At 46.4% G+C, this 57,671-nt stretch carries 42 protein-coding genes (2 of these 42 cut by a window edge); 18 read left to right on the top strand and 24 right to left on the bottom strand.

Going from position 1 to position 57,671, the window contains the following annotated elements:
- The 5 genes from BMX95_RS28075 to BMX95_RS28055 form a co-directional block, all read left to right on the top strand.
- On the top strand, positions 1–657 hold the 3' portion of the coding sequence (locus tag BMX95_RS28075) for a beta-ketoacyl-ACP synthase III (RefSeq protein ID WP_081198513.1). The gene continues 333 nt to the left of window position 1, outside the view; the window shows 657 of its 990 coding nt (coding positions 334–990); the start codon falls outside the window, past its left edge; it ends in the stop codon at positions 655–657.
- A gap of 113 nt (positions 658–770) precedes the next feature.
- Positions 771–2,003 carry a trans-sulfuration enzyme family protein gene (locus tag BMX95_RS28070; protein WP_081198514.1) on the top strand — a complete coding sequence of 411 codons (1,233 nt, stop codon included), beginning with the start codon at positions 771–773 and terminating at the stop codon, positions 2,001–2,003.
- A gap of 32 nt (positions 2,004–2,035) precedes the next feature.
- A complete protein-coding gene (locus BMX95_RS28065; RefSeq protein ID WP_081198515.1) occupies positions 2,036–3,721 on the top strand; it encodes an N-acyl-D-amino-acid deacylase family protein in 1,686 nt (561 codons plus the stop codon).
- Between the two features lie 94 nt (positions 3,722–3,815).
- Positions 3,816–4,265, top strand: coding sequence for a GNAT family N-acetyltransferase (locus BMX95_RS28060; RefSeq protein ID WP_081198516.1), 450 nt, complete (start codon positions 3,816–3,818; stop codon positions 4,263–4,265).
- A gap of 133 nt (positions 4,266–4,398) precedes the next feature.
- Entirely contained in the window at positions 4,399–5,709 is a 1,311-nt protein-coding gene (locus tag BMX95_RS28055; RefSeq protein WP_081198517.1) for a S41 family peptidase, read from the top strand.
- Between the two features lie 129 nt (positions 5,710–5,838).
- Here BMX95_RS28055 and fabD read toward each other — a convergent pair whose 3' ends face one another.
- The 4 genes from fabD to BMX95_RS28035 form a co-directional block, all read right to left on the bottom strand.
- Positions 5,839–6,729, bottom strand: a complete 891-nt coding sequence (fabD, locus tag BMX95_RS28050) for an ACP S-malonyltransferase (RefSeq protein WP_081198518.1) — start codon at positions 6,727–6,729, stop codon at positions 5,839–5,841.
- A gap of 218 nt (positions 6,730–6,947) precedes the next feature.
- Positions 6,948–7,544 carry a GTP cyclohydrolase I FolE gene (folE, locus tag BMX95_RS28045; RefSeq protein WP_081198519.1) on the bottom strand — a complete coding sequence of 199 codons (597 nt, stop codon included), beginning with the start codon at positions 7,542–7,544 and terminating at the stop codon, positions 6,948–6,950.
- Positions 7,545–7,584: 40 nt separating this feature from the next.
- A complete protein-coding gene (locus BMX95_RS28040) occupies positions 7,585–7,998 on the bottom strand; it encodes a 6-pyruvoyl trahydropterin synthase family protein (protein ID WP_081198598.1) in 414 nt (137 codons plus the stop codon).
- Between the two features lie 66 nt (positions 7,999–8,064).
- Positions 8,065–8,475: a 6-pyruvoyl trahydropterin synthase family protein gene (locus tag BMX95_RS28035; RefSeq protein WP_081198520.1), complete on the bottom strand. Its 411-nt coding sequence runs from the start codon at positions 8,473–8,475 to the stop codon at positions 8,065–8,067.
- A 233-nt stretch (positions 8,476–8,708) separates the two neighbouring features.
- Between BMX95_RS28035 and mqnB the strand changes: the two genes are divergently transcribed.
- The 4 genes from mqnB to BMX95_RS28015 all read left to right on the top strand — a co-directional run bounded on the left by mqnB (position 8,709) and on the right by BMX95_RS28015 (position 12,038).
- The gene (gene mqnB, locus BMX95_RS28030; RefSeq protein WP_081198521.1) at positions 8,709–9,371 is read left to right on the top strand and encodes a futalosine hydrolase; all 663 of its coding nucleotides are present in this window, start codon (positions 8,709–8,711) and stop codon (positions 9,369–9,371) included.
- A gap of 26 nt (positions 9,372–9,397) precedes the next feature.
- On the top strand, positions 9,398–10,240 hold the full coding sequence (locus BMX95_RS28025) for a 1,4-dihydroxy-6-naphtoate synthase (RefSeq protein WP_081198522.1): 843 nt from the start codon (positions 9,398–9,400) through the stop codon (positions 10,238–10,240).
- 99 nt (positions 10,241–10,339) lie between these two features.
- Positions 10,340–10,795, top strand: coding sequence for a hypothetical protein (locus BMX95_RS28020; RefSeq protein ID WP_081198523.1), 456 nt, complete (start codon positions 10,340–10,342; stop codon positions 10,793–10,795).
- 250 nt (positions 10,796–11,045) lie between these two features.
- Entirely contained in the window at positions 11,046–12,038 is a 993-nt protein-coding gene (locus tag BMX95_RS28015) for a phosphotransferase enzyme family protein (RefSeq protein WP_081198524.1), read from the top strand.
- On the opposite strand, the gene BMX95_RS28010 is transcribed toward BMX95_RS28015, so the two are convergent.
- The 4 genes from BMX95_RS28010 to BMX95_RS27995 all read right to left on the bottom strand — a co-directional run bounded on the left by BMX95_RS28010 (position 12,035) and on the right by BMX95_RS27995 (position 18,771).
- A complete protein-coding gene (locus BMX95_RS28010) occupies positions 12,035–13,339 on the bottom strand; it encodes a cryptochrome/photolyase family protein (RefSeq protein WP_081198525.1) in 1,305 nt (434 codons plus the stop codon). The two genes, BMX95_RS28015 and BMX95_RS28010, sit on opposite strands and share 4 nt — an antisense overlap.
- A gap of 20 nt (positions 13,340–13,359) precedes the next feature.
- Positions 13,360–14,193 carry an aminotransferase class IV gene (locus BMX95_RS28005; RefSeq protein WP_165758849.1) on the bottom strand — a complete coding sequence of 278 codons (834 nt, stop codon included), beginning with the start codon at positions 14,191–14,193 and terminating at the stop codon, positions 13,360–13,362.
- Between the two features lie 309 nt (positions 14,194–14,502).
- Positions 14,503–15,177 (bottom strand): response regulator transcription factor, encoded by a 675-nt coding sequence (locus BMX95_RS28000; protein WP_081198527.1) that lies wholly within the window; start codon positions 15,175–15,177, stop codon positions 14,503–14,505.
- Between the two features lie 900 nt (positions 15,178–16,077).
- Positions 16,078–18,771 carry a ligase-associated DNA damage response DEXH box helicase gene (locus tag BMX95_RS27995; RefSeq protein ID WP_081198528.1) on the bottom strand — a complete coding sequence of 898 codons (2,694 nt, stop codon included), beginning with the start codon at positions 18,769–18,771 and terminating at the stop codon, positions 16,078–16,080.
- An 11-nt stretch (positions 18,772–18,782) separates the two neighbouring features.
- Here BMX95_RS27995 and BMX95_RS27990 point away from each other — a divergent pair, with 11 nt between their 5' ends.
- Both BMX95_RS27990 and BMX95_RS27985 read left to right on the top strand, forming a co-directional pair.
- Positions 18,783–19,085, top strand: a complete 303-nt coding sequence (locus tag BMX95_RS27990; RefSeq protein ID WP_133053877.1) for a hypothetical protein — start codon at positions 18,783–18,785, stop codon at positions 19,083–19,085.
- A gap of 91 nt (positions 19,086–19,176) precedes the next feature.
- On the top strand, positions 19,177–20,535 hold the full coding sequence (locus BMX95_RS27985) for a T9SS type A sorting domain-containing protein (protein WP_081198530.1): 1,359 nt from the start codon (positions 19,177–19,179) through the stop codon (positions 20,533–20,535).
- A 262-nt stretch (positions 20,536–20,797) separates the two neighbouring features.
- On the opposite strand, the gene BMX95_RS27980 is transcribed toward BMX95_RS27985, so the two are convergent.
- The 5 genes from BMX95_RS27980 to guaA all read right to left on the bottom strand — a co-directional run bounded on the left by BMX95_RS27980 (position 20,798) and on the right by guaA (position 27,951).
- Entirely contained in the window at positions 20,798–22,180 is a 1,383-nt protein-coding gene (locus BMX95_RS27980; protein ID WP_081198531.1) for a c-type cytochrome, read from the bottom strand.
- Between the two features lie 54 nt (positions 22,181–22,234).
- A complete protein-coding gene (locus tag BMX95_RS27975; protein WP_081198532.1) occupies positions 22,235–23,914 on the bottom strand; it encodes an ATP-dependent DNA ligase in 1,680 nt (559 codons plus the stop codon).
- Complete coding sequence (locus tag BMX95_RS27970; RefSeq protein WP_081198533.1) at positions 23,911–24,930, bottom strand: ligase-associated DNA damage response exonuclease; 1,020 nt, start codon at positions 24,928–24,930, stop codon at positions 23,911–23,913. The genes BMX95_RS27975 and BMX95_RS27970 overlap by 4 nt, the downstream gene beginning before the upstream one ends.
- A 94-nt stretch (positions 24,931–25,024) precedes the next feature.
- The gene (locus tag BMX95_RS27965; RefSeq protein WP_081198534.1) at positions 25,025–26,284 is read right to left on the bottom strand and encodes a type 1 periplasmic-binding domain-containing protein; all 1,260 of its coding nucleotides are present in this window, start codon (positions 26,282–26,284) and stop codon (positions 25,025–25,027) included.
- A 134-nt stretch (positions 26,285–26,418) separates the two neighbouring features.
- On the bottom strand, positions 26,419–27,951 hold the full coding sequence (gene guaA / locus BMX95_RS27960; protein WP_081198535.1) for a glutamine-hydrolyzing GMP synthase: 1,533 nt from the start codon (positions 27,949–27,951) through the stop codon (positions 26,419–26,421).
- A 272-nt stretch (positions 27,952–28,223) separates the two neighbouring features.
- Here guaA and BMX95_RS27955 point away from each other — a divergent pair, with 272 nt between their 5' ends.
- Positions 28,224–28,943 (top strand): head GIN domain-containing protein, encoded by a 720-nt coding sequence (locus BMX95_RS27955; protein WP_081198536.1) that lies wholly within the window; start codon positions 28,224–28,226, stop codon positions 28,941–28,943.
- A 25-nt stretch (positions 28,944–28,968) separates the two neighbouring features.
- Positions 28,969–29,688 carry a head GIN domain-containing protein gene (locus BMX95_RS27950; RefSeq protein WP_081198537.1) on the top strand — a complete coding sequence of 240 codons (720 nt, stop codon included), beginning with the start codon at positions 28,969–28,971 and terminating at the stop codon, positions 29,686–29,688.
- A gap of 6 nt (positions 29,689–29,694) precedes the next feature.
- Here the strand turns inward: BMX95_RS27950 and pbpC are convergent, their stop codons facing one another.
- Complete coding sequence (pbpC, locus tag BMX95_RS27945; protein WP_081198538.1) at positions 29,695–32,079, bottom strand: penicillin-binding protein 1C; 2,385 nt, start codon at positions 32,077–32,079, stop codon at positions 29,695–29,697.
- A 187-nt stretch (positions 32,080–32,266) separates the two neighbouring features.
- Here pbpC and BMX95_RS27940 point away from each other — a divergent pair, with 187 nt between their 5' ends.
- Both BMX95_RS27940 and BMX95_RS27935 read left to right on the top strand, forming a co-directional pair.
- Entirely contained in the window at positions 32,267–37,687 is a 5,421-nt protein-coding gene (locus BMX95_RS27940; protein WP_081198539.1) for an alpha-2-macroglobulin family protein, read from the top strand.
- A gap of 99 nt (positions 37,688–37,786) precedes the next feature.
- Positions 37,787–39,508: an ABC transporter ATP-binding protein gene (locus tag BMX95_RS27935; protein ID WP_081198540.1), complete on the top strand. Its 1,722-nt coding sequence runs from the start codon at positions 37,787–37,789 to the stop codon at positions 39,506–39,508.
- A 7-nt stretch (positions 39,509–39,515) separates the two neighbouring features.
- On the opposite strand, the gene BMX95_RS27930 is transcribed toward BMX95_RS27935, so the two are convergent.
- Complete coding sequence (locus BMX95_RS27930; protein WP_081198541.1) at positions 39,516–40,058, bottom strand: DUF1415 domain-containing protein; 543 nt, start codon at positions 40,056–40,058, stop codon at positions 39,516–39,518.
- A gap of 108 nt (positions 40,059–40,166) precedes the next feature.
- A complete protein-coding gene (locus tag BMX95_RS27925; RefSeq protein ID WP_081198542.1) occupies positions 40,167–44,078 on the bottom strand; it encodes a TraB/GumN family protein in 3,912 nt (1,303 codons plus the stop codon).
- Between the two features lie 451 nt (positions 44,079–44,529).
- Here BMX95_RS27925 and queA point away from each other — a divergent pair, with 451 nt between their 5' ends.
- A complete protein-coding gene (queA, locus tag BMX95_RS27920) occupies positions 44,530–45,579 on the top strand; it encodes a tRNA preQ1(34) S-adenosylmethionine ribosyltransferase-isomerase QueA (RefSeq protein WP_081198543.1) in 1,050 nt (349 codons plus the stop codon).
- Positions 45,580–45,750: 171 nt separating this feature from the next.
- On the opposite strand, the gene BMX95_RS27915 is transcribed toward queA, so the two are convergent.
- Positions 45,751–46,173, bottom strand: a complete 423-nt coding sequence (locus BMX95_RS27915) for a hypothetical protein (protein WP_081198544.1) — start codon at positions 46,171–46,173, stop codon at positions 45,751–45,753.
- 180 nt (positions 46,174–46,353) lie between these two features.
- Between BMX95_RS27915 and BMX95_RS27910 the strand changes: the two genes are divergently transcribed.
- The gene (locus tag BMX95_RS27910; RefSeq protein WP_081198545.1) at positions 46,354–47,271 is read left to right on the top strand and encodes an alpha/beta hydrolase; all 918 of its coding nucleotides are present in this window, start codon (positions 46,354–46,356) and stop codon (positions 47,269–47,271) included.
- A gap of 187 nt (positions 47,272–47,458) precedes the next feature.
- Here the strand turns inward: BMX95_RS27910 and BMX95_RS27905 are convergent, their stop codons facing one another.
- The 3 genes from BMX95_RS27905 to BMX95_RS27895 form a co-directional block, all read right to left on the bottom strand.
- Entirely contained in the window at positions 47,459–48,784 is a 1,326-nt protein-coding gene (locus BMX95_RS27905) for an aspartate kinase (protein WP_081198546.1), read from the bottom strand.
- A 116-nt stretch (positions 48,785–48,900) separates the two neighbouring features.
- Positions 48,901–49,980 carry an Ldh family oxidoreductase gene (locus BMX95_RS27900; RefSeq protein ID WP_081198547.1) on the bottom strand — a complete coding sequence of 360 codons (1,080 nt, stop codon included), beginning with the start codon at positions 49,978–49,980 and terminating at the stop codon, positions 48,901–48,903.
- A 199-nt stretch (positions 49,981–50,179) separates the two neighbouring features.
- Positions 50,180–51,583, bottom strand: coding sequence for a Gfo/Idh/MocA family protein (locus tag BMX95_RS27895; protein WP_081198548.1), 1,404 nt, complete (start codon positions 51,581–51,583; stop codon positions 50,180–50,182).
- Positions 51,584–51,825: 242 nt separating this feature from the next.
- Between BMX95_RS27895 and BMX95_RS27890 the strand changes: the two genes are divergently transcribed.
- Entirely contained in the window at positions 51,826–53,142 is a 1,317-nt protein-coding gene (locus BMX95_RS27890) for a hypothetical protein (RefSeq protein WP_081198549.1), read from the top strand.
- A 353-nt stretch (positions 53,143–53,495) separates the two neighbouring features.
- Here BMX95_RS27890 and BMX95_RS27880 read toward each other — a convergent pair whose 3' ends face one another.
- From BMX95_RS27880 to BMX95_RS27865, 4 genes are all read right to left on the bottom strand, one after another.
- Positions 53,496–53,936, bottom strand: a complete 441-nt coding sequence (locus BMX95_RS27880; RefSeq protein ID WP_081198551.1) for a single-stranded DNA-binding protein — start codon at positions 53,934–53,936, stop codon at positions 53,496–53,498.
- Positions 53,937–54,074: 138 nt separating this feature from the next.
- Complete coding sequence (locus BMX95_RS27875) at positions 54,075–56,678, bottom strand: M14 metallopeptidase family protein (RefSeq protein ID WP_081198552.1); 2,604 nt, start codon at positions 56,676–56,678, stop codon at positions 54,075–54,077.
- A gap of 43 nt (positions 56,679–56,721) precedes the next feature.
- A complete protein-coding gene (locus BMX95_RS27870; protein WP_081198553.1) occupies positions 56,722–57,399 on the bottom strand; it encodes a LytR/AlgR family response regulator transcription factor in 678 nt (225 codons plus the stop codon).
- Positions 57,392–57,671 carry the 3' end of a sensor histidine kinase gene (locus tag BMX95_RS27865; RefSeq protein ID WP_081198554.1) on the bottom strand. 791 nt of this gene lie beyond the right edge of the window, so the window shows 280 of its 1,071 coding nt (coding positions 792–1,071); its start codon lies off the right edge, out of view; it ends in the stop codon at positions 57,392–57,394. Before BMX95_RS27865 ends, BMX95_RS27870 begins: the two co-directional genes overlap by 8 nt.

Here is a 57,671-nt window from a genome sequence, read left to right as displayed (position 1 = left end):
CTGCTGGCTGCCTGCAGCGGCTTTTTGTATGCCCTTACAACCGGTGCCGCATTGATTGAAAGCGGCCGCTATAAAAAAGTAATTGTAGCCGGTGGCGATAAAATGAGCTCCATTGTAGATTACAGCGATCGTACTACCTGCATCATCTTTGGTGATGGCGGTGCCGCTGTATTGCTGGAAGCCAACACCGAAGGATACGGTGTACAGGACAGCATTCTGAGAAGCGACGGTGCCGGCTGCCCGCATCTGCATATGAAAGCAGGCGGATCTTTACGCCCGGCCAGTGCAGAAACAATTGCCAATAAAGAACACTTTATTTACCAGGAAGGACAGCCCGTATTCAAAGCTGCCGTAAAAGGGATGGCCGATGTAAGTGCTGAACTGCTGGAAAGAAATAACCTCACCGGTGATGATATCGCCTGGCTGGTTCCACACCAGGCCAATAAACGCATCATCGACGCTACGGCCGACCGTATTGGCCTGAGCCACGATAAAGTAATGTTGAATATTCAACGGTATGGCAATACCACAGCCGGTACTATTCCACTGTGCCTGTGGGACTGGGAAAGCAAACTGAAAAAAGGCGACAACATAGTTTTGGCGGCTTTTGGCGGTGGCTTTACCTGGGGCGCTACCCTGTTGAAATGGGGATACTAAAATATTGAAAGAAGAATCCTGAATCCGCCAACGGCGGGACAAATGTTGAATGTGGAAGCAATTTTTTACTTCCACATTCAACATTTTTCATTCTATATTCAATATTTTTAAACATGGCAAATAAAGAATTCCCGTATACTGGCTTTACCTCGCTGGCAGTTCATGCCGGCCATGAACAGGATCCCAACTACGCACACCTGACTCCTATCTACGCTTCCTCTACTTTTGTTTACGACTCGGCCGAACAGGGCATGCGTCGCTTTAGCAAACAGGAAGAAGGTTATATTTACAGCCGCTGGGGCAACCCCACGTTTACCGAAGCAGAGAAAAAGATCGCCGCCATGGAATGTTTTGGCGTGGCCACTACCAACGGCGACCCCCTTCAGGTAAAAGCATTGCTCCATGCTTCAGGCATGGCCGCCATTACCACACTGTTTATCTCGAACCTAAAGGCTGGTGACAAAATACTGTCGCATTTTTCCCTCTACGGCGGTTCGCAGGAAATGATGGATAAAATACTGCCCGGTCTGGGTATAGAAGCCGTGATCGTTGATCTGCGCGATCTCAATAAAGCGGAAGAAGCATTGAAAGCAGACCCGAAAATACGCATGGTGTACCTGGAAACACCAGCCAACCCGACGGTGCAGTGTGTGGATATAGCAGAACTTACCCAACTCGCAAAAAAATACAACAAGCTGGTAGCCTGCGACAATACTTTCGCCACCCCTTACCTGCAGCAGCCATTTCGCTATGGCGTTGATTTTATCATCCATTCTACTACCAAGTTCCTGAATGGACATGGTACCGCAGTAGGCGGTGTGTTGCTGGGGCGCGATATTGAATTTATGAATAACCGGGCCGCCAAAACCTACCAGTTGCTTGGCGGTAACAGCAACCCCTTCGATGCATTTCTGTTGATCAATGGCATGCGTACGTTGGAAATACGGATGGAACGCCATTGTCATAACGCTACCGAAATAGCGAATTACCTGGAGGTGCATAAAGCGGTTGCCAAAGTGAATTATACGGGTTTATCATCTCATCCTGATCATTACCTGGCCCACAAACAAATGCGGCATCCCGGCGCCATCATGAGTATTGAGTTGAAAGGCGGTTTGCAGGCAGGCATTCAAATGATGGACCGCTTGCAGTTGTGTACCCGTACCGTGTCGCTGGGTACCTGTGATACCCTGTTGTGCCATCCCGCTTCCATGACACATTATGGCGTGCCCAAAGCACAACGGGAGCAGTATGGCATTACGGATGGACTTATACGTATGAGTATCGGGATCGAGAATGTGCAGGATATTCTTATGGATCTGGAGCAATCCTTAAAAGGTTTGTAGTTGCCACCCTTATATAGAAATATCACCTTCATATGAAAAGTTTCCCCTGGTTAACGGCTGCCTGTATACTGGCATTCGGCTCGTGCAAGTTATCAGAATCTAATAAGTACGATCTTATTATTCGTAACGGTACCATCTACGATGGCAATGGCAAAGCGCCTTACACCGGTGATATTGCCATTAATGGCGATACCATTGCATTTATCGGAAACCTGAGTGACGCCCATTCGCGCCAGGTTATGGATGCAAAAGGCCTGGCAATAGCGCCTGGTTTCATAAACATGCTAAGCTGGGCCAACGAATCCCTGATCAGGGACGGCCGTTCGCAAAGCGACATCAGGCAGGGCGTAACCCTGGAAGTGATGGGCGAAGGGGAGAGTATGGGACCCCTGTCGACCACGATGGTGAAAGAGATGGAACAAGCCCAAACTGCTATCAGGTATAAGATCAGCTGGACAAGCCTGGGCGAATACCTCAATTTTCTACAACACAACGGCATTTCCTGCAATGTGGCCTCTTTCGTTGGAGCCACCACGCTTCGCCGTTATATAATAGGGGAAGATAACCGGGATCCCACACCGGCAGAGTTGGAAAGCATGCGGCAACTGGTAGCGCAGGCCATGAAAGAAGGTGCGCTGGGGGTTGGTTCATCCCTGATATATCCTCCTGCCTTCTTTGCCAAAACCGATGAACTGGTTGCCCTGTGTGATGAAGCAGCCCGCTATGGCGGTTCTTATATTTCCCATATGCGCAGTGAAGGCACGCAGCTGTATGAAGCGGTGGAAGAACTGATCAACATAGCCAAACGGGCACATATACATGCCGAAATATATCACCTGAAGGCCGCAGGAAAAAGCAACTGGGGTAAAATGGACAGTGTGATCCGCAGGATTGAAAAAGCACGCGCCGAAGGGTTGAATATTACAGCCGATATGTACAACTATGTGGCCGCTGGAACCGGTTTGGCCGCCACGCTGCCACCCACGTTACAGGATGGTGGTTTCGGGAAACTGCTGGAACGCCTGAAAGACCCGGCTGTTCGCAAGCAAACGGTTCGCGAAATGAATACGCCTACCGACAAATGGGAAAACTTTTATGTGGCTGCCGGTTCACCCGATCGCATTCTGCTCACTGGCTTCCGGCAGGACAGTCTTCAGCAATACACCGGTAAGTCGTTGGCCGAAATAGCTGGTGTGCGTCATGTTTCACCAGAGGAAACCGTGATGGACCTGCTTATACAGGATAGTTCTAATATTGCATCTATATATTTCTTAATGGATGAAGAGAACATTAAGAAGGAACAGCAACTACCCTGGGTAAGCTTTGGGTCCGATGAAGGTTCCTATACACCCGAAGGTGTTTTTCTGGAGTTTAATTGTCATCCCCGCGCTTATGGAAACGTAGCGCGGTTGTTGGGAAAATATGTGCGTGATGAAAAGGTGTTGTCGCTGGCAGAAGCCATTCGCAAACTAAGTAAATTGCCAGCCACTAATTTACGTATTGAAAAACGGGGTGAATTGAAAGCCGGTAACTTTGCCGATGTGGTTATTTTTGACCCCGCTGCCATACAGGACAAGGCCAGCTTCGATAAACCGCATCAGTTTGCCAACGGCATGGTACATGTGCTGGTAAACGGTGTGCAGGTATTAAAGGATGGCGAACATACCGGTGCCAAACCCGGCCGTTTTGTAAAAGGGCCGGGGTATAATAGGCAATAGCAATTAATAAACTAGCCCCCCTCCACCGGAGGGGGATGGGGGGAGGCCTGCTTCTTGATAAAAAGTAATTTAATAATATTCACTAAGTATACATATGAACATTAATATTCGTCGTGCCGTAAAAGAAGATTGTACCCGGTTACTGGAATTGATCCGCGAATTGGCGGAATATGAAAAAGCGCCGCAGGAAGTGACCGTTACCATGGAACATTTTGTGGAAAGTGGTTTTGGAAAACAACCGGTTTGGTGGGCGTTGGTTGCCGAAGTGAACGGCAGGGTAGAAGGTTTTGCCATGTATTACATTCGTTACAGCACCTGGAAGGGGCAGCGGATGTACCTCGAAGACCTGATCGTTACAGAGAAAATGCGGGGACAGGGCCTGGGCAAAATGCTGTTCGATCAATTGATTGTGGAAGCAAAGGAAAAACAATTCAATGGCATCGTATGGCAGGTACTGGAATGGAATGAACCGGCTATTAACTTTTATAAGAAATACAAAGCGCATTTTGACCCCGAATGGATCAACTGCAGCATTCCAGTCTAAACTTTTTCCTTAATTATTTGTAACTTGTTAAAGTTATTCTTATATCATTCCTGCCTATGTAAAATGTGCATTTGAATTACCAACTTTATACCAGAGAAGTAGTAGGTCACATAGAAAATGTTCAGTTTCTTTTATGAAAACGATTGTAGCAGGGGCTATCATATTCGGAATTACGCTGGCAAGCTGCAGAAAAGATCATGACGTTATACCCAGTGAGGTCAAAAACGACACCACTGTAAACTACGCCCGTGATATATATCTGTGGCATAATAACATTCCCGCCACATTCGATGCACACCTGTTCACCGATCCCAATGCTGTTATGGAGGGTATCAGGGCCTATAGCGCTGAGCCCGGCTTCAACCTGCCGGTGGACAGGTGGAGTTTCGCCATGCTGCAATCTGACTGGAATGCACTGAGCACCGGCATAGGAGGGGATTTTGGTATGAACATTTTCTTTTATACGGACGACGATCTGCGGGTATCGTATGTAGAGCAGGAATCCCCGGCCGGCAAAGCAGGTATCAGGCGCAGCTGGCACATCAAGCAGATCAACAACAACGCTAATTTCACGGTGGCCAATTCAAATGATATCATCAGGGCGGTATATCAAAGCGCTGTTGGCACCTTTTTGTTTGGCCGCCCCAATAACACCGATACCATCATTACTTTGAGGGCTTCTTCTTACCAGGAGCATCCTTTGTTGTTCGATACTGTATATAACACCAACGGTGGTAAAACCGGTTATTTTGTGTTCAATTCTTTTCTGGGCGATACTGTTGAGATCAGCAATGAGTTTGAACGCATGTTTAATAAGTTCAGCAGTGAGCATGTACAGGATATTGTGGTTGACCTGCGTTATAACGGAGGTGGTTATGTGTCGGTACAGAACCTGCTGGCGAATTACCTGGTGCCCGCAGCCGGCAACCAGGAAGTAATGCTTACGGAAGAATTCAACGACAAATACATTGCCTATAATACCACCGAGCATTTTGAGAAAAAGGGAAACCTCAATCTCAACCGCCTGTTCTTTATTGTAAGCCAGAACACCGCTTCGGCAAGTGAACTGCTGATAAACAGTTTAATGCCGTATATGGAGGTACAACTGATCGGTCCAACCCATACGCATGGCAAACCGGTAGGCTTTTATCCTATACCGGTATTTGACTGGTATATTTTCCCTGTATCGTTCCGTACGGTAAACAAAAATGGACAGGGAAATTATTTTAACGGATTACCGCTTGATCACCAGGTAGTTGATGGGCTTGACAGGGACTGGGGCGATGGCAATGAAGAATGTTTGAGTTCGGTATTGCATTTTATAGGCAACGGCTCTTATGCCCGTATGGCTGTTACGCCGCAGCAACGGCTCGGCTTAAGCGAAGAAGTGTTGTATGGCAATGCAACGCTTGGAAAAACGAAGTTCAAAGGCATGTTAAGATAAGGCTCTGGACTCCCCTCTGTTGGAGGGGCGGGGGAGGCTAAAAATAAAAGTGGATCACCTGAAAAGATGATCCACTTTTATTTAAGGGGTAGTTCAATTGGCTTAGGTCCGCCAGCTGGCGGATGTTTATTAGCTTACGCCATCCGTAGTAACTTTTTTGTCGATCTTACCGATCAAACCTTGTAATACTTTGCCAGGACCGCATTCAGTAAAATGATCGCCACCATCGGTGATCATGGTTTTGATACTTTGGGTCCATTTAACTGCACTGGTCAGCTGATCAATTAAATTTTGTTTAATATCTTCTTTATTGCCCACTGCTTTAGCTGCAACGTTTTGATAAACAGGGCAATTAGGATGATAGAAGGTGATGGCTTCAATAGCCTTCGACAATTCGGCTTTAGCTGATTCCATTAAAGGAGAGTGGAAAGCGCCGCTAACGGGTAATACCAATGCCCGTTTAGCACCTGCTGCTTTCAGACGTTCGATGGCCACTTCAATTCCTTTAATGCTTCCGCTTATTACCAACTGGCCGGGACAATTATAATTAGCTGGTACCACCACTTCTTTGGTTTCTTCCTGAACCAGGGCGCAAATTTCTTCTACTTTAGCGTCGTCGAGACCCAGAACGGCCGCCATAGTGGAAGGATTTGTTTCACAGGCTTTTTGCATGGCCTGTGCCCTAACGCTCACTAATTTTAATCCATCTTCAAAGCTCAATACGCCATTAGCCACTAATGCTGAAAACTCACCGAGCGAATGACCAGCCACCATTTCGGGGCGGGCATTATCAATACTTTTAAAGGCTATAACAGAATGAAGAAAAATGGCGGGTTGTGTTACCCTGGTTTGTTTCAGATCTTCTTCAGTGCCGTTAAACATGATATCGGAAATACGAAACCCCACGATCTCATTCGCCTGTTCAAATAATCTTTTCGCAAAAGCGCTGTTTTCATAATGGTCTTTTCCCATCCCCGGAAACTGGGAGCCCTGTCCCGGGAACACAAAAGCATGTGTCATAATGTAAAAAGGGGTTTAAAAAACAAAAATGCCACAAAGGTTTTAACTATCCAAAAAAGAAGTCGGAACTGGGGGAAGAAATGATAAATACAAATTTAGTAGTTTATCTTTTTGGCATTCCCAAAAATGGAAGGGCTTAGGAGGAATATAGAGGTTGCCGATAGGGTTAACGGGTTGACAAGTTAACCTGTTAACCTGTCAACCCATCAACTATATAATTAATGCAATCTGCTGGTAATTAACTTTGTAAACTCACTACGGGTTTCATTCTTCTCAAACTCGCCCCAAAAAGCCGATGTTGTAGTCACTGAGTTTTGTTTTTGCACACCCCGCATCATCATACAAAGGTGTTTGGCTTCAATAACCACGGCTACACCCAATGGATTCAGGGTTTCTTTTATGGCATCCAGTATTTGAGTAGTAAGGCGTTCCTGTACCTGCAATCGGCGGGCATACACATCAACCACGCGGGCCAGCTTACTAAGACCGGTAATATACCCATTAGGAATATAGGCAATATGCGCTTTGCCAAAGAAAGGCAGCATATGGTGTTCGCACATACTATACAACTCGATATCTTTTACCAGAATCATTTCGCTTACAGACTCTTTAAACTTGGCTGAATTTAAAATAGCCCTTGCGTCCTGATCGTACCCCTGCATCATATATTGCATGGCTTTAGCAACCCGTTCCGGCGTTTTCACCAACCCTTCGCGTTCAGGATCTTCACCCAGCAACTTCAGTGATTCGCTGTAATGGTGTATAAGCCCCGGCATTATTTTCTCGTCGTATTGTTCAATTTTTTTGAAGGCCATTTCCGATGGTTTAGATTATTTATGCTTAATGTTGGGATGCTTACGCCGGATACTCTACAAAATTTCTTTCCGTTTCATATAAACGTACCTGCAAGTCGAACTGAAGGTCAATTTGCGCACGCAACAGATCGTAGATAACCACACAAATATTTTCAGCCGTAGGATTCAGGTCTTTGAAATAGACCGTATCGAGGTTAAGGTTCTTATGGTCGAATTTTTCAAGCACATGGTCCCTGATCAAATCACTTAATATTTTCATGTCCATCACATACCCGGTCTCCGGATCAGGTACCCCGGTTACTTTCACCACTACTTCATAATTGTGGCCATGAAAATTGGGATTGTTACACTTACCAAACACCGCATCGTTCTTTGCCATATCCCAGGCAGGGTTATATAAGCGGTGGGCCGCATTGAAATGTTCCTTTCGGTAAACTGCCACTTTTTTGCTCATATTATTCAAAATACAAAGTAAATATGCTTTTTGTTTGCTGTTTGTCGCCTGTACGACATTTCCCATTTATTCTCCGAAATACTCCACAAAAATGCGGGGTGTTTCATACAATTTAATGCCATGCAATTGCACCCCTGCAGGTAATTGCGGCTGTAACTGTTTCCAAATGGCAATAGCCAGGTTTTCGGTTGAGCAAAGCTGGTCCTTCATAAACGGCACATCCATGTTCAGGTTCTTATGGTCTAACTGCTCAATAACGTATTGATTAATAATTTTGCTCAAAGCCTTTACATCACATACAAAACCCGTATCGGGGTTGGGTCTGCCCTTTACAGTTACATACAATTCGTAGTTATGACCATGCCAGTGTTCGTTGGCACATTTTCCAAAAACTATCTCATTCTGCTCCTTGCTCCAGTTGGGATTGTACAATTTATGGGCGGCATTAAAATGCTCAACACGAGTCAAATACACCATTGTTGTCGTGAAAATTTGCCGCAAAGTTAAGTTTTACCGTTTAAAGTATAAGGTATAAGGTTAAGGGGGATGGGTGAAGGGTGAAAGTTGTTGGATGAGGGTTGAAAGTTTAAGGTTTAAAGTTCAAAGAATTGGGTAATTGCCTCATTTTGAGGGGTTCCATTAGTTATTAATTCAAAATTTAATGACTTTAAACTTTAAACCTTGAACTTGGAACTATGTAGATTTGTGTCATGGAGATATTATTGGTAGCCGCCACCAACTTTGAAATTCAACCCACAATAAACTATCTGGCCGAACGGGATTGTATAATTGGTAATAACCATTTCGAGATCCTTATCACTGGTATCGGCAGTATGAGCACTACTTACTGGCTTACAAAAACCATTGCCAAACAACGGCCCGGCCTCCTGATCCAGGCAGGTATCGGCGGCAGTTATTCTGCTGACTATCCCCCGGGCAGTATGGTACTGGTGAAAGAAGAAGTGACCGGTGATCTGGGTGTTGAAGAAAACAATGAGTTTAAAGACATATTCGATATGGGGCTGCCGCAGATCGTTGATCCCTATACCGGCAAGCACCTGGAAAATAAGCATACCCATTTGTTGCAACAATATAACCTTCCCCTGGTAAGATCAGTTACCATCAACGAGATCACCACCCGGCCAACCCGTATAGAACAATTGCAACAAAAATACAAGCCGGTTGTTGAGTCCATGGAAGGCGCCGCCTTTCACTATGTAGCACTGGTTGAAAAAATTCCATTTATACAATTACGAACCATATCGAATATGGTAGGGGAGCGTGACAAGTCGAAATGGAAGATGAAAGATGCGCTTCAATTATTGAATGAGCAATTGATTAAGATGGTGAATGGTGAGTTCGCAGGTTTGTAAATTTCATAATAAAGTATTTAAACAAGATGACCTTAACATTAGGCTTTTCTCCTTGTCCCAACGACACTTTTATTTTCGACGCGTTAGTAAATAATAAGATCGATACCCAGGGTATAACTGTACAACCTGTATTGGAAGATGTACAAACCCTCAATGAATGGGCCATACAGGGCCGGCTGGATGTTACAAAGATCAGCTATGGTGTATTGCCACTTTTACTCGAAAAATATATAGTATTGAATGCCGGCGGTGCACTGGGAAAAGGTGTAGGTCCTTTGTTGATCACCAAACAGGCATCGGCGAACACTAAGAATGTGAATGACATGAGCATTGCCATTCCGGGAGAAAATACCACCGCGCACATGTTATTCTCACTGGCTTACCCGCAGGCAACCAACAAGAAATTCATGGTGTTCTCTGCCATTGAAGATGCGGTGCTGAACGGGGACGTAGATGCCGGAGTGATCATACATGAAAACCGCTTTACCTATCAGCAAAAAGGATTGCATAAACTGGTTGACCTGGGTGAATACTGGGAGCGGGTAACAGGCAATCCTATTCCCTTGGGTGGTATTGTAATGAAAAAATCATTCGACAGCGCCCTGCAGCAGCAGGTAGATGGGTTAATAAAACGCAGTCTGGAATATTCGTTTGCCAATTACCCATTGATAACTGATTATGTAAAACAACATTCGCAGGAAATGAGCGAAGCGGTAATGCGCCAACACATAGACCTGTATGTGAATAACTATTCTTTACAACTGGGACCGGATGGTAAAGCGGCTGTGAATACTTTTATGGATATTTACGGGCAATTAAAGAAAGTAGGGGCGAACGATAAAGAAATCTTTTTAGCAACTGCGGAGTAATAAATATGGTATAGCCTTTGCTAAATTACCGGCATTATACTGTAGGGATTGAACCGGATGCATGATTTATAAAGCGAGCCGTACTGTAAAAGTAATTATATGAAAAATGTTTCCCTTGGTTTAGCCGTATTAACCTTGTTTTCCTGTAGCAGCATCACGCAAAAAAGCAAAGGCAAAACGTATTTTGCCGATCTGTTAAAGGACGTGGATAAAGTACAATTGAAATTCTTCAACCACGGCGATACACTTTCTGAGGCAATTACAGATCAATCGGAAATTAATATCTATAAAGAACTGATAACAGGCAAACGCGATCCCAAACAAAAGATCAAATGCGACTCTACCGGTCAGATCCTGTTTCTTACCAAAGAGGATATTATCCTGAACGCTTACTTTTCATCCCGCGCATCGGGCAGTAAATACGACAAAGCCTGTGTTACCTATTCTGTTGAACCTGATATTTTTGGTTCTGCCTTAACGGTACGTTCAGGTCAGGATATTGACGACTACTATTTTAAGCTGCGCAGCACCGCCATTAAAATGGCGCAGCACTAGACAATACTTACCCGCCGAAGCCCTGGCGAAGGCGGGTTGAATTTTAAATATCGAATGTTGAAGTATAAGAACTTCGGCATTCGATTTTTTTTTATTTGTTTTGTTGGGTAACGCCCAATTATATTTGCGCCTCTTTCCCGACTGGTCGGGATGTACCATCCGCAAGCTGCCCCTTCTTTATCAGCCTCTGCTTCTCCCGGTTCCCGGGATTTACATTTTCCCAATTGGCTGATATAAAAAATAATCAATTATGCAACCTTTTCCAGTTGTGTGTTCCACGCTGTCGGCAACACATTTGGCTACCTTCCTGCAACAACAGTATGGTTTTGGCGCAGGCATTACCTGCCGTTTAATACGGGCAGCTATCAATCATGCTTACCTGGTAACTGATGGTGAGCAAAAGTTTATCTTCCGCGTATACAGTTATAACTGGCGCACTGAATTAGAAATTACAGAAGAGATCGGGCTGTTAAAACTCCTGCATGAAAACGACATTCCCGTTTCGTATGCACTGCCCGATCCGCAGGGAAATTATATTCAACACCTCCCGGCACCGGAAGGTAAGCGAATGGCTGTGCTGTTCACTTATGCAAAAGGAGAGAAGGTGCTGTATTTTTCAGAAGCCCTTCATTATAAACTGGGCGTAATTATGGCCCGCATGCATACCGTTACCCATAATTTGCCTTTCAATCGTGTGCAGTATACGCCTGCCGTGTTATTGATCGATTCATTTGAAAGAATAAAACAATTCCTTTCCATTGAGACCGAAGAAATGCAATGGATGCAAAAAGCGCAACAACAGTTGTTACAACTGTTTAGCAATGCGCCCGTATTTTCATTACGTACCGGTGTGGTGCATTTAGATATCTGGTTCGATAACCTGAATATTCACAACAACGAAGACATCACGCTGTTTGATTTTGATTTTTGTGGTACCGGCTGGTTATTGCTCGATCTGGCTTATTATCAACTGCAGTTGTTTCAAATTGAAAAAGACCCCGAACAGCATGAATTAAAGCTGAATAGTTTTTTAAAAGGGTATGAGTCAATAACACCCATATCCGAAGCTGAAAAACAAATGATCCCTGCTGCCTGTGTAAGTATGTATTTCTTTTACCTGGGGGTGCAATGCCAGCGTTTTGAAAACTGGACCAACACCTTTTTGAATGCAACCTACCTGAAGCGGTATATTACCGTGTTGGTAAAGAAGTTATATGAGCATTACCTGTTGCCGGTTAACTAGCGTGCTTTGGCCAACCCTTTTTTATAGGTTTCCAAACAGCGCTTGCGGGCTGTTTCATGATCAACGATGGGTGCAGGATAGGTTGGGTCTTCAAACTCCGGCACCCATTTTTTTATGTAGGTAAGATCGGGATCGAATTTTTTAGTTTGTGTGTAGGGGTTGAAGATCCGGAAATAAGGTGCAGCATCGCAACCACAGCCTGCTGCCCATTGCCAGTTGCCATTGTTGCTGGCCAGTTCAAAATCGAGCAGCTTCTCTGCAAAATATGCTTCGCCCCAGCGCCAGTCGATCAATAAATGTTTGGCCAGAAAGGACGCTGCGATCATCCGCACGCGGTTATGCATAAAACCGGTGGTGTTTAGTTCGCGCATGCCTGCATCAACAATAGGGTAGCCGGTATTGCCTTCGCACCAGCGGGTAAACTCGGTCTCATTATCACGCCATTTTATAAAATCGTATTCCGCTTTAAATGCCTTACCCTTTCCTACATGCGGAAAATGCCACAGGATCATTTGAAAGAAATCGCGCCAGATGAGTTCGTTCAGAAAAGTTTCATTCAGCTTACTGGCCTTTTGCGCCAGTTGCCTGATGCTGATGGTGCCAAAACGCAGGTGCACACCCAAATGACTGGTGCCTTTTATCCCCGGAATATCGCGTTGTTTGTTGTACCGTTTTATAATAGCAGCAGCTGGTGTATCAGGTGGAAAAGCTGCATCGGTTTTTTCAAACCGAATTGCTTTCAGGGATGGGATCCGTTTGGCCGCGTGCTGATGAAAATTATCAAAGTATTTTTTGGTTGGATAACTCTTTAAATAAAATTTACTGAGGTTGGCCTTCCATTTTTTACTATACGGCGTGAAGATGGAGTAAGGCTTGCCATCATCTTTTACCACTTCGTTCTTTTCAAAGATCACCTGGTCTTTATAGGTATGAAAGGCGATCTCGTGTTCCTTTAGAAAACGGGCAATGTCTTCATCCCGTTCCCGTGCATAGGGTTCATAATCGTGGTTAGTGAATACGGCCGAAATGGTATATTGTTTCACCAGCTGTTTAAAAGCTTTAAGTGGTGTATCGTGATACACCACCAGCGTAGCACCCAGTTCTTTCAACTGCTCATCTAAAGCAGTTAAAGCGTTATGAATAAATTCAACCCGGCGGTCGGCACTGTTGGGTAATTGGTTCAGGATGTTGGTATCGAAAATAAAGATGGGCAATACCGGGTTTTCGCTTTTTAAAGCATGATAAAGCCCGGCATTATCTTCTAACCGGAGGTCTCTACGGAACCAAAATATGTTGATCATTGAACTCAATAACTTAATAACTAACGAACTGATAAACTGTATAAATCCTTTACCAGGTTATTACTATAAATTTTGTTCCTAAACTTAGCAACCCATCGGATCCCAAACAACGCATTGGTTAAAAACACTTCATTGGCTGTTTCCAACTCCTCTGGGGTACAAATTTTTTCATGCACCGTATAACCGGCCTTTGGCAGTTCGGTCAATAGATGTTGCCGCATTACACCAGCCACACCGCCTTCAGACAGCGGGGGGGTATATATATTGTTCTGATGCACCCGGAACACATTGGCAATGGTGCCATCACAAATGCGATTGTGGGCATTCAACACCAGGCAGTCGTTCAACTGGTGTTGCCGGGCATATTGGGCTGCTATTACATAAGGCAGGTAGTTGTTCGATTTAAGATTGGCAAGTTGGTCACTGCTTTTTTGAATACCCGGACAAACATCAATGGTTAAGCCGGTTTCATTGAACATCAGGTATTCATTGGCCAGCGGTTCCGCCTGAATAATGATAGACGCAAAAGGGTCGTCGGTGGCAAACAGGGTACCATTGCCCCGCACGACGGTGAGGCGTACCCGTGCAGCGCCGTTGATGTTATTGCGGTTGCACAACTCCAAAATAGCCTGGCTTATATAATCAGGGGTGTAGGTTTCAGGTAATTGCATATTCAACACGACCAGGCCCCGGTTCAACCGTTCCAGGTGCAAAGGGAACAGCAGCATTTGCTGGTTTACCACTTTAATGGTTTCAAAAAGGCCGTCGCCAAACCGCAATCCCCTGTTGTTGGCGGAAATGATGGGCGTTGTAGCCGGTATTACTTCACCATTATAAAACAACCAGTTGTTCATGGGGTGAAGTTCTGGAAAGAATACAAAAGGACAAAAAGTCATTCAGGTATGCGGGCGGTTAGTTTGTGGATTGGCAAACACCTGACAGGGGTTTAGCAGGGAGGTAACAGGGACAAGGTCCGGGTCAGGTCCCTGGTTGGTCCCTGTCAGGTCCCTGTGATGTCCTTGTTAGGTGATCTAAAAAATGGCATTCCACTGGTACGGAGGATAGCGATAAGGGCAAAAAAAATCCGCCCCGATTGCTCGGAGCGGACTTTACAGACATTTTGACTGATGTGACTGTCTTAGTTCATTTCTTTAAAGGGAGGATCACACGTTCTGGTCAATGATACCGTTTTTTACCGCGTACATAACCAGTCCGGCCATTGACTTGGCGCCGGTTTTGGTTTTTAGTTTGTCGCGGATAGCTTCAACGGTACGGGGGCTGATTTCAACAATATCAGCAATTTCCTTGGTCGTTTTCTCTTCACACATGAGCTTCAAAACCCGAATCTCTTTTTCGGAAAGATTTACGTCCTGGGGGCCGGCTACATCTGTGCGTTTGGTACGCAAGCCAGTGAGCAAGGCCTTGTTGGTAAGCTCATTAAAAAAGAATTCCTGTTCGAAGCAGGTTTTAATGGCCTGGTAAATGGTTTCTGAATCAGAGTTCTTGGTGAGGTAAGAGTTAGCTCCGATTTCCATGAGCTTACTGATCATTGAATGATCGTTGTGCATGGAAAGAATGATAACTTTTGCTTCTGGCCGAAGTTTGCGAATCTCAGGCAGGGTTTGGATGCCATCCATAATAGGCATCTGAATGTCCAACAAAATGATGTCTGGTTCAATGTGTCTGAGCAGGTTTAAGAGTTGCATGCCATTATCGGCTTCGGCAATTAACTCTACATCCCTTTTAGCAGCGAGGGCTGTTCGAACGCCGGCCCTGAAAAGGGCATGGTCGTCTGCGATAGCTACTTTAATAACGCCTTCGGTGTCAGGTTTTTTCATGCGGGTTGTATTGTTTTTAATAAGATAAGGGATCCTAAAAGCGTCTGATTACACGACGCTCAAATTCGGCCCCAAAGTCTTAAATTTTCGTGACAAATACTATAGCATTTTTACGAAATTATATTATTTCGGATAATACTTATAAACATTTTGAAAGGGAACATTACTAGGGGTAGGTAGTTATCATACCTCGTGAGTATGTGAATATTACTAGTTTTGGAAGTAAAAACCGAATAAATAAAATAGGGCATTATTGCTCTTTTCCACATTCTTGTCAACACCTATTTTTGGGTACAAGTTGATTGACGAGGATTGGCAACCTCGTAACGTCCAGAGTCCTTAGAATTCAACCGTCCAAAAGTCATTTCCAATATCCAGTAAAACCGGTGAAATCCAATGTCAATCAACTTCTTTTTCGCCTTTTACTTTTTAGTCAATATACTGTCCCTGTTAAAACACGTACATCCATTCCCGACATTCTCGTACCCAAGAAAACAGCGTACCCACATCAATTCCTGGGAAAGGCCTGGCTGTTTTGGCTCGTATTAATCCCTAGCTTATGGAATCTGTTTCAGAGCGCCATTGTTCAATAACCTTATGTTCCCTCTGAAAGTATTTAAACGTTGTTGGTTAGAGCTGTGTGTAAATTTCTTATGCCTGCTTTTTTTACGTGCATTTCGGTACGGCAATAAAAGGCAGGCATTTTTTTGCACCTTTTTTCTCATTTTGGGATAATGTGAATAAAGGCTGTTATTGAAAATAGAGGTTGGTTTGTGGCGGGAAGGGGTGTTCCAGGTTGCAGGTTACATGGAAGAAATCTAAACGTCCCCCTGCAACCTGAAACTTGTAACCTGGAACGGAACAACCAGAACCGGGAAGCTCTAAACTTTGAACAATAACCTAGGAGCCATTCAATTGCGCCTGCATTCTTTTTACCCTGTCTTCCAGTTTTTCCGAGGTGAGATTTTCCCGCATACTGTCTACTTTTATCGGAAAACAGAATGGGGTTAACTGCTGGGGAAATGTTATGATGATCGTTGATTGTTGTATTCTTTCCAACATATTACGCAACCGTACTTCTTCCATCTGCTGATCGAACACTTCCTGATAAGATTGCCTTAATAGTAAATTGCCAGGCTCATATTCTGAAAATACATTGAATAATAACGATGCAGACGATTGTAAATGTCTTGCTTTCTTTTGTTCACCGGGATAGCCCTGGAATATCAGTCCGCCAATAACTGCAATGTCGCGGAATTTTCGTTTTGCCATTTCTGTTGCATTCGCACTTCGTTGAATATCAGCCAGTAGATTTTGCGGGGTGAATAGTTCGTACACATTGGTATCATCAACCGGTATGGGTTGATCGCTCAACAGTTCAAACCCATAATCATTCATGGCAAAAGAAAATGTAATGGGCGTTATTTTACTGATGCGCCAGGCCAGGATGGCCGCCATGGCTTCATGCACCAGCCTCCCTTCGAACGGATATACAAAGAGGTGATAGCCGTCTTTCGTTTCTATATGTTCTATCAATAATTCATTAGCCCCCGGAACGTGGGAGAGGGTCTCTTGTAACCTGAATAGTGGTTCCAGTACTTGCAACTCGATGTCTGGTGAGTAGTGAGTGGTGAGTGGTGATTGGGCTTCCAAATTTCGAAGCTCGCGACTACCTGTTGATTTCCCTTTGCCCTTTGCTTCGCCCGCTGAATCCGCTGGCTGGCGGAGTAGTGTGGACCGCGATGAGGTTTCTGCCTTCTGCCCTCTGCCTTCTGCCTTTCTTCCATTGCCTTCCTGAATATCCCTTGCTTCCTCAAACTTCTCCCGCAGCTTCTTACCCAAATTGGCACTCAGCGGCATGCGGCCGCCCTGCCAGCTGGGGACTATCGATTTCTTTGCATTTGATTTTCGTACCAGTGCTGTCATATCCTTGATGGTTACCAGCTCCAGGTTACGTCCGGCCAGGGTAAACACATCGCCGGGTGATAGACGGGTAATAAACCATTCTTCAATTACGCCAATAAAGCCGCCACTTACGAACTTTACTTTCATCATAGACTCGCTAACAATGGTACCGATGTGCATACGGTGCCGCATGGCTATGCGCCTGTTGTTGATGCGGAACACACCATCGATAACTTCTACCTTTTTATATTCATCATATTGTTGTAATGCGTTGCCGCCCGAGGTGATAAATTCCAGAATGGCCATCCACTCGTTGTCGGTCATTTCGCGGTAACAATAAGTAGATCTGATCTCTTTCAAAAGCGGCTCGGGTAAAAAGCCATCTGAAATAGCGAGGGTGCTCAGGTACTGGATCAGCACATCGAAGCACAGCATCATGGGTTCTTTGCTTTCAATGAAGGTTTCTTCCACCGCATTTTTCAGGGCGGCGGCTTCCACCAGTTCCAGTGAATGGGTGGGCAGAAAATAGATCTTACTTACTTCGCCCGGACTGTGACCACTTCGACCGGCACGTTGTAAAAAGCGGGCAACACCTTTGGGCGAACCTACCTGTATAACGGTTTCTACAGGTCGAAAATCAACACCCAGGTCAAGACTGGCCGTGGCTACCACCGCTTTCAGGCGGCCGGCGTGCAGGGCTTCCTCTACCCAAATGCGCAATTCCTGTTCAATACTGCCATGGTGTAAGGCAATGGCACCCGCCAAATCGGGGGCTACGTTTAATAATGCCTGGTACCATTGTTCGCTCATGCCACGGGTATTGATGAAGATTAGCGTGGTGCGGCTGTTGTTTAATATAGGCAGTACTTTATGGATCAGTTTTAACCCCAGGTGACCTGCCCAGGGATATTTTTCAATTTCATCGGGGATGATGGATTCAATGACTACGTCTTTACGGATGTTGGCTTTAACGATCTCCCCCCAGCCCTCCCGACTCGTCGGGAGGGAGTTCCCGGCCTCCCCCCATTGGGAGGAGGGGGTATTATATACAGGTGACAGTAGCACATCCTTGGCTTGATCCAGATTGCCGATGGTGGCAGAGATGCCCCATACCTTCAGTTGTCCGTTCCTTAATGCTACCAGTCGTGAAACTGCGAGCTCTACCTGTACGCCCCGTTTGGAACCGATGAGTTCATGCCATTCATCCACGGCCATGGTTTGCAGGGTTTCAAATGTGGCGGGATAGCCTTTTTGTGCCAGTAACAGGTGCAGGCTTTCGGGTGTAATGATCAATACTTCGGGCATGCGGCGTTTTTGTCGCTGCCGTTCGTTGATGTCGGTATCGCCGTTGCGGATGCCTATTTTCCATTGCATCCCCAGCTCACTGACCACCTCTTCCATGGCCCGGCCAATATCTTTGGCCAGTGCCCGTAAGGGCGTGATCCACAACAGCTGTAATCCATTATTTGCTTTTGATTGCCAGTTATCCGGATGCAGGTTTATAAAATCTATCAGGGCGCCCAGGAACACAGAAAATGTTTTACCACAGCCTGTGGGCGCATTCACCAATCCGCTTTTACCATTTATTATATGCTGCCAGGTTTCTTCCTGGAAGGTAAACGGATGGTGGTTTTTATTTGCCAGCCAGTTAACGATCCTTGTATATCCGGTAGTAGTTTGAAGCCTCATATCACATGGGCATGCAGAAAGATGACCTTTTCCTGAATGCCTTTCCTTTGCGAAGTAATTTAGTAAATTTTTCGGAGCTCAAAGGAATTCCGATTTCATTGTTGTGGGCCAACCCACACCCCCTCCAACCTCTCCGCCAGCTGGCGGAGGATGCTTATTTCAATAATGCATTATTCCCTGAAATGGAAAATAATTCCTGTAAAGGGAAATATTGGGTAGCTGATACGGTTTTTCAAGAACCTGCTAAGGGTAATTCAGTAATAGGAGTACCAGATTATAAGTGTGATAAGTACAGGTATTTATGTAGTGGATAAAAATGTAAATTATGGATTGCGATCCCGTTTTTTATAAACTGGCCTGGGTTTGGCGTTTAAACACGCGCAACAAGATAACCCCTCGATCCGCATGAAACTTGATTCCCGTACCCGAGCCAATACCCGTTGGTTATTGGTAATACTGTGGGTGGTATTATCCACCCGGGCTATAAATGCCCAATGTCCGGCAGGCAGTACGCCGAATACACCGGGTACCTATGCCTTAGGTACTACCGTTTGTATCACTACCGCCGTTTCGGGTAACATTACGCTGAACAGCGGGGCTACCATGATAGTGATCAGTGGAGGGAATTATACAGGTAACCTGGATGCAAAAAAGGGTTCAGCTATAATTATTCAGAACGGTGGGATCTTTGCGCCCGGCAACGCCAATAATTTTGCCGCTACATTGACCAACAATGGTACGGTGAACGGAAATATTTCAGTTGATGACGGCGCTGCCATCACCAATAACGGCAGTTTTACCTGGGGCGCCAGCTGGAACCAGAACAAAACTATTACGGTGACAAATACCGCCTGTGGCCGTATGAGCTTTAGCCAGAACACCAATGTAAAAGCAAACGCCCAGATAATTAATAACGGCGTACTGAATTTTGCGCAGGGGCTTACTTCCGATAATGGCACCACTATCAATAACCGGGGAAGGATCACTTTCAGTGGTGACCTCAATATTGGTGGTACGTTTATCAACCAGAATAAAGCCATTATCAAAGGGAATAACAATACCATAAGCAGTAACAAAGTAGGTGATTCGCTGATCAACACCGGAACAATCACGGTTAGTAATACCAGCATAAAAACTTCCACACGCACCCGTAACGAAGGATTGCTCGTTGTTGAGGGCTCCTATACCATCAATGGAGAATCGTTCAAAATAAATAATAGTAATGCTTATGTACGGGTAGGAGGCTCTTTCAGCAATAATGGCCAGGTTCAGGGAAATGGCAGTTTGTATGTTGGTGGCGCTATTGGGAATAACCAAACTATAAGTGGAAATGGCCCCGCCGCCCCCCTTACTGTTAACAAAAATTCGGGTGAAATAAACGGTACGACCTTCGCCATAAACTATAACAACGCGCTGGTTTCAAAAGACACTACTAACTATACACCCACCATGGCAAACCCGGATGCGTGTGTGGTCCTGGATTTGGTAGTGGTTCCAACCCGGAATATAGTAGCCACACCAACCGGAGTGTTCCCTAATCCATTTAAAGATATTCTGCAAATAAGTATGCAACTGGAGAAAGCCGGAGTGATTCAGGTAGCGCTGTACAATTCAAGTGGTCAATTGGTAAGCAAGGTTCAACAGCAAGGTCTGTTGGGTAGGAATACCATTGTCATGTACAATTTGTCGGCGCTGCTACCCGGTATTTATCTGGTGCAAATAAAAACAGACAAACATACTTCGTTCGAGAAACTAATTAAATAGTGTTACACGAGGGTTATTTTGCACATCAGGGCTCCGCTTTTGCGGGGCCTTTTTTACAATAGGGAAGGGCAGAGGGCAGAAGGCTGAAGGCAGGGGCAGAGGGCAGAAGGCAGAGGGCAGAGAAAGAACAGCCAAAAGTGCCAGTACACGGAATTCGCCGTCGCGGTGACCGCAATAAAGTACTCAGGACCCAATAACCAATAACCCAAGAACTCAGAATTTTGAACTTAAAACTTTCAACATTAAACTTGTATTCAATTCCCTACAACGTCTTCAAATACTCCAACACCGCCTTCCTTTCCTTTTCCGTTAATCTATCTCCAAATGTATGTCCATAATTACCATAGCCGGGTTGATCGGTATTGTAAGTGTATTTGTCGAGCGCCTTGGATTCTTTTGTATACTTCCAGCCTAGTTTTTCATAATCATAAGTGGGTTGGTCAAAATCACGGCTCCAGTATTTAGGACGAAGATCACTGTTGAGCAATGCTTCCAACGTGGGCACTGAACCGTTATGCAGGTAGGGCGCCGTTACCCAGATGCCATCGAGCGGCGGCGCAATGTATCCCATAAATGGTTCCAGCCGGGCCGGGTGATCGCCTGTGGTAAACCAGCTTTTATTGAACCATTCAACAAACTGCGGACTGGAATAATTGTTCTTGTACAACAGGGAATCTGTTTGAATAACCGCTTCCGGTATCAACAGGTTGGGATATTTTTCATCATCGCCATAGGAACCATGACAGCCGCCGCATTTTTTATTAAAGATCTTTTCGCCTTCACCGGCCAGCGTATGATCAATAGTGCCGGGATATTTAGGTGGCTCCAGTGAATAGATATAGGCCAGCAGATCGGGCATGTGGGAATCTACTTCTGCTGATTCTGCTGTATCATTGACGGTGAGCAGGTTAGAGGCCATCAGGAAACGGCCAAAGTCGCCACGGCCAAATCCATTATAGAACATCGCATTCTTTTTCTTCAGCAACCACCATGGTGGTACATCGGATGGAATAACACCTTCGGGTATATTCAGCTGTGTTTCGGGGTTCCATTTAAAGGTAACAGGATCCCGGTGTGCTACCAGTACAGCTGCCAAACGGTCGGCGGTATTTACACCCCGTGTATTAACGATGAGGTAGGGGGTGATGGTTTCAGCTACATCCAGAAATGGTTTGGCCGCTTTGTACCGGTTGGGAGCGGTGAGCTTCAGCATGCTCTCCACCATTTTCAGGTTTTTTACATTCAGCTTTTCATTATGGGTGAAATCAATAAACGTGTTACCCAATCCCATCACCAACTGACCATCGAACACCTGGGCATGACATTGCATACAGTTGGGCGCCACCAGTACTTCGCCATTGGCAGCAGTAACGGTATTGTATTCATGTGAGATCTCTGCATTGTTACCCGTGCGTTGCAGGTAATTGGTTTTGCTTTTGCCAACGCCCATGAGCCAGGTCTTGAAAGGAATGCCTCCTTTTACATACTCTCCGGTTGTTAAATACTCATATCCTTTTTGCACATCGCCTCCAGTGCGTTGCGTGCTTGGCGGAATAGGAACGGGTTCATATTCGCCGGTAACCAACACACCTGTAAAGGCTACGCCACTGATCACAATGAGAAGTAGAACCATCCATTTAGTCATCTGTAGGAATTATTTCCCTAAGGTACGAAGGATGTCCACTCACCACTCACAATTTCATTTTCCATAAAGTTCCAACATTTGTTTGAGGTCCTCTAACGTGTTGATATCGTTTGGTAATTTATCCGTTCTCCAGCGGCTGATGCGGGGAAAACGAAGGGCAACGCCCGATTTGTGGCGGTTGCTGGCAGCTATTCCTTCAAAAGCTATTTCAAAAACCAGTTCGGGTTTTACGGTGCGGACCGGTCCAAATTTTTCGAGGGAGTTCTTTTTCACAAAGGAATCTACCTGGGCAAATTCTTTATCGGTTAATCCGGAGTATGCTTTTGTAAACGGAACCAGTTTGTCGCCATCTTTTACGGCGAACGTATAATCGGTGTACAGGTTGCTGCGGCGACCGGTGCCTTTTTGTGCATACACCATTACCGCGTCGATGGTTAGGGGATCTATTTTCCATTTCCACCAGTCGCCCCGTTTGCGGCCAACCTGGTAAGCCGATGATCTTCGTTTTAACATCAGGCCTTCGCTGTTGAGGCTGCGGCTTTGTTCGCGCGTGGTGGTCAATTCCTCCCAATTGTTGAAAGTAACTATAGGGGATAGTTGCAACCAGGGCAGTTGCAGGGAGGTGATCAGTGTTTCCAGGGCAGCCCGCCGTTCAGCTAACGCCCAATGCCGGATGTCTTCACCTTGTAATTCAAGCAGGTCATAGGCGAATAACCCAACCGGTGCTTCCTGTAAATTCTTTTTAGTGATGTTCTTGCGGCCGATGCGGGTTTGCAGTACGTTGAAGTTAAGTACCTGTCCTTCTTTGTAGGGTAGAATTTCACCGTCTAATACGGTGCCGTTTTCGAGTTTGCTTTGCAGGATGCTGTATTCGGGGAATTTATCAGTGATGAGGTCTTCGCCACGGCTCCATACAAACAGCTGGTCGTTGCGTTTTATGATTTGTCCGCGAATGCCATCCCATTTCCATTCGGCCTGCCAGTCGGAGGGTTCGCCAAGGTCCTGCAAGGGGCCTTCCAGCGCATAAGCCAGGTAGAAAGGGTAAGGCTTTGAATGATCGGTTTGGGTTGACTGCTCGCTTAACAACTGGTCAAAGGAGGTAGTGGCTGGGTCCCAATTACCGCTGATACGATGGGCAATAACACTGGGGTCCAACTGAACCGTGCGGGCCAGCGCATTCACCATTAATTTTTGCGATACACCTACTCTGAATGTTCCCGACAGTAACTTGTTGAACACAAACCGTTCACGGCTGTTCAGTTCCTGCCACGACTGCAGGATAAATGTTTTCTTTTCGGGTTCGGTAGCTTTCTCCAGTTGCTGGAATTGCTCTACGTAGTAGTGTAACGGATGGGCCTCCTCCCGACCCCCTCCGGTGGAGGGGGAGTTGGCCTCCTCGCGACTAAACCTCAGTTTGCCGCCTATTTCAGCCGGCGGAGAGAAGTCAGTATTATTTTTATCAGGTATAAGTAAAGCAATGGTCTCCGACAAATCACCCACGGTATGATAACATTCCTGGAAGAGCCAGATGGGCAGATCGACCAGTTCACAACACCATGCGGCCAGCTGCGTACCGCTAACGGTGCGGCGTGGCCGGCGGCCACTGAACAGGGCAATTACCCATACTTTATCTTTTTCATCGGCATGCGAAAAGTAGGTTGATAATGCCTGCAGCTTATCATTTGTTTTGGTGCTGGTACCAAGACTAAATATCAGTTGTGCAAATTCCCTCATTGTTCAATTGTTGGATCCTGGGATTGGGTTTCTTCCTCCTCATTCCCAAACTCCGTTTTTACTTCTGAGGCATCGATGCCAATTTCGTTCAGGTAGCGGCTGAAGACCGATTGAAAGCCATGCGTAATGTATATCTTTTGTGCGCCGGTGGCTTTTACTGCCTGTAATAAACCCTGCCAGTCGGCATGATCACTGAGGGCAAAACCTGCATCGGCATTTCTGCGGCGCTGATTGCCACGTACCTGCATCCAGCCACTACAGATGCCCGTGCTGTGGTTGGTAAAACGACGCATCCAGGCACTGCCATCTGCAGAAGGCGGTGCAATGACCACACTGCTTTTGAAAGCCTCTTTGGGTGTTTCCGGAGTGATCCGTTGTACGGCAGGTAGTTTAAAACCTGCCTGCAGCAACGTTTCATGCACATTCCAGATGGCGCCATGTACATAAATATTACCGGTTACTTCTTCCAGTGCCTGTAATATCCGTTGGGCTTTTCCCAGGCTGTAACCGATCAATACGGATGTTTTGCCGGCTACTTCATTACTGCGTACCCAGTTTTGTATGTCGTGATAAATTTCGTGTTGCGGTTTCCAGTTGTAAATGGGCAGGCCAAAGGTTGATTCCGAAATAAACGTATGGCAGGGAATAGGCTCAAAGACACCGCTGATGCCATCGGGTTCCGTTTTATAATCACCGCTTACTACCCAAACTTCGCCTTTGTGCTCAACACGAATCTGGGAAGAACCGATGATATGTCCGGCCGGATGAAGCGATACCTTCACTTCATTCAGGTAGACCGGTTCATTCCATTCAACAGTTTGATAATTGTAAGGACCCAGCCTTAATTTTAATAAGGGCAGGGTATCGCGGTGGCATAAGTACGACTGGCTGCCAGGCCGGGCATGATCGCTATGGGCATGGGTGATCACGGCTTTGTTAACCGGTTGCCAGGGGTCAATGTAGAATTGCCCTGCTTCGCAATACATGCCTTTGTCTGTAAATGAGATCAATGCCATGGAGACCGCTTTAGTTCTCGTATTAAAGTTACCTGTAAAAAAGATATGCCACACCTTTAATGATGTGGCATGTCCAATATCTTAGAACTCAGAACTAATAAACGGTCTTCACAACTCCATCAACTTTCTTTACGAAATATAATTTCTTGTTCTCAAAATAATCAAGTGTCATGGTGGCCCTGTTGATCACCGGCTGAATATCGAATTCGCCAAAGAGCATGTATTTTTTATCGCTCATGCTCGATCCCAGGTTTTTGCCATAGATGGTTAATAAATGGCCAAAATGATAAAGGCTTTCAAACCCACGGAAAACCATATCCGACGGACGGGAGTAATAGGTATTCTTGAAGTTCTCCAGCACGGTGGTGGCCAGTTTGTTAGTTGGGTTCACATAAAATGGCGTGCTGTACACTATTTCCAGGTTCTTGAATTGCGATTTTTCAAAATCGATCACATCCCAGTTAGGCATTCCGATTACCACATTGGGATCGCTGGCATTGCTCATTAATGCCAGTTGCTGGCAGAGTGTTTGGGCGAAGTTTACATCCAGGCTGGCGGCCAGACAAATATTTTTATTCTCACTGCTGATGTATGGCTGCAGTTTATCCTGGGTGAAGTTAGCATCGAGGGTAACGTACTTCATCTTCAGCTTTACCGCGGTAGTTTTTTCAAATTCGGTAAAGTAATTCTTTACCCGATCATCATCGCCCTTCTTCTTAAACACAATTATATCAGATAACGAATAATTCTTTTGCAGGAACCGGTAAATGCCAATGCAATGGGTGAGCAGGGTAGGGCTCAATATTACGTAATGCGGGTTGTTCTGGATGCCTGCATCGTTGGGATAGTTGGCATTGATAAAGGGAATATCCAGCGTAGCGGCTACGCTGGCCAGTTTTACTGCTTCATTGGCAGTGACCTGTCCAATGATGAGGTCCATTTCTTTAAATTCTTCACTGGCAAACAGGGAATCCATTTGCGGTTGCGGGGCCTTGATATCATATACATGAATATCCAGTTTAATACCTTCTTTTTGTAAGGAGTCGATGGCCAGTTCTGCGCCTTCCCAGAATTCTAACCCCGGGCTGGATTGTTTAGGGAAAGTTTTGGCATCGTACCGGTAATTACCGGTGATATCGAAGGCTGAGTCAAGAAACAATGGGGTGAATATGGCTATTTGCTGGCGTCCGGAATCGGTTTGCGGTGTTACTGTAGCTGGAACTGGTTGCAGTGGTTGCGCCGGTTGTGTTTGACCTGTTGTTGGCGGTGGTGTTGGTGTAATTTGAGCAACTACCGGTGCTACCCAGGCCATGGCAAGGCATGAAAATAATAATACGAACCATTTTTTCGTCATAGGGAATCTTTTATTGGCTAAGTATTGTAAAATCACTACTATTTTCATCCTCATATAACTCAAAGTTACCAGTTGCCGGTTACCGGTTTTCCCGGCACCCGGTAACTGGTAACCGGTAACAATGTTTTAGACGTTTACTCCCATTCTATCGTTGCAGGTGGTTTACTGCTGATGTCGTATACCACCCGGTTAATCCCTCTCACATTGTTGATGATATCAGTCGAAATATGTGCCAAAAATTCATAAGGGAGGTGAGCCCAGTCGGCGGTCATACCGTCTACCGATGTTACGGCTCGTAAAGCTACGGTGAATTCGTACGTTCTTTCATCACCCATAACTCCCACACTCTTAACCGGTAGTAAGATGGCGCCTGCCTGCCATACCTGGTCGTATAATTTATGTTCCTTCAATCCCTGTACATAACGGTGGTCGGCTTCCTGTAATAATTGCACCTTTTCGGGGGTGATTTCACCCAGGATGCGGATGGCCAAACCGGGACCGGGGAAAGGATGACGATTTAACAGTTCGCTGGGAATTCCCAGTTCTGCACCCACGCGGCGTACTTCATCTTTAAACAGGTAGCGTAAAGGTTCTACCAGTTCCAGGTGCATAATATCGGGTAGGCCGCCCACATTGTGGTGCGATTTGATGGTTACCGAAGGGCCATGCACCGATACGCTTTCGATCACATCGGGGTAAATGGTACCCTGGCCCAACAGCTCAACGCCTTCAAAAGCCTTGGCTTCCTGTTGAAATACTTCAATAAACAGGCGGCCGATGGTTTTACGTTTGGCTTCGGGGTCGGTTTTACCTGCCAGCTGATCGTAAAATAGTTGTTTGGCGTTTACGCCTTTTACGTTCAGGCCAATGGTTTTATAGGTTTCCAGTACCTGCTCAAATTCGTTTTTGCGCAGTACGCCATTGTCCACAAAAATGCCATACAGGTTTTTACCAATGGCCTTATGAATCAATGTTGCTGCAACGGTAGAGTCAACACCGCCGCTCAGGGCCATGATCACTTTACGGTCGCCGATCTGTTTTTTCAGGTCGTTTACCGTATCGGTGATAAAGTGGGCGGGTGTCCAGTCTTGCTTAACGCCGCAGATATTTACCAGGAAATTCTTGATCATTTTTTTCCCTTCCACCGAGTGGTATACTTCGGGGTGGAACTGCACACAGTACAGGGGATTGGTTTCACTGTTCTTTTTAAAGGCAGCGAAGGGGATGCCGTCGGTAGTGGCCAGCACGCTGAACCCGGTGGGCAATTGCAGTACAGAGTCGCTATGGCTCATCCAAACCTGCGATTGCTCCATAACATCTTTCAGCAACACGTCTTCGGTTTGTTTGTGCATCAGGGCACGACCGTATTCGCGTTTGTTGCTTTTGGCAACCTGTCCGCCGAATTGTTTGGCCGTTAACTGGGCACCATAGCAAACTCCTAAAACGGGCAGTTGCTGGTTCAGGGCTTTAACATCTACTTCCGGGGCATTGACGTCGTTCACGGAAAAAGGCGAACCCGACAGGATTATACCTCTCAGTGAAGGATCAAATTCAACTTTTTTGTGATAGGGAATTATTTCGCAATACACGTTGGCCTCCCGGACGGCCCTGGCAATCAATTGAGTATACTGACTGCCGAAATCGAGAATAAGAATCTTTTCCGTCATGGTGGTGCGAAGGTAAGAAAATACAGCTTAAAGGCAGAAGGCAGAGGGCAGAAGGCAGAGAGAAAAAAGGCGATGCTTATTTTAAGGAATCCCCTCCCGGGAACTTCTGGGAGGGGTAGGGGTGGGTTTGAACATCAAACTTTGAACTGGCATGCCGGATTACAATAAAACCTTATTCATCAGCCTATTACTGTAACATTTTGCTGCGAATTGCGTCAAATGCTATAAAAACCGGGTATATTGTAATACCTATTCAAACTAAACCTACATATATGAAAAAATGGGCCGCTCTGTTTGTATTGACTGCCGTTATTGGAACCAGTTGCCACTTTCCCGGCAAACGCATAAAAGGAAATGAACAGGTAACCACCGAAAACCGGCAGGTAAGTGGTTTTTCCGGCGTTACATCGCATGGCAATTTTAATGTGTATGTAGCTGTTGGCAGCCCGGCTTCCGTAAAAATTGAAGCAGAAAGCAACCTGCTGCCTTATATTGAAACCTATATCGATAATGATAATCTGCAGATCGATACCAGGGATGAAGTATGGCTTCGCCCAAACCGTACCATAAAAGTATATGTAACTGCTCCCCGGTTCAAACAAATACATTCTTACGGCTCCGGCGATATAGTTGGCCAAACCACCATTACAGATTCTTCCAAACTGGACCTGAAAGTAGCCGGGAATGGCCATGTTAACCTGCGTGTAGATGCGCCTGAGGTGGCAGCTGAATTAACCGGTAACGGCGGCATCGAATTAAAAGGCCAGTCTAAAAATTTTGACTGTAAACTAACCGGCAATGGCAATTTAAAGGCATACGACCTGATGGCGGAAGAAACCAAAGTGAAAATACTGGGCAATGGTGATGCAGAAGTATATGCCAGTGTAAAACTGGATGTGACTGTTACCGGAAATGGCAACCTGCATTACAAAGGAAATGCACAACCTTCTACGCATATTACCGGGAATGGCAGTATAAACCAGGTGAAATAATTCAAACACCAGTAACCAACCATATATGAAAAAGACAGCGCTTGTATTATCGATAGCATTGGTAGCATTGAGCTCCTGTTTCTGGCATGGTCACCGCATAAAGGGAAATGGCCATTTGACAACGGAGACAAAACAGTTCGGCGAGATCAAAGGCGTTGAACTGCATGCTTCTTTTGATGTATACCTTACTCAAGGCAGTCAGACCGGGGTAAAAATTGAAGCAGAGGACAATATCCTGCCTCATATTGTTATGAATATGGAAAATGATGTGCTGAATATTGAAACGGAAGATAACATCTGGCTACAGCCACGCAAGGGTGTAAGGATCTATGTTACTTCGCCTGTTTTTAACACCATTAAATCAAGTGGTTCTGGCAATATAAAATCCGAAACAAAGATCACCAGCGACAAACAACTCACCATTAGTGTTTCAGGAAGCAGTGATATTAATTTAGACGTAGATGCACCTGAAATTAATACCCATGTTTCCGGCAGCGGTGGTATTGAACTCACCGGTGAAACAAAGAAAATTTATGGGCAGGTGAGTGGTTCCGGCGATATAAAGGCAATGAAATTAATGGCTGAAGAAGCTGAGTTGAATGTGAGCGGAAGCGGTAATGTGCAGGTTTATTCCAGTGTAAAACTGCAGGCCAATGTTTCCGGCAGTGGCGATGTGCGGTATAAAGGCGCTGCGCAGGCAAGCACCAATATCTCCGGTAGCGGAAGCGTTAAAAAAGTCGATTAGTCAACTTTATAAATCAACATACTTCACTCTTATCCAGATATCTCTGTTCCTTCCTTTATCATCTGTACAGGAAATCTTCACCGGCCCTTCTTCGGGCATAAAGAACTGGCGGTTGTGCGCTTCATCTGCTTTGTAAAACTGGTTGTTGACATACCAGTACACCTTGTGCACATCATTCCCCACATTACACGACAGCTGCAACGGCTCCGGGTGTTTTTTGCTGATAAAATATTCCGTTCCGCTTCGCGGAGAAGTAATGGCAGGGCCACCATCCTTGAACACCCGCTCACAGGCAGGATTATGTTCCGGCATCTTTTCATATACAATATGGCGTTCGTCAAAATAGCGCTGCATATCGGGAGTTACCGTTCGGTACCATTTCTTTTTATAGCCGCCGGCCGGCTGACAGGTTTTGCAATACGAGATCTTTTCATTGGCCGAAATGGCTATCTCCTGCATGTTGTTACAAAGCTGGGTCGATGAAATAAGCGGAATAAAATAATCGCTAACCGTGTTTTCACAATGCTCGCCGGGTGGCATCCCGGTTTCTGAACATACTATGCGCATGTCGCAGTCGGTTGGCTGACTGAACCATTCCTGATCGCTGTCGTAGTCGATGGTGTTGAAGATCTTAAACAGCAGGGGCGTGGCAATATTGGCACCGCTTAATTCAGGAATACCCAGGGCCGAGAAGTTGCCCGTCCAGATACCTACGGTATATTTTTTATTATAACCAATACTCCAGGCATCGCGGCGGCCATATGAGGTGCCGGTTTTCCAGGCAATCTTGGGCATGTGTTCGGTGCTTTGCCAGTTAAGCGGAAAGTCGGGCCGGTTTACTTTCGACAGGATCTCATTGATCATAAACGTGGCGGCGGGCGTTAAGATCTTCTCCCCCTCACCGGGTTGATGAAATGCTTCCTGGGTATACCTGGGCGATACATATCGCCCATTGTTGGCAAAGATGGTGTACATACCCGTCAGTTCTTCGAGCGTTGCGCCGCACCCACCTAATATCAGGGAAAGACCGAGTTTGCGTTTGTCTTTTTTTACCTGTTGAAAATTGCAGACAGTCAGCTTGTCAATAAATGGTTCCAGGCCCAGCCCTTGCAGGCTTTTAACTGCTGGTATGTTCAGGGAATGTTCCAGTGCATACTCCATGGTAACATACCCATTGAATTGTTTGTCGTAGTTCTCGGGCGCATAGCCGCCATAGTTTACTGCCACATCGGTGATGATAGCTTTGGGCGTCATCAACCCCTCATCGATGCAAAGTCCATACAACAATGGTTTTAACGTACTGCCGGGCTGGCGGATGGCTTTGGCGCCGTTTACCTGTCCCGCATCGATGGTATCTGTAAAGTTGGCCGACCCTACATACGTGATCACATTGTGGGTCTGGTTATCGATGATGATCACGGCTGCATTGCGGATGTTTTTAAGGGTGAGAATGCGGGCGTAATCTGCTACCAGTTTTTCGGTCTTTAACTGGGTATTCTGTTCAATATTGGTTTTAATGATATCGCCACCCTGTTGTTTCAGCTTCCAGGCCAGGTGCGGGATCAGCTGGGGAACAGTGCCCCGGATTGCATTGAGTGGTTCGCTTAATGCATCGGCAATTTCTTTTTGGGTGAACACATTGTCCTTGGCAAATCGTTGCAGCCAGCGGTTACGTTCCTGCACAATGCGGTCATTGTGTTTGCCCATTACCAACGACGATGGGCGGTTGGGGATAATAGAAAGGGCGGTGATCTCGGCCAGTGACAGGTGATCGGGGTTCTTTTTAAAATAAAGAATAGCAGCCGACTTCACCCCTTCAATGTTACCACCATAGGGAACCAGATTCAGGTATAATTGCAAAATCTCGTTCTTGCTGTACTTATGTTCCAGCTGTAGTGCCCGGAACATTTCAACTATCTTATTAAAATAGGTCCTGCCTTTGGGTTCCAGTGCGCGGGCCACCTGCATGGTAATGGTAGAGGCGCCGGAAGTACGCTTCCAGCGAAAGATGTTTTTGACAAATGCACGGCCAACGGCCAGCGCATTAATGCCCGGATGCCGGTAAAAATATTTGTCTTCTTTTTCGATAATAGTTTTTCGCAACAACGGCGAGATCTCTTCCAGCTCGGTTTTCATCCGCCACTTTTCATCTTTGGTTAGAAAAGCATGCAATACCTCCCCTTTGCTATCAGTAATTATAGTTGAATATTCGATGCGATCAGGCAACGGGAATACCCAGTTAAGTGAGAAGAAAAGAATAAGTGCAATAAAAATAGAAAGCAATAATCGTTTACTCCATTTGAATGCTACCTGGGCATAACGATGGCGGGGACGCCAGGTTATTATACGATTAATAAATTGCGGTATGGTTTTTCTTTTTGGGGTTTTCATGTGTGTGTTGGGGGGCTTCGTCAAGCCTTCCTCCGTAGTTTCCTTGCTAATTTCCGGTTTTCTTTCTATCAACAAAAGGAACAGTATAATATTTATATTCCTTTTTGTATTTTAACGCCTTCAACCCGCTCCGGATTGTTTACCGGGACTGGGTTGGACCTAACCACGCTAATACTTTTAACCCTATATGCGTAAGCAATTGATCGCCCTGATTACAATAGGCGTTTTTGTGCTATCAATAATAGCCGCCTGTAATCGTAGCGCAGTTTCCCTTAGCTATACCAATGCCAAAGGTGAGGTACAATCACTTGGTAACCTGGTATTCCGCTTTGATAAATCCCTTGTTCCTGATTCGTTGTTGAACAACTGGGATTCTACTGAGTATATTTCTTTTGAACCAAAGATTGCCGGTCGTTTTCGTTGGGAACATCCCGATGAGTTGGTATTCTCGCCTGCACAACCACTATCGCCTGCTACCAGTTATACGGCGAAACTGAGTGGCGATCTGCTTGACCATAGCAAATATGGCAAGCTCGAAAAAGGCGAGGCAATCAGTTTTTACACGCCCTATCTGAACCTGGACAATACCAACGTAACCTGGATGCTGCCCGATCAGCATTCTACTTCGGCGTATCCACAGGTTGATCTGTATTTTAACTATGCTATCAGTCCGGCTGCTATTAAGGATAAAATGATCCTTGAAGTAGGTGGCAAGCCGTTGAAATATAGCATTATCACAGAAGGTCCCGACAGCCGCATTTCACTCCGCGTATCGGGATTGAAGCTGGAGGATAAAGACCTGGAAGCTAAAGTGACTTTTGAAAAAGGACTGGTACCCGATGGCGGTGTCAATGGTACTAAGGAACCATTGGAGAATAAAGTGTTCATTCCTTCTCCTTATAATCTTACCGTGAATGATGTACGTGCCGAACACGATGGATTAACCGGAACGGTATATGTGCGTACCAGTCAGCAGGTAGTAATGGAAAACCTGGCGAGCCTCATTCGTTTTGAACCGGCGGTAAAGTTTTCGGTTCAACAATCGGAAGATGGATTTTCAATAAGCAGTGAGAATTTTGATGCCGATAAAAGTTATGTACTGAATATCAACAAAGGGGTACGTGGCCGTATTGGTGGTGTATTGCGAGAACAGTATAGTAATAATGTGGTGTTTGGGGAGTTGGAACCTTCGTTGAGTTTTGGAAACAGCAAAGCGGTATACCTGAGCGCACTGGGCAACCAGAATATAGAAGTACGCATTACCAATGTGCCAAAGGTGAAAGTGATCATTTCAAAGATCTACGAAAGCAACCTGCTGGCAGCGCAACGCTATGGATATAATCCGAAAGATTCAAGAGGGGATGGCGAAGGAGAAGACGGAGAATATTATGGCGGTGATTATAACGACAACAGCGATCTGTCGCTGGGCGATGTGATCTATGAACAGGAGATCGACGCACGCTCGCTGCCTAAATATGGCAACAGCCGGTTGTTCACGTTTAATGTGGAAGACCGCCTGCCCGATTTCAAAGGCATTTATCACATCAAACTGCGGTCAGCTACTGATTACTGGGTGAGCGATAGCCGGTTCATTTCAAAATCAGACCTGGGTTTAATTGCCCGTGAAGGAAATGATAAACTGTTTGTATTTGCCAACTCCATAAAAACGGCGCAACCGGTAAACGGAATGAACGTAGTGGTGTATGGCAACAATAACCAGGTGCTGGGTACCGGTGCTACCAATGCAGATGGCGTGGCCGAAGTAGCGTTCTCCCGTAAAGAGTTTGCCGGTTTTAAACCTGCCATGATCATTGCCAAAACAGCCAATGATTTCAACTACCTGCCGTTCAGCAGTACCCGGGTTAATACCTCCCGGTTCGACGTAGGTGGCAAACACAGCAACAGTACCGGGCTGGATGCCTTTGTATATGCCGAGCGCGATATTTACCGTCCGGGCGAAAAAGTGAATTTCTCTGTTATCCTGCGCGATCGCCAATGGAAATCACCCGGTGAACTGCCGGTAAAAATGAAGTTCCTGCTGCCCAATGGTAAAGAGTTAAAGAACTTCCGCAAAACACTGAATGCACAAGGGGCTACCGATGGGGATGTAGACATTTCCGAATCGGCCATCACCGGTAGTTATACGCTGGAAGTATATACGTCGAACGACGTACTGCTGGCCAGCAAGAATTTCAGTATAGAAGAGTTCGTACCCGATCGCATTAAAGTAAGCGCCAAACTGGATAAGCCTTTCCTGGAACCAGGACAAAGCACCCGCCTGGCCATCAATGCCGCAAACTTTTTCGGACCGCCAGCCGCCAATCGTAATTACGAGGCGGAGATCCAGGTAAGCTCCATCAATTTCAACCCCAAGAAATACGAAACGTTTAATTTCAGTATAGAAAACCAGGGCCTGTCGTTCGATAAAGTAGTGAAAGAAGGCAGCACCGATGAAAACGGTAATGCCAGTGAATTGTACGAAGCGCCAGCTTTGTTTGCCAACAAAGGATTGTTAAAGGCTACTTTCTATGCCACTGTGTTTGATGAAACAGGTCGGCCGGTAAGCCGCAGCGCCACCGCCAATATTTATACACAGAAGATGTTCTTTGGTATCGGCAGCGATGGTTACTGGTATTATCCACTGAACCAGATGGTGAAGTTTCCCATTATTGCACTGGATAAAGACGAGCATGTATTGAACGGTGCGCGCGCCCAGGTAAAAGTGATCAAACATGAATACCGTACCGTGATCTCAAAAAGCGGTGACTACTTCAGGTATGAATCACAGAAGGATGATAGGGTAGTTGCTGAACAAACTGTTTCCATCAGCGGCGAAAGCAGCACGTATTCATTTGTGCCCCGGTCACCCGGTAATTACGAATTGCAGGTGGCTGTCCCCGGGTCAGCAAGTTATGTAAGCAAAACATTCTACAGTTATGGTTTCTGGGGTGGAGAAAACACTTCATTCGAAGTAAACACTGAAGGTAATATCGATATTGAAGCGGATAAATCTTCTTACGAAGCCGGTGAAAATGCCAAGCTGTTGTTTAAAACACCGTTCAGCGGCCGCATGCTGGTAACATTGGAGACTGATAAAGTGGTTTCTTACCAATATGTAAATGTAGATAACAGAACAGCTTCGGTTGATCTGAAGATGACCGCAGAGCATTTGCCAAACGTATATGTGACCGCCACGCTTATTAAACCACATGATGTAAGTGAGATCCCATTAACAGTAGCGCATGGGTACAAGAGTTTGAGAGTTGAAGAGAAGAGCCGCAAAATAAATGTAGAGATCGTAGCGCAAAAATCGGTTCGTTCCCGTACGCACCAGAAGGTTACCGTAAAAGCAGCGCCCAACAGTTTTGTTACGCTGGCTGCGGTAGACAATGGCGTGTTACAGATAACAGGTTTTGAAACGCCCGATCCATACAACCACTTCTATGCCGCCAAAGCATTGGAGGTAAACGGGTATGATCTGTATCCGCTGTTGTTCCCCGAATTGAAAGCCACGTTAAGCAGTACGGGTGGTGACGGTGAATTGGATATGACCAAACGCACCAACCCCATGCCGGCCAAACGGTTCAAGATCGTTTCTTACTGGAGCGGTTCAACCAAAACCGGCGGCAGCGGGGAAGCGGAGTTTGAATTCGATATTCCCCAGTTCAGCGGTGAAGTACGGTTGATGGCCGTAGCGTATAAAGATGAAAGTTTTGGTAGTAACGAAACAGCTATGACCGTAGCCGACCCATTGGTGTTGAGTACGGCCTTGCCCAGGTTCCTGAGTCCGGGCGATACCGTAACCGTACCGGTTACCATTACCAACACCACAAAAGGATCTACTTCAGCAACAGCTACATTGAATGTAAGCGGTCCGCTGAATGTACTGGGCGATAAACAGCAATCTGTTTCACTCAACAGCAACAGCGAAGGCCAGGCCATCTTCCAGGTGGTTGCCGCGCCTGCCGTGAGTGTAGGTAAAATAAAGGTGGAAGTACAGGGACTGGGTGAGAAGTTTACCGATGAAACCGAGATCAGTGTTCGGCCTGCTTCACCTTTGCAGGTGGTAACAGGCAGTGGTTCACTTTCCGGTGGCAATGCACAGCACCTCAATATTCCGCTGAATGATTTTATGCCCAATAGCACCGATTACCAGCTGGTAATAAGCCGCAGTCCGGCTTTGGAGCTGGGTAAACAATTGCGTTACCTGGTTTCATACCCGTATGGTTGTACCGAGCAAACCGTATCAACCGCCTTCCCGCAATTGTACATCGGCGATCTGGCCGATCAGTTGCGTACGAATGCAGTAGGTAAATCTGCCGCCAACTATAATGTACTGGAGGCCATTCGTAAGATCAAATTACGCCAGCTGTACAACGGCGCAGTTACTTTGTGGGATGGAGAAGGTACGGAAGACTGGTGGGCTACCATTTATGCCGCACACTTCCTGCTGGAAGCTCAAAAAGCCGGGTTTGAAGTGGATAAGAATGTATTGAATGGCATCCTTAACTACATGAACAACCGCCTGAAGAACAGGGAAACCATTTTGTACTATTATAACAGAGACCAGAAAAAGAAGATCGCGCCCAAAGAAGTGGCGTACAGTTTATATGTACTGGCGCTGGCAGGTAAACCAAACGTGAGCGCGATGAACTATTATAAGGCCAACGCCATGTTGTTAAGCCTTGATTGTAAATACCTGTTGAGTGTGGCCTATGCGGTAGCTGGCGATAAAGCGAAGTTTAAAGAGCTGTTGCCTTCTTCATTCGCCGGCGAGGTATCGGTGGCACAAACCGGTGGCAGCTATTACTCCGACATTCGCGATGAGTCAATTGCACTGAATGCTTTAGTGGATGCCGATCCTGCCAATGCGCAGATCCCGGTGATGGCTAAACACGTAGCTGATAAATTGAAACAACGCTACTGGTACAGTACACAGGAATGTTCGTTCAGCTTCCTGGCCCTGGGTAAAATGGCCCGTGCTGCCAGCAAGGCTACCATCAGCGCCGATGTAAAAGTAAATGGCAAAACAGTAGGCAGTGTGAGTACGAGTCCGCTGAAATTATCGGCCAAACAACTTGGTGGCACCAATATAGACATTGCATCTAAAGGGGAAGGCCGGTTGTATTATTTCTGGCAAAGCGAAGGCATCAGCGTAAGCGGTTCTTATAAAGAAGAAGACAGTTACCTCAAAGTACGTCGTCGCTTCTTTGACCGGTATGGCCGGGCGGTTGATGGCAACACGTTCAATCAAAACGACCTGGTGATAGTGCAGATCACGCTGGAGAAAAGCTACAGCGGTGATGTTGACAACATCGCGATCAGCGACATGATACCAGCCGGGTTTGAAATTGAGAACCCACGTACCAAGGAAATTCCCGGTATGGAGTGGATCAAGGATGCCGCCACCCCTACAGCACTGGATGTGCGGGATGATCGCATTAATTTGTTTGATAATTTAAGCGGCAGCCGCAAAACGTATTATTATGCCGTACGCGCGGTATCGCCTGGTAACTATAAAATGGGTCCTGTAAGCGCCGAAGCCATGTATAATGGTGAATACCATTCTTACAATGGCGGCGGAGTGATAAGGGTGATCAAAAAGTAGGCGAGAAGACGAAAGAAATAATGCGTGCCACGGTTCTAAACCGTGGCACGCTTGTTTTTAGCCGGATTTCCCGATATTTGTTTATACCCATACTACAAAATGTCAGCGCCGTTACTACAAATAAATAACCTGCAGGTAGATTTTGTTACAGAGATCGGGACCACCATGGCCGTAAAGGATATCTCTATTACCGTGAACCGGGGTGAAATTGTAGCTATTGTAGGCGAATCGGGTTCTGGCAAATCGGTTACTTCATTATCCATATTACAGTTATTACCCAAGCCACCGGCCCGGTATACCAATGGAGAAATTCTGTTTTCTGCAGGGTCAGGAGAACCGGTAAATCTGTTAACGCAAACGCCTGAACAGATGCGTACCATTCGCGGTAACCAGATTGCCATGATCTTTCAGGAGCCCATGACTTCCCTGAACCCGGTTTTTACCTGTGGCCACCAGGTGCAGGAAGCGCTGCGGTTGCATTTGAAGATCGGCAAAAAGGAAGCCCGGCAAAAAACGATCGATCTGTTTAAACGGGTAAAACTGCCTAACCCCGAACAATTGTTCCGGCGTTACCCGCACCAGTTAAGCGGCGGACAAAAACAGCGGGTGATGATCGCCATGGCCATGAGTTGTGAACCTGCACTGCTCATCTGTGACGAACCCACCACTGCCCTGGATGTGACGGTGCAAAAGACCATTCTGCAACTGATAAAAGAATTGCAGCAAACCCAGCAGATGGGGGTTATTTTTATTACGCACGACCTGGGCGTGGTAGCAGAAGTGGCCGACCGGGCAGTAGTGATGTACCGTGGTGAAATTGTAGAGAGCGGCCCCGTAGCCAGTATTTTCAGCCATCCCAATCATCCCTATACAAAAGGCTTGCTGGCCTGCCGGCCGGTACTGCATCCTAAAGGGGAACGGTTGCCCATTGTAAGTGATTTTCTGGAGCATGACCGTCCGTTTGAAGCAGCCCGTTATACCCAGGTTGCTGAACCACCGGTTGAAATAAAAGGACCCGATACCACGGTAAAACAACCTTTTATACAGGTGTCGCGGTTGAACGTTTGGTTCCCTTCCAAAAAAAATCTGCTTGGCAAACCTCTTGATTATGTAAAGGCCATCGATAATATCCGCTTTGAGATTTACAAAGGTGAAACGCTCGGGCTTGTGGGTGAGTCCGGATGTGGCAAAACTACGCTGGGCAGAACCCTGCTGGGGCTTATTCAACCTACTTCCGGTTCGGTACGGTATGATGGAACGGACCTGGCAAAGGTGGATGCGCAAACCATGAAGGAAATGCGAAAAGACATCCAGATCATTTTTCAGGACCCTTATTCTTCCCTGAACCCGCGGTTAACCATAGGGGCGGCGATTGCTGAACCATTGAAAGTACATAACATTATTGCCTCCAGCGCCCAACGGAAAGACCGGGTAGTGGAACTGCTGGAGAAGGTAAATCTGAAAGCAGAACATTTTCACCGGTACCCGCATGAATTTTCCGGTGGTCAGCGGCAACGTATTGTAATTGCCCGGGCACTGGCCCTGAATCCTTCCTTTATTGTTTGTGATGAATCGGTGTCTGCCCTTGATGTGAGCGTACAGGCGCAGGTGTTAAATCTGTTGAATGACCTGAAAGCAGAAATGGGTTTTACCATTGTTTTTATCTCGCACGATCTGTCGGTAGTACGGTACATCAGCGACCGTATTATGGTAATGAACAAGGGAAAGATCGAGGAGATTGGCGAAGCGGAACAAGTATATTTTCATCCGCAGAAAGAATATACGAGACAATTGATAGCTTCTATTCCCAAGGGAATTTAAAGAATAACTACAAACAACTATCCCGTAACATTTTCATATATACTTCTCCTTTTTCCCGGGCAAATTGAATATTCCGTTCCGGAATTTCATCGGCATTGCCATAGAATTGAATGGCTTTGGCCACTTGTTCTTCCCTTAATAAATGCAGCATGGGGTATAAAGACCGGTTGGTATAGTTGGCGGCATCGTCTGGTGCACTGCCTTCGAACTGGTATTGGGGATGAAAGGTTGCCAGCTGGTAAACGCCTTCATACCCTTTTTGCTGTAGCAGCGTTTCGGCGAAGGAAATAAATTGCAGATAGGTGTCAAATTCCCTGAAGTAATCAGGGAAGATCAGCAGGGTAGTGGCAATGGATTTGTCTTTGTCCAGCCGCTTGCATTCTTTCAATAAAGCATTGCGGGCATCGGTGCGGGTTACACCATGTTCCACCTGGTAATGGATGGTATTGTTTTTAAACTCCCGGTTCGCGAATGGGCAAAAGTTCAGGCCAATAACAACCGACTGGATCCATTTCTTTGTTTGCGCTACGATTTGCTGATCATCTACCATGGGGGTAAAGGTAGGTTGATTAGTTGATACGTTGACGAGTTAACAAGGAAAACACCGAAGCCTCGCTATGCGAGGCTTCGGTAACCTGTCAACGTGTTAACTTGTCAACTAATCTCTATACCGTTGGCTTTTCACCATTTCCGATAAATAATTTCTATATAAGCTATACGACCGCGCGTCATAAAATACAGAGGCACTGCCACGGCGGGCGTATAACATTTCCTTCAGCATTTTCTCCAGTTGCTCTTTTACCGGTTTGTCGTTGTCGAGTTTGCGGTCTTCTTCAACGGAAGTAAAGTCGTCGTTCTTTATATCGATGGCATCCGGTTTTTCGGGCTGCATGCCAACTGTTGCCACGTTCCAGGTAATATCGTCGCGCATGCGTTTGTATTTAAAGAAGTATACATAGCCTTTTTTGTTTTCATAGGCTACCGGTAATTTATCGAGGTAGATCATCGTATCCAGCTTGTCGTAATTATCGAGCGGTTTAGCCACCAGGCTTCTGGCTATTTCCAGTTGGGTTTTGTATTGTTTAGGGAATTTGTCGAGCATGTTCAGGGTTTCCAGATCGGTGTACATTTCGCTGCGATACAGGTCTTCCTTTGCATATAGGGTGAATAGGGAATCCGGCATTTTGTAATTGTTACGTAATAACCGGATGAATGTATTATACCGCAATCGCCTGTCCTGCGTGGTTTGCAATTGTTCAAAGAAGCTTTTCACACCCGGGTTCCTGTTATAGAATGGCAACAGCAGAATGGCATACTGGTCCAGCTCTGCATTGCCGGCATCGGAGGTGATATTGTCGTCATCCTCGTCGTTGGCATAGGGAGATGCCGTGGGCGATTCTTTCCGGATGGCCATTTCCATTTTAGCTTTGTTTTCTTTGGCCAGTTGTTTTTTTAATAATTGTTTGGCCTCCAGGTAGATCTTGGGGAAACTGGTTTCGTAATCTGCTGCTTTCAGATAACCGCTATCGACCATTGTTTCGAGTAAGTTCATTACATCTTCCTCGTAGTCGTCTATATTCATCAGCTGCAGCAGATCAGGGAATAACTCCCTGGTAAGTGATAAGGTGTCGAACAAAGGCGACCAGCGTCCATAATAAGTGCTTCTGTTATTAGGTCGTGACACCGTGGTGAAATCGGCATAGGCCGGGTTTCCACGGGGTGTGCGGGTAGAGGAATAATCATCATCCATGATCGGTGGTTCCTGCAATACCAGGTCTTTAAATGCAATGAACGATGTTTTGGTACGCTGGTTCAGCAATGCGTTGAGGATGGCCGATTGCCAGTCTGCAGTGTCTTTTACTTTCCAGTACAGCTTTTTCAAATAGGCAGTGATGCTGGAATCTTTGAGCCGGCCCAGGTTTTCGATAAAATATCTTTTCAGTACCAGGTAATCTTTCATTTTCCAGTTCAGCGAATCGATGGCTTTTTTTATCAGGGGCACATCCGTTGAATCGAAACCTATCTGGTAAATTGATTTGCGGGCCCTTTTAACGGCCAGGGAATCTTTGCTGAACAGGTCCTTCATAAACCGGTCAGTCTTTTTGGTGAATAGCGATTCGCCTTTAAGGGTATCTACCGGTTTAAAACTGTTGAAGAAATTGGAGAGCAGGGCGCTTTGTTTGGTGAGCGTATCGGTTAAGGTGGAAATACCAAAGAAATGACCGTTGTTGTAAAATAGTTTTGCGATGATCAGCCGGCTGCTGTTGGTATCCGTTAACTGAATATCGCGGCATTGCATGCCATTGGGCAGCCGGTATGTTTTATTTTGTTTTATGATGAAGGTGCTGTCATTGAACCAGCTGGCAACCGCGGCGTTCTTCCACAGGTTGGTGCTGTCTTTTTTATAGGCGTATGGCGGCGCTTTGAAATGCATCACCAATATCTTTTCTCCAATGGTATCATTGCCGATAAGGCGGGTGCCAAAGGCGGGCAGGTTGTAATCGTCCGGGTCATCATCGGCTGTACCGTTTGTAAGTTGCAATAATTCTTCCATACCAGCCGATTCATTTTTTTTGTCGGGCTCGGTATATACCGGGGAAGTAACGGTGATGTTTAACGTGGTATCGGTACGTGGAACAGGGGCCGGGTATATATAAGGCGTTATGGAAAATGATTGCAGGAAGCGCTGGGTATTGGGATTGTCTGTTTTGTAGCAGGCAATAACGGCATAATACACAGGACCCTGGATCACATATTTAACGCTGCTGAAACTGCCATCCTTATGTTTGAATTTACTTTCCAGGGCGGGGTAACCATTCACCATAGTGAAATGGTGGCTGAGTTGTTTGTCTATGAAATCGGAATAGCCATAACTTTCATCCATCAGGTTCAGCTCGAAGCTGTCTTCTTCAATAAATGAATAGTTGTGCAGGTTGGCTTTCATAATGAGGTAGCTGTTGCCGGTTGCTGCTTCCCAGGCGGCGTATTCCAGTCTGTCGGTGCCAAAGCTGTTGTCTTTTAACAGGGCGGGAGTGTGCGGCATTTGTATGCTGAAACCGCCGGTAGGTGGTTGCCAGGTTTGCCAGGCGGCTGCGGTGTATTCTTTCAGGTGTATGGAGCCAAAGAAATCCTGCGCTTCATTGCCACTGACCACATATTCCCCGTTGCCGCTCATTTTAAACAGAATAATCTCAAAGGGCGTAACAAAGATCTGGTAATGCTGGTTATCGCCCCGGCGGGTACGGTTGATGACATCCAATCCCCGGTATCCGTTTTTAGTGATGGGAGTCTTCTTGATGATCTTGCCGGGGATGTTTTCATACAGCAGGCTGTCGATCTTTTTTAGTACCTGTTCACTACCATGTCCCCACGAGAGGCTGTTGGTTTTTATCCGGGTTACCATGTAGTAGGCACCGTTCACCATGTCGGCATATTGAACCACATCGAGGCCATTCCAGTCGGTAAATCGATAGAATTTTTTGCCGGGTATGGAAACGGTGTAGAATCCATCGTCGCAGGTTTGAGTAGTGAAGGGGGTATTGATCCTGATCTTGTCTACGGTTTCTTTTTGCAGGCTGTTGCGATCATCCATTCGCACGGGGCGCATGGTGTAGCCTTTTTGTCGCAATAATTCAATTACGCCGCGTTTGCCGGGTAAGTGGGCGGCGCCTACACCCACAAACAGCGCCATTTTTTGTATAATGGAATCAATGGAGTTGGCTTGTATTTCGTTGCGTTTGTACAGGAATTTCTCCTGGAAGGCATCGGAGAAAACGGTAAGGCTTTCCAGCGAGTCGAGCAGGTCAAGGTCGCCTTTGCGGTAAGCATCCTCTACTTTTTTGGGATTGGTCATCATGCCCTCATAGTCGTAGCTTCTTCTTTTTTTGTTCTGATCGCGCAGCATGGCTTTGTAGGCTTCCATCACCAGTTTTTCGCTTTCCTGGAAGTTCTCTACGCCGCTTACCCGTTTACCCAGTTTTTTACCGGTTTGAAAAATGTACATGTCGAGGAAGGTATCCTCTTCAAAATCCTCTGCCTGGCGGCCGTAGGTGCGGTACAACATGCCGTTGATCATGGAAGGCTCAACGGCCAGGGCTGCTTTCACGGCTTCTTCGTACCGGTCAATGGCAAAGGTGGTGATGCGCATATGATCGGTGGGCCAGTCCCAGCGGTTGGCGGTATACAGGTTAGCCATACCGGCCCCCCCGCGGCGGTTGCCGCCACGGAAGAACACAGACTGACTGTAATCATCCTGCCAGCTTTCGGGATTGGTTTCGAGCGCTACCACATCTGCACTTTTGATGGCCGTGTAAAAGGAATCACCGAGGTGAAAGGCCAGTTTATCGCTTACGTGCATGGTGCCAAACAGGTAAGATGGCTTTTTAAGGCCATTGCCACTGATCTCCCACAACAGGCTGGGGTACTTTTTAGAGGCCGGTTTGGGAACAACCGGTGTTGGATGGGGTGGCAGGGGAGCGGCGGTTTTTGGTTTATGGGCTGGCTGTTGCGCCATGGCTGGCAAAAAGATAACCAGCAACAGGACAGGCAACAAAGAGATAGGTTTTCTCATACTCGTTCAATAATTAAATGACCGTGACTTTTTTGAAATCCCGAGGTTATTTTAAAGAGGCGAACAATTGAGGTAACTGCTGAAATTCTCTTCTACCTAAATTTCGTAATAATATGCCAAATGTTAGCAGGGAATACTTTAAAGGGAGATGTTAAAAAGATAGAAAAGCATAAAAGTCTTCCCGGTTTTTTTATGGATGGCAGGTTGCCTGTCGGCCGCAGACTGAGATAAGCAATTTTGTGTATCCCGCTACAATTCTATCATATTACCGATTTTTAAATTTGGGTTCGGGTTCTTTTTTAATTACCTTTGCCCGCTCGAATTTGAGCTTACATGATGTCAAACCTGGTGCCGTAAGACCTCGTTTGTATCGGAATTAGACCCCCGATGTACCCTGATCTTACTCCCCCCTTGCTATCATGTGGCTTTATCAAAACAGTCAAAATAACACATGAAACTTTCACAGTTCCGGTTCGATTTACCACTTAACCTTATTGCCCAACACCCTACAAAGAAGCGTGAAGATGCGCGTTTAATGGTTGTGCATCGCAGCACTGGCCAGATTGAGAACAAACACTTCCGCGACATCATGGATTATTTTGATGACAAGGACGTGTTCGTAGTAAATAATACCAAGGTGTTTCCTGCCCGGATGTATGGACGCAAAGAGAAAACCGGGGCTAAGATCGAGGTGTTCCTGTTGCGTGAATTAAACAAACCAAACCGGCTGTGGGATGTAATTGTAGACCCCGCTCGTAAAATTCGCGTTGGTAATAAATTATATTTTGGCGAGAACGATGAGCTGATCGCTGAAGTGATCGATAACACCACTTCTCGTGGAAGAACGATCCGCTTTTTGTGGGATGGTACCGATGAAGAGTTCCGCAATATGCTCGAATTCCTGGGTGAAACACCCCTGCCCAAATACATCAAACGCAAACCGGAAGCAGAAGATAAAGAGCGTTACCAGACAGTTTATGCAAAACACGAAGGAGCCGTAGCAGCACCTACTGCTGGTTTGCACTTCAGCATAGAGCTGATCAAAAGACTGGAAATTAAAGGTATTCGCTTTGCCGAAGTAACTTTACACACTGGCCTGGGTACCTTCCGCCCCATTGAAGTAGAAGACCTCAGCAAACACAAAATGGATGCTGAATACTACAAGATCGATGACCTCTCCTGCAAAGTAGTTAACAAGGCTATCGAGGGCAAACACCGCATTTGTTCTGTTGGTACTACCACCATGCGGGCTATTGAAAGCTCTTATACCGCTGATAAACTGTTGAAACCTTCTGAGGGCTGGACAAACATCTTCATCCACCCCCCTTACCAGTTCAACATTGCCGATTCACTGGTAACCAACCTGCACCTGCCTAAAACCAGTCTGCTGATCATGGTATGTGCATTTGCCGGTTACGACCTGGCCATGGAAGCCTATAGAAAAGCCATCAAGGATAAATACCGTTTCTTCAGCTATGGAGACGCGATGTTGGTTATCTAGGGCAGGGCAGAAGGCAATGGGCAAAAGGCAGAGATGGCCTCCGAATTTCGAAAAGACTTACTAAATAATACAAAGCCAGTAGCAGCTAAATACTGTTACTGGCTTTTTTATGTTTAGCCAGTAGTGGCCGCGCTAAAGTGTATTTCTCTCTGCCTTCTGCCTTCTGCCCTCTTAGCGTTTCTCCTGGAATTGAAAGTAGTTTTCGCTGAAACCTGCATACACATAGGCTGTGAAATGCCTGTCGTCGAGAAACTCGATGTGATCATAGTATTCGATTATTTCATCCTGCGTAGCAGGATTTACCAATTTGATGTAGAGGCTGTGTTTTTCCGTGTCATCGTGATAAATATGTTCCCAGGTACCGGAATACAACTGTCCGATTGTATCGGTGTACCCGGCCTGGCCCCCTCTTTTAAAACTTAGTGTGCCTTCAAAGTGTGGGGAAAAATTGATGTAGTTAGGGGCGTAGTAATCAAATAATGTCCAGTTTTTACTGGTTAACAGGTTTTCAATGGGAGGGGTGGATTTGTCTTTCTTGCAGGCTGAAATGAGGAGTAAAAATGCAGGCAGGTAAATAAGGTATATTTTTTTCATATTTCAGGCTTTTGCGTTTCTACAAAATTGACCTTCTTTCTGATTGGTATAACCGGTAGTGGCGGCCATTTAACTTAATATTCAGCCAATTCCGGCTGGGGAAGGGAATTTGCCGGCGGGGGAAAGAATGGCTGGCTATTTTTAAATCAAAAAAGTAAATTTGATTATAAGTAGGAATGTATGAAAAAACTACTCTCTCTTTCTGTAACCTTAATTTGTTTTTCCTTGATACCTTACGCCCAAACCGTTATTCCGCTGTACCCCGATTCAATTCCCAATTCAAAACAGGTACCTGATGAAGAAAAAGCGGATACTAGCGTCTCAGGCAGGATCATGATAGGCAAGATCAGCCGGCCCACCCTCACCGTTTACCTCCCGCCCAAAGAAAAAGCCAATGGCGCCGCTGTAATTGTTATACCCGGCGGTGGCTATCGCATGGTGGCTGCGGTACATGAAGGCAGCGATGTGGCCAAACGGTTTAACGACATGGGCGTAACCGCCTTCGTTTTAAAATACAGGTTACCCAGCGACGTAACTATGGTAAATAAAGAAATAGGGCCTATACAGGATGCGCAACGGGCTATTCAGCTGGTGCGTGACCGCGCCAAAGAGTGGGAGATCGATAAAAGCCGGGTGGGCATCATCGGGTTTTCAGCTGGTGGACACCTTGCTTCTACTGCCGGTACGCATTTTAATCATGCGTATATCGATGCAGGTAAAAAGGTCAACCTGCGCCCTGATTTTATGGTGCTGGTTTACCCCGTTATAAGTTTTGCCGATAGTATTTGCCATATGGGCTCACGGGATAATTTAATCGGGAAGAACCCTTCGCCCGAAAAGAAAGAAGAATACTCCAATGAATTGCAGGTGACTAAAAAAACACCCCCTACTTACCTGGTGCATGCCGAAGACGACAGCACCGTAAAAGTGCAGAACATGTTATTGTTTGCTACCGCCCTGCAAAAGAATAAAGTGCCGTTTGATTTTTACCTGTACGAGAAAGGTGGTCATGGTTTTGGGTTAACCAACAAAACGAGTGAAGTGAAGTGGATGGATCTTGTTCAGGAATGGATGACCAAGAGCGGTTGGGTGAAGTAAGGGCAGAGGGCAGAGGGCAAAGAAATACAAGATAGAGTTGAATGTTGAAAGGCAAATAATCATTGCTAAACTATTAATATAAAAGCCGGTAACATCTAAAGAAGTTACCGGCTTTTAATTAATAAGACTTTACAAATTTAACGAGTTCATTTTCTGCCCTCTGCCCTTTGCCTTCTGCCCTTCACTACTATTCCAATCCAAACAGCCCTTTATTCAATAACTGCAGGGTTGTTGTTTTGTAAGAAGAAGGAACCAGCATAGATACGTTGTGCTTGCTGCCGCCATAGCTTACCATACGAACGGGTATGGGTGTTAAGGCATCGAACAGTTTGCTCAGGATATCCTTTGTTTGTGCAATTTCATTACCTACTACAGAAATGATGGTGTGATCGTGTTCTACCGTGATAGTGCCAAATGGCTCCAGCTCTTTTACGATAGACATCAGGTTACCACCATTGTCGATGGTTACTGATACAGCCACTTCAGAAGTAGTGATCATATCGATGGAAGTGCGGTATTTTTCAAACACTTCAAAGATCTTTCTCAGGAAGCCATAGGCCAACAGCATACGGCTGCTTTTGATGTTGATGGTGATGATGCCATCTTTTGCTGCAACGGCTTTCACGCCTACTGAACCTGCTTCCTGGGTAATGGTTGTTCCCAGTGCTTCAGGCGCCATGGTGTTCAACAATTTCACGGGCACCTTTTGTTGTTGGGCGGGCCAAATACAGGTAGGGTGTAAGATCTTGGCGCCGAAGTAAGCCAGCTCGGCTGCTTCTTCAAAGCTCAGTTGTTCAATCGGTAATGTTTTTTTAACGATGCGGGGATCGTTGTTGTGCATACCGTCAATGTCGGTCCAGATCTCACAAACAGAAGCATTTGCTGCGGCTGCAACCAGGGAGGCGGTGTAGTCGCTGCCACCACGTTTCAGATTATCTACTTCACCACGGGAGTTGCGGCAGATATAACCCTGGGTGATGAATAATTTTTTATCGCTGTTTTGTTGCAGAATGCGGCTCAGTTTCACTTTAATGGTGCTCAGCTGAGGTTCGTCCTGTGCATCGATGGTCATGAATTCCAACGCAGGCAACAGCATATGGTCGATACCTTTTTCTTCGAGGTATACGCTGAATAATTTGGTAGACAGTAATTCCCCTTGTGCCAGGATATCCTTGCTCAGGGCTTCACTGAAAGATATCTTTAAGATGATGTTCAGGAACTCAAAGTGCTCAGATACAATGCTCTTTGCCTTAGCATAGAGCTTGTCGGTCTTCACCAGTTCCTTTATAAAGGACTGGTAATGCGCTTCCAGCTTATCGATCAATTCTTTAGCCTGCTCGCGATTTCCGGAGGCCATCGCTTCGCCAATAGCTACTAATGAATTGGTGGTGCCGCTCAATGCGCTCAACACTACAATTCTTGGCTCGCTGACGTCTTTGGTGATCAGTTGCGCTACCTGGTGCATCCGCTCGGGTTTGCCCACTGAGGTACCGCCAAACTTCATGATTTTCATCTCAGATATATTATTTAGGGCTGCAAAGATAATAACCAGTTCCCAGAATACAGCTGAAAGCTATAAGCTGTAAGCCAAAGGCGGGGAACACTGAACTTTACACTTTAAACTTTGAACTATAGCGTAACGCCAAACTTTTCCCCTACCGCCGCTAAATCCTTCGCAACAACATCAAGTACAGGAATACCGGTTTTCATTCTAATGGCTTCCATTTCACGTTCAGGATCGCCGGGGATGATTACTTTCTCCTCGCCTTCAACGGTTTTGGCGCTGCGGAAACGACGGATCCAGTTGTCCATATGTTGTTTGAAATCGGCGGCAGGGCGGAAGGCATCCACCCGCATGGCACCAAAGAAATGACCAATGCCTTTACCGGGCATATCGGTGGGCATGGGCACATAGGCCGGGAAGGGAGGTACCCAGGGGCCGTAATTGGCACCGCTTAATACGGCGGAGAATATATCTACAACAGCGCCCAGGGCATATCCTTTATGGCTGCCGTGTTCACGGTCGCCGCCCAGGGGCAGCAGGGCACCGCCGGTTTTTAATTCATGGGCATTGGTAGAAGGATGGCCTTCTTTATCCTGGATCCAGCCCAGCGGGGCTTCCTGATCTTTACGTTGTAAGATCTCCAGCTTGCCATTGGCGGCAGTGGTGGTGGCCAGGTCGGCCACAAAAGCAGGTTCCTCGCCGGCAGGGATGCTTACACAAATGGGATTGGTGCCCAATAACCGCTCCGTAGAGAACGTAGGCGCCACGAGCGGACTGGCATTCGTCATGGCCATCCCGATCATGTCATACTCCAGGGCCATCATAGCATGATAGCCGGCAATCCCAAAGTGATTGCTGTTTTGCACACTTACCCAACCGGTCCCTACTTTCTTTGCTTTTTCAATAGCTACCTGCATGGCATAAGGAGCCACTACCAAACCCAGGCCGCTGTCGCCATCCACTACAGCGGTGGACGGGGTTTCATGAATGATGCGGATATTGGGCGTGGCATTCACCCGTTTTGCTTCCCACAACCGAATATACCCGCTGAGGCGGGCTACGCCGTGCGAATCGATGCCGCGCAGATCAGCATTTAACAGCACCTCGGCAGCGAGGCCAGCCTGTGCTGACGGACAACCCATATGTAGAAATATCTTTTCGGTAAAATCGAATAACTGTTGGTACGAGTATATTGTTTCTGCCATGGTGCAAAGAAACAAAGATTCTCTGATTCGAGCCCCCGCCCCCTCCACCGGAGGGGCGGGGGCTCGCGACTGCCGTGTTCGAGAGCGCGCAACTTGAAGCCTGCCGCGTGTAGCGGTGTATTGGCTTACAGCTTATAGCTGTATTTTTTTCTGCATTCTGCCCTCTGCCTTCTGCCCACTGCCTTCTGCCCTCTGCCCTTTATGCTTTCAACCTCATATTAACGGGATCCCAATAAATGATCCTTTTTTGAAAATAACTGTCATTGGCCGCCAAACAGGGTGCGGCAGCCCGGAAGGCGAATTCCGGTGCTTCATTGGCCTGCGTGCCATTGCGGATGGCATCGAAGAAATTGGTGAAATGATCGAGGTGCTCGCTGTAGCCATCCTGCACTTTATATTTTACCGGCGCTTTTTCTGGTCGTTTCTGATCATCGGACGACCAGCGGTCGTTGTATTGTTTTTTCAATTCTTCCTGCATGGCGGTAGGGAAGGTGTTCAGCGAATCGTAACCGCCAATGCCAGGTGCTTTCGGCAGCATGCTGTGGGTAATGGTGAAGCCATTGCCATCCAGCTCTATCATACCTTCGGTGCCATATAACCTGATATTGCTTTTATTACCACCGCCACTGATGAAATTCACCCGCAGCATTACCTGAAAAGCCGGATGCGTTTTTGTTGCCGGATAATCCATAATAGCAGTCATCACGTCCGGCACATCCCGGCCATCTTTCCAATAAGAGAGTTGTCCGCTCGATACAATGCGGGTGGGGCCATAGGAGTCAGTGATCATATGAATACCCGAGATCAGATGCACAAACAGATCGCCTGCCATACCCGTACCGAATGCTTTATAATTGCGCCACCAGAAGAACTTCTTTGGGTCGAAGGGTGTTTGCGGCATGCCGGTCACATATTTGCGCCAGTCAACCGTTGAGGGCGATGCATCGGTTGGGATGGTGTATTCCCAGGCGCCGATGGCGCTTTGCCGGTCGTAGGTGGCTTCCACACAATTGAGGGCGCCGATTTCACCGGCTTTGTATAATTCTTTTGCTTTGATGTATGCAATGCTGCTAACGCGCTGACTGCCCACCTGCATCACTTTTTTACTCAACCGGTGTGCCCCGATCAATGGCAGCCCTTCCCATAATTTATGTACCATGGGTTTTTCGCAATACACATGTTTTTGTTTGCGAAGGGCATCGGTGGCAATACGGGCATGCCAGTGATCGCTGGTGGCAATGATCACCGCATCGATGTCTTTTTTGTTGAGTAATTCGCGATAGTCCTGGGTGGTGTACAAACTGCTGCCGTACAGTTCCTGCATTCTGTCTAACCGGCCTTTGTACAGATCGCAGGCGCCGGCCAGTTCCACGCCCGGTACTTTCAGGGCGGTTTGCAAGTCGTTGTGCCCCATAATGCCGGTACCAATAAGGCCTATTCGAATGGTATCATTGGCACTGATGGGGCGTTGATACCGGATGATGCGCTCTTCCAGTTGTTCAGGGTTGGCAACGGAAGCGAACGGACCGGCAGCCAGCATAGCGCTGGTGGCCGTTAACTGTTTTAAAAATTTCCGGCGGGTTGATGCATAATCTTTTGACATAGAGTTAAGGTTGACGAGTTGATATGTTGATTGGTTAACAAGTTGACAAGTCTGCAACTAACCCGTTGCTACTGCTATAGTTGTAGCAGCATTCGGTAACAATACTTTGATGGGTGGGGGTTATGAGCGGGGGCACGTTTCTTGCTGAGTACCCGGCTGTAAGCAGTTTTATCTGACTACAGGTTGCTGAAGTTACAGATTATTAAAGATTTTTTTTCAGCGGGTAAAGTATATTTACAATTATGATTGGTAGGGCCGTACTTCTTTGTTTACTGATTTTCTTACAATACGTATCTGAGGCGCAGCCGCGCCGGGAAGACATTTATAGCGATTTTGTGCTATATAAAAAGCGGCAATTATTACTAAAAGATCTGCACGAGAATGTAGTGGGCAAAGCGTTTTTATCGCCCCTCGACAGTAATACCGAATACCGGTATGAAGCCGCCTGCCGCGCCATTGTTCAGTTTATGCTCGATAACGATACCACCCAGTTGGGTATTACCCAGTTATTTGTTCAATACGATTCTTTACAATATGATACCAAACGGGCCATGCTCGAAACCGTGTATGGCGTGTTTCCCGAACAGTATATTCAAAGCATTCAACTGCTGCTGGCAAAAGAAACCAACCCTTTGTTGTTTGCCATTGCCGCTGCCTATAGCTTGCGGTACGATTCGGCAACCGTGAATGCAGCCACCATTAAAAAAAGGATCAAAGAACAATTCCCCAACTACGCCACCAACACAGTACTGAACGAACTGGATAAATACCTGAACACCTATACGCATTATCAACCACCCACAAATAATGACCTGCTTGAGTTATTCAGGTATCAGCAAACTGTAAAGAAAAAAGTCATCTATTCATTGCAACGGCATAGCCGTGATTATGGCGGACTGGCCATTATTCAAAATGCAGATGGCAGTTTTATGCGAACAGCCGAAGGACGGTTACTGGTTTTTGAACAACTGGCCCGTTCAGCCTCGGGTCTTCCTTATTTTCTGCCAGATGGCAATACTCCGCAAGGCGTGTACAGCATTCAGGGTACTGCAGTTACCTATAATAAATTGATAGGCCCAACGCCCAATCTACAACTGATAATGCCTTATGAGCGTAAATGGACAACCTACTTCCATGCGGGTGACACCACCGTTTGGACCCCTTCCAGTGATATGCTATGGGCCTACCTGCAATTACTACCGCCTGCATTGCGAACCAATGCCGCGGTAACAGAAGCATTTTATGCCGGTAAACTCGGCCGTAATTCCATCATCGCACACGGCACTACCATTGATCCGGAATATTTTAAGAACAAACCCTGGTATCCATTAACCCCTACCATGGGTTGTTTGTGCGCCAGGGAATTGTGGAATGTTTCAAACGGACGATTACTGTTAAGTGATCAGTTTAACCTGGTAAGCGCTTTTACTTCTACTGCAGGCAACAAAGGATATTTATATGTTATCGACATCGATGATCAGAAGAAAGCGGTGAGCCGGATGGAAGTGGAGAAGTTGGTTAAAGAATTTGAATTGAAAAGAGTGGCTGTGGGGAGGTAAGTTTAAAGTTTAAAGTTTAAAGTTGAAAGTTTCGAGTTATTGGGTTCTTAGGTTATTAGGTTCTTGGGTAATTGGGTTATGGGTTGTGAGTTTTTAGTTCCAGATACAGTGGTTTTCATATTTGCCTTCTGCCCTCTGCCTGCATTTTCATCATTGCCTTTCTTCTCTGCCTTCTGCCCTCTGCCCACTGCATTTATTTGTCTGCCCTCTGCCTGCATTTTCATCATTGCCTATTGCCCATTCACCATTGCCTTTCTTCTCTGCCTTCTGCCCTCTGCCTTCTGCCCTCATTGTATTCCAAGAAAAAAGCCCCGCGTTTAACACAGGGCTATATAAATAGATATTGCAATTAATTAGAACGGTAAATCATCAACCGGCTCATTGTATCCACCGCCGCCAGAAGGTTGTGCTTTGGGCGCAGCAGGAGCTGCAAAGGAATTATTGCCGCCGCTATAATCACCACCACCGGTTCCTTCAGGACGACCGCCTAACAATTGTATAGTAAGCACCCGCAATGTGAGCGAAGCGCCAAATGTGCCATCTTGTTTTGTAAAAGTTCTTACTTCAGGGTTCCCTTCCACATAAATCTGGGTGCCTTTGCGCAGGTAAGGCGCTATACCCGTACGGTCACTCCAGTAAGCACAATCCACCCAAATGGTCTTGTCTTTCTGGTTCCCCTGGGCATCACGGAATCTTTCAGTGTGTGCTACCGTAAAGTTCATTACTGTTTTACCATTAACATTGTTGGTAACACAATCTTTACCCAGGTTGCCGATTACTTGTAACTTAATCATACTTAATAAATTTAGCGTCGTACTTAAATATTGTTTTGTCTGGCAATTTACGGTTTCCCGCAATAGCGGCAATAGGCAGTTTTGCCGTGGGGAAAAGTTGTCAATGAGCTGCGTAAATCATTGCGTAGCAGGTACGAGCTAGTCGTTTCGGGCCGATCCCGGTTCAACGATACGCCCAAAGAAAATGGCATTCATAAACAATTTGGTGCTACTCAGCCAAAAAGCCCTGAAGTTGGGATTGTCGGCAATGGAGATCACGCGCCCACTGCCCAGCGTGTTCACCAGTACGGCCGCGGAATTTTTTACGGCCTCGTAATTTTCTTTTGTCACAAAGCCACTTTGAAGAGGTTTGTCGCCATACACCAATGGGGTGGAATAAGGATTTTTATTTCGCTCGGGAAAAATAGCATTGGCCTTGAACAGATCAACAAACGGATAACGATAGCCGTAAGCCAGCGGATGCGAAAGATCGACGGCCGCCCTGAATATGGCACCATTCATTTTCTGGGCACCAAGGCGGTAGTCGCGTTCGGCATAGGTGACCTGTTTGGCAGTATCTTCTTTAGCCTTCCTGAATGTAATATTGGTGAATCCGTTTTGGGCTGCCCATTGAACCGCCTCTTCCATAACAAGGAGGGTACCGCCAGCCTGCACCCAGGTGCGCAGTTTATCTTTATCTATAGTATTGTACGGAGCGCCATACGTAGCGCCCACCATGATCAGTGTATTGTATTTAGTCAGATCGCAACGGTTAAAAGCAGACACTTCCAAATGTGTACTGGGAATATTGAACTGCTGATCGAGCAGGAACCAAACCTCGCCGGCATCGGTTGGGTTCACGCCATTGCCGGTGATCATGGCAATGGAAGGCTGTGGCACCGGTCGCATTTTCCAGCTGCCCAAATCGCTGCCATTGGTGGCATTGCCTGTTTGCAGCGCATAGGCGGTAATGCCATTCTGTTCCATGGTTGTTTTTACCAGTTCGTATAATTTATCGGCATCCAGGGTTTGTGTTTTTACCGGAATGCAAATGGTGCCGTAGTTGAATTTGTGCGTGCCGCTGTTAACGGGTATTTCAAAAATACCGGCCGAAGCGCGGGTGTTGATACCGGCTTCCTGCAATGCGTATAACGCGCGGGGAGCATAATATTCATCCCATTCAAACAGGTACGCATAATTGCTTTTTCCGCCGGCTACGGTGCCTGTAGTTGCAACGGTTTTATCTACCTGGCTGCCCAGGAGCGTATTGGTAAAACGCGGAGCGTTCAATTCTGCATACGGCAGGCCAAAGGCCAGGGGCAGCGTCCAGGCGGTGACGTCATAAAACAGACTGTCTTTATAGGAAAGCGTTTTGTCGAAAATAGCCCTGATCAATTTATACTGGGTTTGATTGGCCGGTACTACATAGGAGCTTCCTTTTTCAAAGGAATATCCATCCGCCTGCAGGGGAGTGCTCAGTTCATATACGGCTATCTGCTGACGGCGCAGCATGTCGATAAACAGGGCTGTTTTACTTTTGTCGTGCGGGCTTCCAAATACATAACCTTTTACCGGCGCCGTTGCCGCTTCGGTGGCTACGTTCTTGTAAAAATCCCGCTGGTAGGTGAGGAATTCCTTTCGTAATGTTTTGGCGCCCTCCAGGGTAGAGAGGGTGGTGGTGAACTGGTTTTTAATGGTGAAAGGAAAACGCAAAATGCCATTCTCTGTTTTTTGCGCATGGCCACGGGAAGAAGCCTGTTCAAACAAAATACCAACAGCGCCATTGATATCGGGAAAGGAAGAACCCTTACCATAATAAAAATCGTCGTAATTCTCTTTGGTGAAATAGAACGATCCAATGCGATCGAGAAATGCCGCGTGGAATTGGGCGAGTTTGCCGGTAAGCTCCTGATTATAGGCGGGTGTTAAGGGGTTCACGCGCGATGGCACCCCGGGTTGAAAAAAGAAACTGGAATTGGAACCCTGTTCATGGTGGTCGGTTAAAATATTGGGCCGCCATTTATAAAACCATTGCAGTCGGTTGCGGCTTTCCACATGCACTCCTGTCAGCCAGTCGCGGTTCAGGTCGAACCAGTAATGGTTGCCCCGTCCGCCGGGCCACACTTCATTGAATTCGCGGCTGTCCGGGTCAGTGACCAGGTTCTTGCTTTTATGCTGGTTCACCCAGGTAGAAAAGCGTTGCAATCCATCGGGGTTGAAGGAAGGGTCGAACAGGATCACGGTATTTTCGAGCAATTCATCAATTTGTTTTCCCTGTGCGGCCGCCAAATAATAGGCGCTTACCAATGCGGCATTGGCCCCGCTTGATTCATTGCCATGAATAGAATGACCTATGTATAGTACAATGGGCATGTGTGTTATATCCAGAGCGGCTGATTTGGTGGGATCGCTTAGCTGTAGATGTTGTTGCCGGATCTCTTCCAGCCGCTGGTGGTTTTGCGGTGAGGTAATGATCAGCAGCACCTGCGGACGGGTTTCATAGGTAAACCCTATTACTTCCAGTTTTACGCGCCCGGGCGCCGCTTTGGCAATGGCCTGCATATAGTTTATCAGCCGGTCGTGGGTAACATGCCATTCACCCGGTTCATGATAAATGATAGATGCGGGTTTGGGAATAGCGGGGTTATAGGTTACGCTATCGGGTAAATAATAACTGAGGTCCTGGGCAGGAGAGACATGGAAAATGAATAGGAGAAAAAGTACGATCGCCCATCCGCGACTGTACAGATCGGGTTTTCTCATAATGTTTGGTTGTTATTGGTGCAATGGGAAGATAGCACAAATCTCAACTCAACGGGCTTAAAAGGGGGCGGTAATTTTCACCTATGGGTATTCGTTCTTCCCCAATGGTTATATACTGACGACCGAACCGGGTGATCGCCTGCCGGTTCACCAGGTACGACCGGTGCACCCTGATGAAGTGTTCCGCTGGCAGGAGCGCTTCCAGGTTTTTCATGGTCATATGCGTAAGGTGATTACCTCGTTTGGTCTTTAACAGTAAATAGTCCTTTACCGATTTTACCACCAGCAGATCGGTATGCATAATTTTAATCAGGTTGCCGGCAACCTTAAAATAGGTATAGTCTTTAGGGGATGCAACAGGTTCTGGTTGTTTTTGTTTTAATAGCTTATTGATGCTTTTATTAAAACGTTCCGGTGTTACCGGTTTCAACAGGTAGTCGATGGCCTCCAGTTCAAAACCGGTAATGGCATACTCTGCATAGGCGGTGATAAAAATAACGGCGGGTGGCTCTTTAAGCGAGCGGATAAAATCAATACCGGAAATGGATGGTAGTTGAATATCCAGGAACACCAGGTCTATTGGTTCGGCATGTAATGCATCAAACGCTTCCAGTGCATTCCGGCAGCGGCGCACCAGTTGTAATTGTGGAAAGGCCGCAATATGCTTTTCCAGAATATCCAGCGCCAGCGGTTCGTCATCGACAATGATACATTTAATCATGTAACTGCAAGCTAAGGTTTAATTGATAGGTTTGGGCAGTTGACTGAATGTTCAGGGTATACCGGCCGGCATACAACAGGTTCAATCGTTTCGTGGCATTTTGCAGGCCAATGCCGGCAGGGTTTTCTTTCGGTAAAGAAGGTTTGCTGTTGTTGATCTGCAGCAGTAGTTCTTTTTCCGACTCGCAAAGCACGATGTGTACAAAGCCATGGCCGGTTTCCTGCTGCAGCCCATGTTTAAAAGCATTTTCTATAAATGGCAATAACAGCAGC

It is taken from the genome of Niastella yeongjuensis (assembly GCF_900110245.1).
Classification (GTDB): domain Bacteria; phylum Bacteroidota; class Bacteroidia; order Chitinophagales; family Chitinophagaceae; genus Niastella; species Niastella yeongjuensis.
Note: the sequence above shows the minus strand (reverse complement) of the source record. Positions and strands in the feature narration are given on the sequence as shown.

Excerpts from the sequence above, each read along its gene's own strand:
- BMX95_RS28070 (WP_081198514.1), top strand. The coding sequence starts at position 771 with ATGGCAAATAAAGAATTCCCGTATACTGGCTTTACCTCGCTGGCAGTT.
- BMX95_RS28065 (WP_081198515.1), top strand. The coding sequence starts at position 2,036 with ATGAAAAGTTTCCCCTGGTTAACGGCTGCCTGTATACTGGCATTCGGC.
- BMX95_RS28060 (WP_081198516.1), top strand. The coding sequence starts at position 3,816 with ATGAACATTAATATTCGTCGTGCCGTAAAAGAAGATTGTACCCGGTTA.
- BMX95_RS28055 (WP_081198517.1), top strand. The coding sequence starts at position 4,399 with ATGAAAACGATTGTAGCAGGGGCTATCATATTCGGAATTACGCTGGCA.
- fabD (WP_081198518.1), bottom strand. The coding sequence starts at position 6,729 with ATGACACATGCTTTTGTGTTCCCGGGACAGGGCTCCCAGTTTCCGGGG.
- folE (WP_081198519.1), bottom strand. The coding sequence starts at position 7,544 with ATGGCCTTCAAAAAAATTGAACAATACGACGAGAAAATAATGCCGGGG.
- BMX95_RS28040 (WP_081198598.1), bottom strand. The coding sequence starts at position 7,998 with ATGAGCAAAAAAGTGGCAGTTTACCGAAAGGAACATTTCAATGCGGCC.
- BMX95_RS28035 (WP_081198520.1), bottom strand. The coding sequence starts at position 8,475 with ATGGTGTATTTGACTCGTGTTGAGCATTTTAATGCCGCCCATAAATTG.
- mqnB (WP_081198521.1), top strand. The coding sequence starts at position 8,709 with ATGGAGATATTATTGGTAGCCGCCACCAACTTTGAAATTCAACCCACA.
- BMX95_RS28025 (WP_081198522.1), top strand. The coding sequence starts at position 9,398 with ATGACCTTAACATTAGGCTTTTCTCCTTGTCCCAACGACACTTTTATT.
- BMX95_RS28020 (WP_081198523.1), top strand. The coding sequence starts at position 10,340 with ATGAAAAATGTTTCCCTTGGTTTAGCCGTATTAACCTTGTTTTCCTGT.
- BMX95_RS28015 (WP_081198524.1), top strand. The coding sequence starts at position 11,046 with ATGCAACCTTTTCCAGTTGTGTGTTCCACGCTGTCGGCAACACATTTG.
- BMX95_RS28010 (WP_081198525.1), bottom strand. The coding sequence starts at position 13,339 with ATGATCAACATATTTTGGTTCCGTAGAGACCTCCGGTTAGAAGATAAT.
- BMX95_RS28005 (WP_165758849.1), bottom strand. The coding sequence starts at position 14,193 with ATGAACAACTGGTTGTTTTATAATGGTGAAGTAATACCGGCTACAACG.
- BMX95_RS28000 (WP_081198527.1), bottom strand. The coding sequence starts at position 15,177 with ATGAAAAAACCTGACACCGAAGGCGTTATTAAAGTAGCTATCGCAGAC.
- BMX95_RS27995 (WP_081198528.1), bottom strand. The coding sequence starts at position 18,771 with ATGAGGCTTCAAACTACTACCGGATATACAAGGATCGTTAACTGGCTG.
- BMX95_RS27990 (WP_133053877.1), top strand. The coding sequence starts at position 18,783 with ATGCAGAAAGATGACCTTTTCCTGAATGCCTTTCCTTTGCGAAGTAAT.
- BMX95_RS27985 (WP_081198530.1), top strand. The coding sequence starts at position 19,177 with ATGAAACTTGATTCCCGTACCCGAGCCAATACCCGTTGGTTATTGGTA.
- BMX95_RS27980 (WP_081198531.1), bottom strand. The coding sequence starts at position 22,180 with ATGACTAAATGGATGGTTCTACTTCTCATTGTGATCAGTGGCGTAGCC.
- BMX95_RS27975 (WP_081198532.1), bottom strand. The coding sequence starts at position 23,914 with ATGAGGGAATTTGCACAACTGATATTTAGTCTTGGTACCAGCACCAAA.
- BMX95_RS27970 (WP_081198533.1), bottom strand. The coding sequence starts at position 24,930 with ATGGCATTGATCTCATTTACAGACAAAGGCATGTATTGCGAAGCAGGG.
- BMX95_RS27965 (WP_081198534.1), bottom strand. The coding sequence starts at position 26,284 with ATGACGAAAAAATGGTTCGTATTATTATTTTCATGCCTTGCCATGGCC.
- guaA (WP_081198535.1), bottom strand. The coding sequence starts at position 27,951 with ATGACGGAAAAGATTCTTATTCTCGATTTCGGCAGTCAGTATACTCAA.
- BMX95_RS27955 (WP_081198536.1), top strand. The coding sequence starts at position 28,224 with ATGAAAAAATGGGCCGCTCTGTTTGTATTGACTGCCGTTATTGGAACC.
- BMX95_RS27950 (WP_081198537.1), top strand. The coding sequence starts at position 28,969 with ATGAAAAAGACAGCGCTTGTATTATCGATAGCATTGGTAGCATTGAGC.
- pbpC (WP_081198538.1), bottom strand. The coding sequence starts at position 32,079 with ATGAAAACCCCAAAAAGAAAAACCATACCGCAATTTATTAATCGTATA.
- BMX95_RS27940 (WP_081198539.1), top strand. The coding sequence starts at position 32,267 with ATGCGTAAGCAATTGATCGCCCTGATTACAATAGGCGTTTTTGTGCTA.
- BMX95_RS27935 (WP_081198540.1), top strand. The coding sequence starts at position 37,787 with ATGTCAGCGCCGTTACTACAAATAAATAACCTGCAGGTAGATTTTGTT.
- BMX95_RS27930 (WP_081198541.1), bottom strand. The coding sequence starts at position 40,058 with ATGGTAGATGATCAGCAAATCGTAGCGCAAACAAAGAAATGGATCCAG.
- BMX95_RS27925 (WP_081198542.1), bottom strand. The coding sequence starts at position 44,078 with ATGAGAAAACCTATCTCTTTGTTGCCTGTCCTGTTGCTGGTTATCTTT.
- queA (WP_081198543.1), top strand. The coding sequence starts at position 44,530 with ATGAAACTTTCACAGTTCCGGTTCGATTTACCACTTAACCTTATTGCC.
- BMX95_RS27915 (WP_081198544.1), bottom strand. The coding sequence starts at position 46,173 with ATGAAAAAAATATACCTTATTTACCTGCCTGCATTTTTACTCCTCATT.
- BMX95_RS27910 (WP_081198545.1), top strand. The coding sequence starts at position 46,354 with ATGAAAAAACTACTCTCTCTTTCTGTAACCTTAATTTGTTTTTCCTTG.
- BMX95_RS27905 (WP_081198546.1), bottom strand. The coding sequence starts at position 48,784 with ATGAAAATCATGAAGTTTGGCGGTACCTCAGTGGGCAAACCCGAGCGG.
- BMX95_RS27900 (WP_081198547.1), bottom strand. The coding sequence starts at position 49,980 with ATGGCAGAAACAATATACTCGTACCAACAGTTATTCGATTTTACCGAA.
- BMX95_RS27895 (WP_081198548.1), bottom strand. The coding sequence starts at position 51,583 with ATGTCAAAAGATTATGCATCAACCCGCCGGAAATTTTTAAAACAGTTA.
- BMX95_RS27890 (WP_081198549.1), top strand. The coding sequence starts at position 51,826 with ATGATTGGTAGGGCCGTACTTCTTTGTTTACTGATTTTCTTACAATAC.
- BMX95_RS27880 (WP_081198551.1), bottom strand. The coding sequence starts at position 53,936 with ATGATTAAGTTACAAGTAATCGGCAACCTGGGTAAAGATTGTGTTACC.
- BMX95_RS27875 (WP_081198552.1), bottom strand. The coding sequence starts at position 56,678 with ATGAGAAAACCCGATCTGTACAGTCGCGGATGGGCGATCGTACTTTTT.
- BMX95_RS27870 (WP_081198553.1), bottom strand. The coding sequence starts at position 57,399 with ATGATTAAATGTATCATTGTCGATGACGAACCGCTGGCGCTGGATATT.